Annotated in this window: 55 protein-coding genes (2 of these 55 cut by a window edge); 32 read left to right on the top strand and 23 right to left on the bottom strand. The window is 36.0% G+C overall.

Annotated features, from left to right (window positions below):
* The 5 genes from FT993_RS06785 to FT993_RS06765 all read left to right on the top strand — a co-directional run.
* Positions 1-103, top strand: the final stretch of a protein-coding gene (locus FT993_RS06785; protein WP_147861789.1) for an ABC transporter ATP-binding protein. Its footprint begins 593 nt before the window's first position; only the last 103 of its 696 coding nucleotides appear in the window; its start codon lies off the left edge, out of view; its stop codon occupies positions 101-103.
* A 191-nt stretch (positions 104-294) separates the two neighbouring features.
* Positions 295-2,847 carry a hypothetical protein gene (locus FT993_RS06780; protein WP_147861788.1) on the top strand — a complete coding sequence of 851 codons (2,553 nt, stop codon included), beginning with the start codon at positions 295-297 and terminating at the stop codon, positions 2,845-2,847.
* Between the two features lies 1 nt (position 2,848).
* A complete protein-coding gene (locus FT993_RS06775) occupies positions 2,849-3,274 on the top strand; it encodes a polymer-forming cytoskeletal protein (protein WP_147861787.1) in 426 nt (141 codons plus the stop codon).
* Complete coding sequence (locus FT993_RS06770) at positions 3,237-3,458, top strand: AtpZ/AtpI family protein (protein ID WP_147861786.1); 222 nt, start codon at positions 3,237-3,239, stop codon at positions 3,456-3,458. The genes FT993_RS06775 and FT993_RS06770 overlap by 38 nt, the downstream gene beginning before the upstream one ends.
* On the top strand, positions 3,459-3,863 hold the full coding sequence (locus FT993_RS06765; protein WP_147861785.1) for a hypothetical protein: 405 nt from the start codon (positions 3,459-3,461) through the stop codon (positions 3,861-3,863). It abuts the gene before it with no gap.
* Here FT993_RS06765 and FT993_RS06760 read toward each other — a convergent pair.
* On the bottom strand, positions 3,860-4,630 hold the full coding sequence (locus tag FT993_RS06760; protein ID WP_370450886.1) for a UDP-2,3-diacylglucosamine diphosphatase: 771 nt from the start codon (positions 4,628-4,630) through the stop codon (positions 3,860-3,862). The genes FT993_RS06765 and FT993_RS06760 overlap by 4 nt on opposite strands.
* A 313-nt stretch (positions 4,631-4,943) precedes the next feature.
* Between FT993_RS06760 and FT993_RS06755 the strand changes: the two genes are divergently transcribed.
* Positions 4,944-5,483, top strand: a complete 540-nt coding sequence (locus FT993_RS06755) for a 3-hydroxyanthranilate 3,4-dioxygenase (RefSeq protein WP_147861784.1) — start codon at positions 4,944-4,946, stop codon at positions 5,481-5,483.
* A 331-nt stretch (positions 5,484-5,814) separates the two neighbouring features.
* Here the strand turns inward: FT993_RS06755 and FT993_RS06750 are convergent, their stop codons facing one another.
* The 3 genes from FT993_RS06750 to FT993_RS06740 form a co-directional block, all read right to left on the bottom strand.
* A complete protein-coding gene (locus tag FT993_RS06750; RefSeq protein WP_147861783.1) occupies positions 5,815-6,975 on the bottom strand; it encodes a hypothetical protein in 1,161 nt (386 codons plus the stop codon).
* A gap of 73 nt (positions 6,976-7,048) precedes the next feature.
* A complete protein-coding gene (locus FT993_RS12590; RefSeq protein WP_370450888.1) occupies positions 7,049-7,495 on the bottom strand; it encodes a lysostaphin resistance A-like protein in 447 nt (148 codons plus the stop codon).
* A gap of 348 nt (positions 7,496-7,843) precedes the next feature.
* Positions 7,844-8,038 (bottom strand): hypothetical protein, encoded by a 195-nt coding sequence (locus tag FT993_RS06740; RefSeq protein WP_147861781.1) that lies wholly within the window; start codon positions 8,036-8,038, stop codon positions 7,844-7,846.
* Between the two features lie 172 nt (positions 8,039-8,210).
* On the opposite strand from FT993_RS06740, the gene FT993_RS12585 reads away from it, so the two are divergent.
* Positions 8,211-8,579 (top strand): helix-turn-helix domain-containing protein, encoded by a 369-nt coding sequence (locus FT993_RS12585; protein ID WP_147862011.1) that lies wholly within the window; start codon positions 8,211-8,213, stop codon positions 8,577-8,579.
* 336 nt (positions 8,580-8,915) lie between these two features.
* On the top strand, positions 8,916-10,472 hold the full coding sequence (locus tag FT993_RS06730) for an aldehyde dehydrogenase family protein (protein WP_147861780.1): 1,557 nt from the start codon (positions 8,916-8,918) through the stop codon (positions 10,470-10,472).
* A 235-nt stretch (positions 10,473-10,707) separates the two neighbouring features.
* Here FT993_RS06730 and FT993_RS06725 read toward each other — a convergent pair whose 3' ends face one another.
* Genes FT993_RS06725 through FT993_RS06710 form a run of 4 tightly spaced genes read right to left on the bottom strand, consistent with a single transcriptional unit; the run spans position 10,708 to position 13,913 of the window.
* A complete protein-coding gene (locus FT993_RS06725; protein WP_147861779.1) occupies positions 10,708-11,271 on the bottom strand; it encodes an autotransporter outer membrane beta-barrel domain-containing protein in 564 nt (187 codons plus the stop codon).
* A 26-nt stretch (positions 11,272-11,297) separates the two neighbouring features.
* Positions 11,298-12,029 (bottom strand): metallophosphoesterase family protein, encoded by a 732-nt coding sequence (locus FT993_RS06720; RefSeq protein WP_147861778.1) that lies wholly within the window; start codon positions 12,027-12,029, stop codon positions 11,298-11,300.
* The gene (locus tag FT993_RS06715) at positions 12,026-13,165 is read right to left on the bottom strand and encodes a DUF5929 domain-containing protein (protein ID WP_147861777.1); all 1,140 of its coding nucleotides are present in this window, start codon (positions 13,163-13,165) and stop codon (positions 12,026-12,028) included. The genes FT993_RS06720 and FT993_RS06715 overlap by 4 nt, the downstream gene beginning before the upstream one ends.
* Entirely contained in the window at positions 13,158-13,913 is a 756-nt protein-coding gene (locus FT993_RS06710) for an SDR family NAD(P)-dependent oxidoreductase (RefSeq protein ID WP_147861776.1), read from the bottom strand. Before FT993_RS06710 ends, FT993_RS06715 begins: the two co-directional genes overlap by 8 nt.
* Before the next feature lie 230 nt (positions 13,914-14,143).
* Between FT993_RS06710 and FT993_RS06705 the strand changes: the two genes are divergently transcribed.
* The 9 genes from FT993_RS06705 to can all read left to right on the top strand — a co-directional run bounded on the left by FT993_RS06705 (position 14,144) and on the right by can (position 23,855).
* Positions 14,144-15,148: a MoxR family ATPase gene (locus FT993_RS06705; protein ID WP_147861775.1), complete on the top strand. Its 1,005-nt coding sequence runs from the start codon at positions 14,144-14,146 to the stop codon at positions 15,146-15,148.
* Between the two features lie 47 nt (positions 15,149-15,195).
* Positions 15,196-16,062, top strand: coding sequence for a DUF58 domain-containing protein (locus tag FT993_RS06700; protein WP_147861774.1), 867 nt, complete (start codon positions 15,196-15,198; stop codon positions 16,060-16,062).
* Between the two features lies 1 nt (position 16,063).
* Complete coding sequence (locus FT993_RS06695; RefSeq protein WP_147861773.1) at positions 16,064-17,695, top strand: DUF4381 domain-containing protein; 1,632 nt, start codon at positions 16,064-16,066, stop codon at positions 17,693-17,695.
* Positions 17,692-18,705, top strand: coding sequence for a VWA domain-containing protein (locus tag FT993_RS06690; protein ID WP_147861772.1), 1,014 nt, complete (start codon positions 17,692-17,694; stop codon positions 18,703-18,705). The genes FT993_RS06695 and FT993_RS06690 overlap by 4 nt, the downstream gene beginning before the upstream one ends.
* Entirely contained in the window at positions 18,706-19,761 is a 1,056-nt protein-coding gene (locus FT993_RS06685; protein ID WP_147861771.1) for a VWA domain-containing protein, read from the top strand.
* The gene (locus tag FT993_RS06680) at positions 19,748-20,611 is read left to right on the top strand and encodes a tetratricopeptide repeat protein (RefSeq protein ID WP_255504438.1); all 864 of its coding nucleotides are present in this window, start codon (positions 19,748-19,750) and stop codon (positions 20,609-20,611) included. Before FT993_RS06685 ends, FT993_RS06680 begins: the two co-directional genes overlap by 14 nt.
* The gene (locus tag FT993_RS06675; protein WP_147861770.1) at positions 20,612-22,375 is read left to right on the top strand and encodes a BatD family protein; all 1,764 of its coding nucleotides are present in this window, start codon (positions 20,612-20,614) and stop codon (positions 22,373-22,375) included. It abuts the gene before it with no gap.
* 2 nt (positions 22,376-22,377) lie between these two features.
* Positions 22,378-23,136, top strand: a complete 759-nt coding sequence (locus tag FT993_RS06670) for a tetratricopeptide repeat protein (protein WP_147861769.1) — start codon at positions 22,378-22,380, stop codon at positions 23,134-23,136.
* An 80-nt stretch (positions 23,137-23,216) separates the two neighbouring features.
* Positions 23,217-23,855, top strand: coding sequence for a carbonate dehydratase (can, locus tag FT993_RS06665; protein ID WP_147861768.1), 639 nt, complete (start codon positions 23,217-23,219; stop codon positions 23,853-23,855).
* 4 nt (positions 23,856-23,859) lie between these two features.
* Here can and FT993_RS06660 read toward each other — a convergent pair whose 3' ends face one another.
* Positions 23,860-24,354 carry a CvpA family protein gene (locus FT993_RS06660; protein WP_147861767.1) on the bottom strand — a complete coding sequence of 165 codons (495 nt, stop codon included), beginning with the start codon at positions 24,352-24,354 and terminating at the stop codon, positions 23,860-23,862.
* 69 nt (positions 24,355-24,423) lie between these two features.
* Here FT993_RS06660 and FT993_RS06655 point away from each other — a divergent pair, with 69 nt between their 5' ends.
* From FT993_RS06655 to FT993_RS06645, 3 genes are all read left to right on the top strand, one after another.
* Positions 24,424-24,780, top strand: a complete 357-nt coding sequence (locus FT993_RS06655) for a hypothetical protein (RefSeq protein WP_147861766.1) — start codon at positions 24,424-24,426, stop codon at positions 24,778-24,780.
* Positions 24,781-24,886: 106 nt separating this feature from the next.
* Complete coding sequence (gene pheS / locus FT993_RS06650; protein WP_147861765.1) at positions 24,887-25,909, top strand: phenylalanine--tRNA ligase subunit alpha; 1,023 nt, start codon at positions 24,887-24,889, stop codon at positions 25,907-25,909.
* A 156-nt stretch (positions 25,910-26,065) separates the two neighbouring features.
* On the top strand, positions 26,066-26,461 hold the full coding sequence (locus FT993_RS06645) for a hypothetical protein (RefSeq protein WP_147861764.1): 396 nt from the start codon (positions 26,066-26,068) through the stop codon (positions 26,459-26,461).
* A gap of 3 nt (positions 26,462-26,464) precedes the next feature.
* On the opposite strand, the gene FT993_RS06640 is transcribed toward FT993_RS06645, so the two are convergent.
* The 5 genes from FT993_RS06640 to FT993_RS06620 form a co-directional block, all read right to left on the bottom strand.
* Positions 26,465-27,352 carry a DMT family transporter gene (locus FT993_RS06640; RefSeq protein WP_147861763.1) on the bottom strand — a complete coding sequence of 296 codons (888 nt, stop codon included), beginning with the start codon at positions 27,350-27,352 and terminating at the stop codon, positions 26,465-26,467.
* 30 nt (positions 27,353-27,382) lie between these two features.
* Complete coding sequence (locus tag FT993_RS06635; RefSeq protein WP_147861762.1) at positions 27,383-28,384, bottom strand: NAD(P)H-dependent glycerol-3-phosphate dehydrogenase; 1,002 nt, start codon at positions 28,382-28,384, stop codon at positions 27,383-27,385.
* Between the two features lie 206 nt (positions 28,385-28,590).
* Positions 28,591-29,175, bottom strand: coding sequence for a nicotinate (nicotinamide) nucleotide adenylyltransferase (gene nadD / locus FT993_RS06630; protein ID WP_147861761.1), 585 nt, complete (start codon positions 29,173-29,175; stop codon positions 28,591-28,593).
* A gap of 2 nt (positions 29,176-29,177) precedes the next feature.
* Positions 29,178-29,753, bottom strand: a complete 576-nt coding sequence (gmk, locus tag FT993_RS06625; protein ID WP_147861760.1) for a guanylate kinase — start codon at positions 29,751-29,753, stop codon at positions 29,178-29,180.
* Positions 29,753-30,628 carry a YicC/YloC family endoribonuclease gene (locus FT993_RS06620; RefSeq protein ID WP_147861759.1) on the bottom strand — a complete coding sequence of 292 codons (876 nt, stop codon included), beginning with the start codon at positions 30,626-30,628 and terminating at the stop codon, positions 29,753-29,755. Before FT993_RS06620 ends, gmk begins: the two co-directional genes overlap by 1 nt.
* Before the next feature lie 135 nt (positions 30,629-30,763).
* On the opposite strand from FT993_RS06620, the gene FT993_RS06615 reads away from it, so the two are divergent.
* The gene (locus FT993_RS06615) at positions 30,764-31,252 is read left to right on the top strand and encodes a thioesterase family protein (protein WP_147861758.1); all 489 of its coding nucleotides are present in this window, start codon (positions 30,764-30,766) and stop codon (positions 31,250-31,252) included.
* A 44-nt stretch (positions 31,253-31,296) separates the two neighbouring features.
* Here the strand turns inward: FT993_RS06615 and FT993_RS06610 are convergent, their stop codons facing one another.
* Complete coding sequence (locus FT993_RS06610; RefSeq protein ID WP_147861757.1) at positions 31,297-31,644, bottom strand: arsenate reductase family protein; 348 nt, start codon at positions 31,642-31,644, stop codon at positions 31,297-31,299.
* 149 nt (positions 31,645-31,793) lie between these two features.
* Here FT993_RS06610 and FT993_RS06605 point away from each other — a divergent pair, with 149 nt between their 5' ends.
* Entirely contained in the window at positions 31,794-32,936 is a 1,143-nt protein-coding gene (locus FT993_RS06605; RefSeq protein WP_147861756.1) for a PLP-dependent aspartate aminotransferase family protein, read from the top strand.
* A gap of 35 nt (positions 32,937-32,971) precedes the next feature.
* On the opposite strand, the gene FT993_RS06600 is transcribed toward FT993_RS06605, so the two are convergent.
* Positions 32,972-33,766 carry a glutamate dehydrogenase gene (locus tag FT993_RS06600; RefSeq protein ID WP_147861755.1) on the bottom strand — a complete coding sequence of 265 codons (795 nt, stop codon included), beginning with the start codon at positions 33,764-33,766 and terminating at the stop codon, positions 32,972-32,974.
* A 226-nt stretch (positions 33,767-33,992) separates the two neighbouring features.
* On the opposite strand from FT993_RS06600, the gene FT993_RS06595 reads away from it, so the two are divergent.
* The 8 genes from FT993_RS06595 to FT993_RS06560 all read left to right on the top strand — a co-directional run bounded on the left by FT993_RS06595 (position 33,993) and on the right by FT993_RS06560 (position 44,447).
* Complete coding sequence (locus FT993_RS06595) at positions 33,993-36,287, top strand: two-component regulator propeller domain-containing protein (RefSeq protein ID WP_147861754.1); 2,295 nt, start codon at positions 33,993-33,995, stop codon at positions 36,285-36,287.
* Positions 36,287-37,003, top strand: coding sequence for a DNA repair protein RecO (recO, locus tag FT993_RS06590; protein WP_147861753.1), 717 nt, complete (start codon positions 36,287-36,289; stop codon positions 37,001-37,003). The genes FT993_RS06595 and recO overlap by 1 nt, the downstream gene beginning before the upstream one ends.
* 214 nt (positions 37,004-37,217) lie before the next feature.
* Positions 37,218-38,246, top strand: a complete 1,029-nt coding sequence (locus FT993_RS06585; protein WP_147861752.1) for a ligase-associated DNA damage response exonuclease — start codon at positions 37,218-37,220, stop codon at positions 38,244-38,246.
* Positions 38,243-39,835 (top strand): ATP-dependent DNA ligase, encoded by a 1,593-nt coding sequence (locus FT993_RS06580; RefSeq protein WP_147861751.1) that lies wholly within the window; start codon positions 38,243-38,245, stop codon positions 39,833-39,835. Before FT993_RS06585 ends, FT993_RS06580 begins: the two co-directional genes overlap by 4 nt.
* A 103-nt stretch (positions 39,836-39,938) precedes the next feature.
* Positions 39,939-42,416, top strand: coding sequence for a ligase-associated DNA damage response DEXH box helicase (locus tag FT993_RS06575; RefSeq protein WP_147861750.1), 2,478 nt, complete (start codon positions 39,939-39,941; stop codon positions 42,414-42,416).
* Positions 42,417-42,492: 76 nt separating this feature from the next.
* Complete coding sequence (locus FT993_RS06570; protein ID WP_147861749.1) at positions 42,493-42,957, top strand: protease complex subunit PrcB family protein; 465 nt, start codon at positions 42,493-42,495, stop codon at positions 42,955-42,957.
* A 2-nt stretch (positions 42,958-42,959) separates the two neighbouring features.
* Positions 42,960-43,586, top strand: coding sequence for a ligase-associated DNA damage response endonuclease PdeM (gene pdeM, locus FT993_RS06565; protein WP_147861748.1), 627 nt, complete (start codon positions 42,960-42,962; stop codon positions 43,584-43,586).
* 63 nt (positions 43,587-43,649) lie between these two features.
* Entirely contained in the window at positions 43,650-44,447 is a 798-nt protein-coding gene (locus tag FT993_RS06560) for a tryptophan-rich sensory protein (protein WP_147861747.1), read from the top strand.
* Here the strand turns inward: FT993_RS06560 and FT993_RS06555 are convergent.
* A complete protein-coding gene (locus FT993_RS06555; protein WP_147861746.1) occupies positions 44,444-45,799 on the bottom strand; it encodes an NAD(P)/FAD-dependent oxidoreductase in 1,356 nt (451 codons plus the stop codon). The two genes, FT993_RS06560 and FT993_RS06555, sit on opposite strands and share 4 nt — an antisense overlap.
* 133 nt (positions 45,800-45,932) lie before the next feature.
* Between FT993_RS06555 and mfd the strand changes: the two genes are divergently transcribed.
* Entirely contained in the window at positions 45,933-49,298 is a 3,366-nt protein-coding gene (mfd, locus tag FT993_RS06550) for a transcription-repair coupling factor (RefSeq protein WP_147862009.1), read from the top strand.
* On the opposite strand, the gene FT993_RS06545 is transcribed toward mfd, so the two are convergent.
* Positions 49,295-49,654, bottom strand: coding sequence for a YraN family protein (locus tag FT993_RS06545; RefSeq protein WP_147861745.1), 360 nt, complete (start codon positions 49,652-49,654; stop codon positions 49,295-49,297). The genes mfd and FT993_RS06545 overlap by 4 nt on opposite strands.
* A gap of 149 nt (positions 49,655-49,803) precedes the next feature.
* Here FT993_RS06545 and FT993_RS06540 point away from each other — a divergent pair, with 149 nt between their 5' ends.
* Positions 49,804-51,711 (top strand): S9 family peptidase, encoded by a 1,908-nt coding sequence (locus tag FT993_RS06540; protein ID WP_147861744.1) that lies wholly within the window; start codon positions 49,804-49,806, stop codon positions 51,709-51,711.
* 37 nt (positions 51,712-51,748) lie between these two features.
* Here the strand turns inward: FT993_RS06540 and FT993_RS06535 are convergent, their stop codons facing one another.
* The 5 genes from FT993_RS06535 to FT993_RS06515 all read right to left on the bottom strand — a co-directional run.
* Complete coding sequence (locus FT993_RS06535) at positions 51,749-52,492, bottom strand: succinate dehydrogenase/fumarate reductase iron-sulfur subunit (protein ID WP_147861743.1); 744 nt, start codon at positions 52,490-52,492, stop codon at positions 51,749-51,751.
* A gap of 5 nt (positions 52,493-52,497) precedes the next feature.
* On the bottom strand, positions 52,498-54,420 hold the full coding sequence (locus FT993_RS06530; RefSeq protein WP_147861742.1) for a fumarate reductase/succinate dehydrogenase flavoprotein subunit: 1,923 nt from the start codon (positions 54,418-54,420) through the stop codon (positions 52,498-52,500).
* A gap of 1 nt (position 54,421) precedes the next feature.
* Positions 54,422-55,087, bottom strand: a complete 666-nt coding sequence (locus tag FT993_RS06525; RefSeq protein ID WP_147861741.1) for a succinate dehydrogenase cytochrome b subunit — start codon at positions 55,085-55,087, stop codon at positions 54,422-54,424.
* A 107-nt stretch (positions 55,088-55,194) separates the two neighbouring features.
* Positions 55,195-56,091 carry an LD-carboxypeptidase gene (locus FT993_RS06520; RefSeq protein ID WP_147861740.1) on the bottom strand — a complete coding sequence of 299 codons (897 nt, stop codon included), beginning with the start codon at positions 56,089-56,091 and terminating at the stop codon, positions 55,195-55,197.
* 81 nt (positions 56,092-56,172) lie between these two features.
* Positions 56,173-57,671, bottom strand: the 3' portion of a protein-coding gene (locus FT993_RS06515) for a hypothetical protein (protein ID WP_147861739.1). It continues 1,150 nt past the right edge of the window; the window shows 1,499 of its 2,649 coding nt (coding positions 1,151-2,649); the start codon falls outside the window, past its right edge — the gene reads right to left on this strand; it ends in the stop codon at positions 56,173-56,175.

Below are 57,671 nucleotides of genomic sequence, written 5' to 3'. Positions count from 1 at the left end.
AGTTTGTGAGCGCATTGTGGTTTTAGACAAAGGGGAACCGGTAAAAGACATTCAAACCAGTCAAGCTACTTTAGAAGAATTAGAAGCCTATTTCAATAAATAACCTATTTTTCTTTAAAAGAGCTTTCATAATTTTGTTTTTCTAGTCACCATATACGTTTAAAAAAAATATATTACCACAAACCTGTGCTTTTTAGGGTGCAGGTTTTTTTAATGAAAAAAAGACCGTATTTTTACTGCCAATGATACTAAAAATACCTTTACGGAGTTATTTTTAGAGGAGGTAAACAATTTATGAATAAACACAAAAGCGTTCAACTAATCACCTTGTTGCTAGTGGGTTTAAGTTTGGTTTCTTGTTCTCGTAAAAGGAACAAGTGGCTCAACCGCAACTTTCACGCAATGGGTGCCTACTACAATATTATATACAACGGTAACCTTGCATTAGAAGAGGGTAAGCAAGAAATTGCACAAACTTATGTAGATGATTACTGGAAAATTTTACCTGTAGAACGGCTTGAGATTATCGAGGCATCCGAAAAAGACGAGCAAGCCAAGAATCAGCATTTTGAACGTGCCGAGGAAAAGGCTGCCAAAGCCATACAAAAACACAATATGCATATTGCGGGCACCGAGTATAATCCGCAAATGGATAAAGCCTTCATTTTGTTAGGTAAAGCCCGGTATTACGATCAGCGTTTTTTTCCTGCATTAGAGGCCTTTAATTACATCATAACAGACTACCCCGAAAGCGATCAACTGGCAACCGCGCGCATTTGGCGAGAAAAGACCAATATGCGAATGGGGAATCACGAAACGGCTATTAAAAATATTGAAGCCCTTTTAAGTTCGGGAATAGCCTTTTCAGAAGAAGATTATACGCATGCTTATGCTACCTTAGCGCAAGCTTACTTAAATTTAGAACAAGAAGAGCAGGCGCTAGCGGCCATTGAAAATGCTGCCGCTTATGCTAAGTCGCACGCAGACCAAGGCAGGTACTTGTTCATCAAGGGGCAGTTGCATAAATCGCTAAATCAGATAGATTCGGCCAATGCCGCTTTTGATCGGGTAATCGCTCTAAACCGCAAATCGCCTCGTGAATATATGATCAATGCGTATATGCAGCAAATTCAAAACCTTGATTTCACCCAACAGGATACGCTAGCTACTATGGAGCTGCTAAATGAACTAGCCGAAAACAGAGAGAACAGGCCTTATCTAGATCGAATTTATTATCAATTTGCCGAGGTTTACAAGCAAAAAGATACACTCCCAGCGGCAGTAGATTTCTATAACAAGTCTTTGCGCGAAGATTCAAGAGATAAGTATTTAGTTTCTCGAAATTATCTGAATTTGGCGGTGATCAATTTTGATGCGGCACAATATAAAACCGCTGGTAAATACTATGATTCTACCTTGGTGCAATTAGACAAAAGCACCCGCGAGTACCGTAGCATTTTAAAGAAAAGAGAAAATTTAGATGACGTCATTTTGTACGAAGATATTGCGGTAAAAAACGATAGTATTCTGCGCATAGCCGATATGTCGGCCGAAGAGCAACTCAGTTTCTTTACAGATTTTACGCAGAAGCAAAAAGAAAAAGCCATCGCCCAAGCAAAACAGCAATTAAAAGAAAAAAATGCTCAACCCAAAGACCTATTTAAAACGCAGGCCAGTATGGTGTCTAACCGACGTGGATTAGGAGGTGGAGCTAGTTTTTATTTTTATGATAATAACCAAGTACAAAAAGGAATCCAGAAATTTAAAAAGCAATGGGGAGATATTCCTTTGGTAGATAATTGGCGCTATGAAGATGTAAAACAAGCCAAGAAAGACAGCAAAAAACAGCAAGAAGAAGCCATTTTTGAAGCCATTGAAGAAGACCCTATTTATCAACCAGAAACCTATATCAGTCAGATTCCCAAAGATCAGGTGGTTTTAGATAGCTTGGCTAAAGACCGCAATTTTGCCTACTATCAACTTGGTGTTATCTACAAAGAAAAATTTAAAGAATATCAATTGGCAGCCAATAAGCTAGAGGCTTTATTGAAAAACAATCCGGAAGAGCGATTGATATTACCTTCTAAATACAACTTATATAAGATTTATGAGATTACGGGCAATGCCCAACGACAACGGTTTTGGAAAGAAGATATTCTTGCTAATCACCCCGACTCAAGATATGCTACTATTTTGCGCAACCCACAAGGATTAATAGGCGATCAAAACAGTCCGCAAGCCGTGTATAAACAACTTTATCTGGCCTATCAAAATGAAGAGTTTGATGGCTTGATTGCGCAAATACAGCAAGAAATTGAGCTTTTTACAGGGAATGATATTGTACCCAAATTAGAACTTTTAAAAGCTTATGTACAGGCAAGAGTTAACGGGCTTTCAGCCTATAAAAAAGCTTTGAATTATTTAGCTTTAACCTATCCGCAAAGCGAAGAAGGTAAAACCGCCGAAAATTTATTACAAACGGCCATACCGGCTTTAGAGCAAAAGCAATTCGATTTTAAGCGAACAGATACACATTATAAAATTGTTTTTGTGTTTAATACGCAAGAAGAGCAAGCATTAACCACATTAAAAGAACAGCTGCTTGCTGGTATAGGCCACGTGCAAGCCAGTGATTTAAGTGTATCGGAAGATCCTTATATCCCAGGTCAGAAGTTTTTAGTGGTGCACGGTTTAAAAAGTGAACAAGGAGCACTTGGGTTTTTAGAAAAATTGAAAAAAGAAACAGACCTGACTTATGATCGTCAACCTTATAGTGTGGCTGCTAAGAACTATAAGCTTATACAGATGAAGAAGAATTTTGATATATACCTAGAAAAATTAAAATAAGATGTTTTCAGAAAATAAAAGAGATAAAAAATCGAAAAAAGAAATGAATCACCTGAGTAAAGAGCAGAATAAAATTGCAGAGGGAACTACTATTAAAGGAGATTTAGAAGGTCAAGGCAGTTTTAGAATTGACGGAAAGATTATTGGTACCGTTAAAACTGCTGGTAAGATTGTTTTAGGTAAAAATGGCGTGATTGAAGGCGAGATAACCTGCGAGGATGCGGATTTAGAAGGATTGGTAAAAGGCAATATTGAAGTAAATAACACGCTAACTTTGAAATCGAGTGCTGTGGTTGAGGGCGAAGTGATTACCGGCAAATTAGCTATTGAACCAGGCGCCGATTTTAACGCCACTTGTACTATGAAAGGAGCCGTAAAATCTATGCATAATGACAAAAAACAAACCAAAGAAGGAAAAACCGCTTAACCAATGGGTGGTTTATACCGGTCTAGCCTTTCAAATGGGGGTAGTTATTGGTATTGGCGTTTTTGGTGGTATTTGGTTGGATGAACAGTTTCCTAATAAGTTTTCGGGCTTTACTATTGCCTGTTCATTGCTAGGCGTTTTCATCGCCTTGTATCAAGTTTACTCCAGCTTAAAAGATAAATAGATGAAAGAAAATTTCGGACAATCCCTAAGGGTGTTCCTTAAAAAGTTGTTGTTGTTCACCTTAATTTTGGGAGGATTACATTATTTATTAGCATTTACAGTTTTACAATTTGATTTGTATTATAGCATACCGGTAATGTACCTTTTTTTAAGCCTACTTACTCTAATCGTCTATGTATGTGTGTTATGGATTGCAAACAACTTTCCCGATAAGGCTGGCTTTACTTTTATGGGATTAGGAATGCTAAAAATGTTTATTGCCGTTGCTTTTCTAATACCTATAATGCTCTATAAGAAAGATGATGTAAATGTAATGGCTAGCGTATTCTCCTTTTTTGTGCCATATCTTTTTTATTTAGGCTTCGAAACCTTACACGCCGTAAAGCTTATAAAGATGAACGATTAAGTTATAGGGAATTCGTTAAGCAACAATTTTTCTCCGTCATAACTAGCATAGGTATAGTACTGTATCCAGTCGCCTAAATTTACATATCGGCTTGATTCGCTTAAAGCGATATCTAAAGGTAAGTGTCTATGCCCAAAAATAAAATAATCATAATGCTCTTGAGCTAATTTTCGTTTGGCATATTGCACCAACCATTCCTTTTCTTCACCTAAAAATTTTGCATCTTCATCTCCCGAAATCAGCTTATTTTTAACCGATAAATGCTTGGCTAAACGCACACCAATATCGGGGTGCAACCACCGGTAAAACCATTTTGATAACGGATGCACAAATACTTTTTTCATACGTTTATACCCTAAGTCGCCCGGACCCAAACCGTCACCGTGACCAATAAAAAACTTTTCATTTCCCAGTTGAAAAACCTGTGGCTCGTGATAAACGGGTATATTCAATTCTTTTTGAAAATAATCATTCATCCATAAATCGTGATTGCCTACAAAGAAATAAACCGGTATACCCTGGTCGGTAAACTCGGCTAACTTCCCCAGAATACGAACAAAGCCCTTAGGAACTACCTGTTTATACTCAAACCAAAAGTCAAATAAATCGCCCAGCACAAAGAGAGCAGCAGCATCTTTTTGAATAGTAGTCAACCATTTAAGCAGGTGCATTTCGCGTGGCCTACTTTGCTCTTCAGTAGGCGCTCCCAAGTGATGGTCACTGGTAAAATAAACTTTTTTATTAGGCAGTATTTGAATCGTTTTCATAGCGTTAGCAAATGTACTACAATTTAACAAACTGACTTAGCAGCAGCAAAAAAACAAAATTAGTAATGGACTATAGTAAAAATAAATATACCTTAGAATTGAGTTTATAAATCTGTATTTATAACCCCGGATTGCGCGTTTTGAGTTTGAAAAAAGTTTAATACAAGGTTCACCTTGACGGAAGAAATTATTGGTAAAAAATAGAAACACAAACGGAGTTGTAGCCAATAGCGCGGTTTTGGTTTCAACAATTAAAAATAATTAGGGTGAATGATTTGAAATTACTAAATTTAAACCGATAAAACTATGACCTATGGCTATTGCAAAACCTTTTAATTTACAGAAATGGATTACAGAAAATCGCGCATTTTTAAAACCTCCCGTAGGCAATAAAAATCTATACAAAGAATCTGGCGATTATATTGTAATGATTGTAGCAGGGCCAAACGCTCGTAAAGATTATCATTATAATGAAACCGAAGAATTGTTTTATCAATTAGAAGGAAATATCGAAGTACATATTCAAGAAAATGGGGAAAAAAAGACAATGCAATTAGGACCAGGAGATATGTATTTGCATCCAGCAAAGGTACCGCATTCGCCAGCGAGAGCTGAAAACTCGATTGGTTTGGTAATCGAACGCAAACGTAAAGATTTAACAGGCAAAGACGGCTTACTGTGGTTTTGCGATAACTGTAATCATAAATTGTATGAAGTGTACTTCCCCTTAGAGGATATAGAAAAAGATTTTTTAAAGCATTTTAAACATTTTTATACTAGCAAAGAATTGCGCACTTGCAACAATTGCGGCGAAGTGATGCCGGTAGATGAGCGCTTTGTGGGTGAAGAGTAATTAAGTCTTTTCAATCAGTGAAAAATTTTCTTTAAACAAACTATATCCTAATCTTAGCCAATTTTATTATTAGTGCTAGAAAGCTGCATCAGATTACACAAAATTGCTTCTAGTAGGTAATTGGCTTAATTGTATAGATCTAATTTGAACTTAGTGCAATTGTTAGATTGCAGTATAAAAATTTATGATAAATTATCGCTTAAAATTAATTTACAATAATGCTATACTTGTTAAATGAAATTTAAATGGTTCAAGAAATAATTTATCATTTTCTAAGTTTATTTTCTCTAAAATACTTCGATTAGTTTTATAAATTAGGAGCTACAATGTGTTAATAATTGAATCCTTGGGATTTTTGTTCAAAGTCATAACTCTCTAATTCGTTTCTGATATAGCTGTCAAATTGCTGAATATCAATCATAAGTACTTCTTCAATAGTATTCTGTAATTTTTTAATGGATTTTCCGCTCTTCATTAATTTAAATAAAGATTTTTTTCCTCCTTTTTTATATGCTAGATCGCATAGAAAAGCGCTCAACGTGTATTGTAAAGAAGTATCGTAGTCCAAAACATAATTATCTTTAAAAAACTCCTTAAATAAATCAACTTTATTTGATTTTAGATGTTGCTTGAGCTTTGATAAGTGGTTTTCATAGGTAAAACCTTTTGATCCACCAAATAACGTAGCGAGACCTTCATTCATATAGGGGTGTATTTCGGTAAATTTCTCATAAACATAAAGATGAACAAGTTCGTGGATGTTTATTTCTTGATTATTTCCAGAAAAAATTAAACGATCGTGTGGATAGGTCAAAGCACCATTTTGATTAGAAAAAAACATAGATTCTTCAAAATCATAACCAATTAGCTTCATCAAGTCAAAGTTAGATTCACACAGAAAATAAGTAAAACTGATAGGTTGAAGCTCAAAAAACACACCTATCTTCTTATTGATATTATTATAAATTTCTGCTTGTTTTTTATTCACTTCAATGTTTTTCGGAGTCCAATACGTTATTTTATCAAATTTTTCATTTTTCCAATTCCTCAAATTATAGCTTAGAATATTTTTCAGTTTAAATTCATTCTGATATTTAACGATTAAAATATTGTAAATATAAATTAAAGAAGATTGTCCATTACTATTGTCAAACCAACCAATCTTAGCAATATAACGTTCATTAGTTATCTTGTTTAATGTAAGAAGATTCGGTGACAACAGCGAATGACCGTAATTTTCTATTTTATAAAGTTCAAAAAAAGGGTAGTTATAAAATTGATTATCGTGAGGTAACCAATATTGATTTTCAGAATATGAATTATTTTTTGTTTTAAAAAAACGCTTTAAGACTGAAATTAAATCTTTAAATTCATCTTTTGATTTATCATTGTATTCTATAGTGGGGTTAAGGTTTAAATTTACCTCGTTAAAGCTTTGTGACTTACAATTTAAAACAAAAGTAAAGAATAAAAAAAAGGTGATTTTTGGCATCTTATCTGAATATATTTAGACCGTATAGAAATAGGTCAAATTATAACTTTTCGGTCCATTTTTTACTAATTTTTCAATTTTCATTTTTTAGAATTTTCGGTATTTTAAAAATTAAAACGTAAATCGAGATGGTATAGATAATGATGTAGATGGACATCAAATTAAAGGTAATTTCCACGCTATTATACTTGAAAAAACTAAACAGTAAATTAATTACTATGTGAATAATTATAGGGTAGAAAAGGTTTTTTGATTTCCAAAAAACATATCCTATAATCAATCCACTAAAAAAAGTTACCAAAGATTTTTCAAAATCTAAATGTCCTAGGCCAAACAATATAGAACTTACTAAAATAGCAACCTTATAATTGGTTTTGATTAATAACTTTTTCATTACAAGACCCCTATATAAAAACTCTTCTAATATGGGCATAATAACAATGGTGTTAATGATGATAAAAAGATTTTGTAAACTAATATTTTGAAAAAATAGTGAATTTTCAAACGCTGGGATAGACATGCTATTTAACCTAAAATTTCTTACAAATAAAAAAAGGTTAGTTATAGGGAATGCTATGAAAATTATCAAACCAATTACGAATGAAACAAGTATAAATTTCACACTAATATTTTTTTTTAGTGTCAAGTCAACTCTCCATAAATATTTAAGAATCAATATTGTTATTAAATAACTGATAGTGATGCTAAGTGTGAATAAAAAATCAATTGTTTTGTTATCCTTAAAAAACAATTTGATGATTAATGAAAATAGCGTAACTATTATGAAAGGTAATAAAAAAACTAAAGCAAGATTTAAAATATTCCTAATCTTCTTCATACTTAAAAATCTGCTTTAGTTTATAACTGTTTAATGAAAAATCAAATGTTTCAAAGCTGTGAAAATCGGTTGATGTGTCCCCTGTGCTAATGCTTGATCTCTTATGCAATCTTCACAGGGAGGGTGACAATCATTCTCAGTCCCTCCAGAAATCGTGGCCAATAATTCATTTGAAGCTGTAGCTTCTGCTCTGCTCTTTAAAGCATCTAAAGTTAATTTACTCATAATTTAAAGTATTAAAATGGTTTATAAAATGTTTTTGTTAAAACCAGCATAACTTTAAAGCTATAAATACCGTGCACTGTAAATATAGAAAGAAAAGTAATTTAATTTCAACATGTCAAAGAAATGTTAAAAATAAATTAGATATCATTTGTAAAGTAACTAATACAGTTATATTTATGATAAATATTTTTATATAATAAATAATGTAGGAAATAAAATAAGGTGCTTAAGAAAGACTAAAGAACTTTCTCAAGATTACCTTGCCTTACAATTAGGAATCACACAACCCAGTTACGCTCGATTAGAAAAAGATGATCATAGATTAAACATTGTTCGGCTTATACAAATAGCCCGTATATTAAAAACAACGGTTGCAGATCTGGTCGATGAAAAAAACCAAAATGTTATCAATCAGCAAAATAGCCAACGTCCCAATGCTTATGTAGATAGCGTGATCAATGCAGACAAGGAACATATCGAAACCTTAAGGAGCGAAATTGCTTTTCTAAGAAAACTTACAGAAAACAAGATTATTGATTAATGGTACTTTAAAAACCTCAAACAATTGCGGCGAAGTGATGCCGGTAGATGAGCGCTTTGTGGGTAAAGACTAATTAAGTCTTTTCAATCAGCGAAAGAATTTCTTTAAACAAACTATATCCTAATCTTAGCCAATTTTATTCCTAGTGCTAGAAAGCTGCATCAGATTACATAAAATTGATTACGGTAGCTAAGCTTTTATCGGCTACTTTTATTATCTAAATCAATTTTCACTGGTTTTTAGGCTAAATTTTCTCTTTAAAATCTTATTTTAGGCGAATTAAATTGGGGAGGCAAGTTTTGCCTAAAAATAAATAATCTAAACAGAAATTTTATTATGAGTCAAATTGCAAAAGAATTTGGAATCGACAAGGCCTTGGAAGAATTGGGCTTAAATCAAGATATTAATAACGGTACTTCTACTGGCGAAGATTTTTTTAGTAGCGGTGAGGTTATCGAGTCTTACTCACCGGTAGATGGTGCTTTAATTGGTAAGGTGCGCGCTACTACAAAAGAAGATTATGATAAAGTTATAGCGGCTGCCACAGCTGGATTTAAAGAATGGCGCACAATGCCTGCACCACAACGTGGTGAAATCGTAAGACAGTTTAATGATGAACTGCGAAGATTAAAAGAGCCTTTAGGGAAATTGGTTTCTTATGAGATGGGTAAATCCTACCAAGAAGGATTAGGTGAAGTGCAGGAAATGATAGATATCTGCGACTTTGCAGTTGGTCTTTCGCGACAGTTGCACGGTTTAACCATGCACTCTGAGCGTCCTGGTCATAGAATGTACGAACAATACCATCCACTTGGCGTGGTAGGTATTATCTCAGCGTTCAACTTCCCAGTAGCGGTTTGGTCTTGGAATACCGCATTAGCTTGGGTTTGTGGCGATGCTTGTATCTGGAAAGGTTCAGAAAAAACACCATTAACTTCTGTTGCTTGTCAAAACATTGCTGCACGCGTATTTGCTAGCAATAATGTACCGGCTGGTATTTCTTGTTTAATTACAGGAGACTACAAAGTTGGTGAATTTATGACTAAAGATGAGCGAATTCCTTTAATCTCGGCAACAGGATCTACCAGAATGGGAAAAATTGTAGCCAAAGAAGTTGCAGGGCGTTTAGGAAAAACCCTATTGGAGCTAGGAGGTAATAATGCTATAATTGTAACGCCAGATGCCAATATTAAAAATACCGTAATTGGTGCTGTATTTGGAGCAGTAGGTACTTGCGGACAGCGTTGTACTTCGACTAGAAGATTAATTGTGCACGAAGAGGTGTATGATAAAGTAAAAAATGCTATTGTAGACGCCTACAAACAAATCAAAATTGGTAATCCTTTAGATGAGAATAATCACGTGGGGCCGTTAATCGATAAAGATGCGGTAAAAAATTACCAAAATGCCTTGGATAAAGTAGTTGAAGAAGGCGGAAATATTTTGGTTGAAGGTGGTGTTCTTGAAGGTGAAGGTTATGAGAGCGGATGCTATGTAAAACCAGCTATCGCCGAAGCCGAAAATCATTTTGAAATCGTTCAACACGAAACTTTTGCACCTGTACTGTATTTGATGAAGTATAAAGGAGATGTTGCCAATGCTTTAGAGTTACAAAATGGCGTGCGTCAAGGATTGTCTTCTGCTATAATGACCAACAACTTGCATGAAGCAGAGCGCTTCTTGTCTGTAGAAGGATCTGATTGCGGAATTGCCAACGTAAATATTGGTACTTCTGGAGCCGAGATTGGTGGTGCCTTTGGCGGAGAGAAAGAAACTGGTGGAGGTCGCGAATCGGGTTCTGATGCTTGGAAAATCTATATGAGAAGACAAACCAACACGATAAACTATACCACCGAGTTGCCTTTGGCACAAGGAATAAAATTCGACTTATAAATTGAAATTAGTGCATTCCTCTCGTTCGTGTCTCACTCGTCGGATGCAGGGGCACAAGGAATAAAATTTGACTTATAAGGTAAAGGTATCGATTTAAGGTTAAACCTGATTTTGATCCGATTTCACCTTTAAAGGTTTTAAATTAAAAACCCTCACATTCACGTGAGGGTTTTATTTTAGATTTTCATTAGTCTTCTTAAAGGGATTGAAATCCGTAAAGGCTTAAAAAAAGGTATTAAAAACGGTAGCCAATGCTTAGACCTGCATTAAACTCAACAGAAGAGAAGCGGTCTTTTACTTCGTCGCTAAAATTCCTGGCAATATTGGCATAGGGTCCAATAACAAAGCGGTCATTAAAATTCCATTTATAACCAGCGCCAATACCAATCATAAAGCTATCCATATCGGTAACTTGTTTTACCCTTATATCGTTTCCTTCTACGGCTTTGGTAACTTTCTCTTCAAATTCGCCAAAACGGTATTTTAAAAACGGATTGATATAAACACCAGATCCAGGCATTTCTAATCCAAAGTAATACACATAACCTAGTTTTAAGCTATTGGTATTAAAATCTCTAGAGCCTTTCTCGCTATGGTAATTTATTCTATCATTGATAAGCACTTCTACATCTATGGCTTGATCATAACCAAAAAAATACTCGTAACCAACTTCTACAGAAGCAATGGCGATGGTGTTTGCAATATTTAGCTTTACTTCGCTATGTTTAAAGTCTTCTTCTTGTGCCCAAGCACTTAAACTTAAAAATAAAGCCAAACCGGCGGTAAGAATTTTTTTCATAATTATTTATTTCTAGCAAATATACATTAATTTCTGCCTTTTTCATCTTTATAGATTTGGTAAACGGGCTCACTTTGATACACTTCTTTAGTGTTTATTTCGATCATAGAGAGTTTACCTTTAAATGCGGCACCGGTATCTACATTTATTACATTGGCAGCTTGGTGAGGCTTATCTTTATTAATTCGGGTAACCGGTGTATGCCCAATATAAATCTCTTTAAATAGTTTTAATCTTTTGGGGTAGTAAATATGATCTTGAGGTAAATTAGAGTCGAGCGATAAAGCGGTTTCCCATAGGGTTCTGTCCCAAAAGCACATATAAGCTTCGTACTCATTATAAGGCCCATGCATATTGGTGAAACCGGCGTGCAAAAATAAGGTCTCCTCGTTTAAAATATAGTAATTTTTCATGCGTTCAAAAAAAGCAATATGTGTGTTGATTTCCTTTTCGGAAAGCTCGGCATATGATTTTATGGTAGACTCCCCCCCGTGTTGTAACCACTGATTGTTCATTTCACGGGTGATAAGCCATTGGTGAACCAAATCGTCATGATTACCTCGAATAAAAACACAGGGCTGCTTTTTTTCTAGTTCGATTAAATAACTTACCACATGGGCAGAATCGCTCCAGCCATCTACATAATCGCCCAAAAATATTAGTAAGTCATCTGAGGTGATAGCTGCTTTTTTTAAAATTTGTTGAAGTGCTTTTAAGCCGCCATGAATATCTCCTATGGCAAAAATTCGTTGACTCATGTGTTGCTGTAATTTACTTTTCTTAAAATGCGCATGCTGTCTTTGTATCGCGCATAAATATCGGGATAATTTTCTTTTAAAAGGTGTCTTATCTCTTCCAATTGGTCAATGGCTTGTGGTAATTGATTAAAATAGCACAAAAGAGCGGTGACAGGTAAACGCTTTAAGTTTTCTTGCTCGGTTAAAGTTAATTTATCCTGTTCTTTAATTTTCTTTATCAAATCATATTGACTATTTAATATATGAATTAAATTAGATTGGTTGTATTGCGGAGGTTCAAAAAGCATTTTACGATTTATGGTATAGGTCATATTGGGAGAAAAGAAAATATGCACTTCTTCAAGAGGGTAGTAACGATAATTTTTATTAAGACCTAAATGAACAAACTCGGTAATTTTAAAGCCTTGCTCATTATGCGCTATGGTTACTTCATCTAAATCAGAATAAAACAATTTTACCTGTTCGTTGATAAGTTCGATATTCACTCTAGAGTAAAATGTACCACGGTTATTTACCTTTTTCTTTCCTGCCCAGCACAACACAAAGTACTCTCTAAATACCAAATAATTAGGGTTGTATAAATTGTTGCTTTCATAAAAATCAAAAACACCATCAAGCGTGAGTTTAATGTTGTTTTGTGCTTGTTTCTCAATACTTTCTAATGCGTCTTTATTGTCTACAATGCTCTTAATTTCATGTTGTGGCTTACTAATGCTGCCTTCTCGTATAAAAACACTTGTCTTTTTATATTTCCAAATACTGCGCTTAAAAGAGCAAACTTTATCTTTTTGAGCTTTAATGCTTATCAATCCTATTACTTTACCACGTTTAAGATGAGCAAAAGGAATGTTTTCATAAATCACAAAAGGCGGATGGTTCAGATAAGCGTTGATAAGGTTTTGTATTTTACTATCGTCGTAAAAATCTACCCCTATTAAATGGTTGTTTTGGTCATCTACTCCTACCACAATATAGCTTGTATTATGCGGGTTTGCATTTGCCATGGCACAAATATGCTTTAGCAATTTAGCTTTACCCTCGCGCTGGTTAAGATTTAGTTTTAATTTTTTATCATAAAAGCTATTCTCAGAGCTGTGGGCCAATAAGTTTTTTATGAGTAAGCGTTTATTAATCATGTTTATCAATAATAGTCGAGCTCGCTTGCGCGCTTGGCATTACTACCAATTCGGTAATATTAACATGTTCGGGTTGTTGCAGCATATACAAAATAGTACGGGCTACGTCCTCAGCTTCTAGGGCTTTGTATCCTGTATATACTTGTTTTGCCCTTTCGGTATCATTTTTAAATCGCACTTCACTAAAATTAGTGGCTACCAATCCGGGGTGCACGGCTCCCACTTTAACCCCTGTACCGTTCAAATCTAAACGCATGCCGTGATTTAGCGCATCTACTGCGTGCTTACTGGCACAATACACATTGCCTTTTGGGTAAACTTCCTTGGCTGCGGTAGATCCTACGTTGATAATATGCCCCGATTTTCTCTCAACCATTTGAGGTAATATAGCTTGGGTTACATTAAGTAAACCTTTAACATTTATATCAAGCATAGCATCCCAATCCTCAGGATCGCCATCTTGCAAAAAATCTAAACCGTGTGCATTTCCAGCATTGTTTATTAAAATATCTATAGTAGAAAAACGCTTCGGAAGTTGCTTTACGGATGTATTAACTGCTTCACGACTACGTACATCAAAATTTAATACATGCGTTTTACAACCGGTTAATTCTTTTTGCAACTTATTTAAGGCTTCATGATTTCGTCCACATAAAATTAAACGAGCAAATTCTTTGCTTAAGCAAATGGCTGTGGCTCTACCAATACCACTAGAGGCACCTGTAATGAGTACTGTTTTATCTTGCATATTCTTATTTTTAATAAAGTTAGCCGAAATTTTAAAAACAAAAGTTAATTCGGCTTTAAAAATGTAGATTACTGCAACAGCCGCTATTATTTTTCGTCTAAGTAATAAAGCCTAAAAAGAGATGCGAAATCATAAGGCTTTTAACCAATTCTTAACAAGGATTCATGAATAATTTTATGATTTTGCGATGTTATATAAAAAGCTAATTTTACGATTTAAAATAATAAAATATGGAGCAAGAAAATCAAACAATAGATATAGCGAGCATCAATGAAAAAATAGAACGTGAAAGCGCTTTTGTGAGTGTTTTAATGGCCGAGATGGATAAAGTTATAGTTGGCCAGAAGCATATGGTAGAGCGTTTGCTTATTGGTTTGTTGGGTCAGGGCCATATCTTATTAGAGGGGGTTCCCGGATTGGCAAAAACCTTAGCTATTAATACCTTGTCTAAAGCAATTCAAGCTAGTTTTAGTCGTATACAGTTTACACCAGACTTATTACCTGCAGATGTAATAGGTACCATGATTTATAATATGAAAATCAATGATTTTAGCATAAAAAAGGGACCCATATTTGCCAATTTTGTTTTAGCCGATGAGATTAACCGTGCACCAGCAAAAGTGCAGTCTGCCCTGCTCGAGGCTATGCAAGAAAAACAAGTTACTATTGGCGATGAGACTTTTGTTCTTGATAAGCCTTTCTTGGTTATGGCTACTCAAAACCCAGTCGAGCAAGAAGGTACTTATCCGCTTCCCGAAGCTCAAGTTGACCGTTTTATGCTAAAAACGGTTATCGACTATCCCAGTATTGAAGATGAACAAAAAGTGGTACGCGCCAATCTAAAAGGTAGTTTTGCAAAGGTAAATCCGGTAATTAGTACTCAGCAAATTTTACAGGCCCAGCAGACGGTACGCGAGGTGTATATGGATGAAAAAATTGAAAAATACATTCTAGACATTATTTTCGCCACTCGATACCCAGAAAAATATAAGTTAGATAGCCTTAAACCGCTTATTTCATTTGGTGCCTCTCCAAGGGGAAGTATTAACTTGGCAACCGCAGCCAAATGTTACGCCTTTATTAAGCGCCGTGGTTATGTGATTCCCGAGGATGTTCGGGCGGTTGTACTCGACGTGTTGCGACACCGTATAGGTATTACCTATGAAGCTGAAGCCGAAAATATCACCTCTGAAGATATTATTCATAAAATTGTAAACGTGATTGAAGTACCTTAAATAGGAGCGGTAGGCAGAAGAGGTATTGTGTGAGCTGAATTTATAGTATGGAAACAAAGGAATTATTAAAAAAAGTTAGAAAAATTGAAATTAAAACCCGCCGGCTGAGTAATCATCTCTTTGGTGGGGAATACCACTCTGCTTTTAAAGGCAGAGGAATGACTTTTAGCGAAGTAAGGCAATATCAATTTGGAGATGATGTAAGAGCTATAGATTGGAATGTAACAGCTCGTTATAATGAACCCTTTGTAAAGGTCTTTGAAGAAGAGCGCGAACTTACTATGATGCTAGCGGTTGATGTTTCTTCTTCGGCAAACTTTGGTACACGAGCCGCATTTAAACGCGATATACTAACAGAAATTGCGGCTACCTTAGCCTTTTCGGCTACCCAAAACAATGATAAAATAGGATTACTGCTCTTTACAGATAAAGTTGAATTGTATATTCCGCCCAAAAAAGGCCGCTCACATGTTTTGCGCATCATTCGGGAATTAATTGAGTTTGAACCCCAGAAAAACCAAACAGATATCAATCAGGCTTTACAGTATTTACAAAATATGTTGCGTAAAAGCGCTATTCTTTTCATCTTATCGGATTTTATGAGCGGTAGCTACGAAAAACCGCTAAAAATATTAAGCAAGAAGCACGATGTAACGGGAATCAGGGTGTACGACGAACGTGAATTTGAAATGCCAAATGTAGGTTTGGTGCAAATGCAAGATGCCGAAACCAGCAATATAAAACTGGTGAATACAGGTTCTGCTAGAGTACGAAAATCCTACAAGGCGCATTACCTTAAACAAGTAGATTATTTTAAAAAAGCATTTAAAGCAAGTGGGGCTGGTGTTTTACAAACACGCGTAGACGAGAGTTATGTGAGAAAATTGTTGGGTTATTTTAAACAGAGAGGCTAATATGGGTAATTATAAAGCATTCAGTTTTTTTAATAATAGGGCTTTGTTCATTCTTGCGCTTAGTCTATTTTGTGTTAACCATGACTCCGTCGCGCAAGAAATCCGCGCAAGCTTAGATACCAATCAAATAAAAATTGGCGAACAAATTAATTATAAAATTGAAGTGGTTGCCGATAGCTCTGCCCAAATTAAATTTACAGAAGGCCAAAGTTTTTTACCCCTAGAGGTGGTAGAAACTAGCTTAGACACTTTAACAGCAAAAGAGAAATTAAAATTTATAAAAAATTATATTATTACTTCTTTTGATGCCGGTGAATATATTTTGCCAGGCCAGACGGTGAGCGTTAATAACTATAATTTTTACACCGATTCTTTAGCTGTTAAGGTCTTGGACGTTGAGGTAGATACTACCAAACAAAAACTATTTCCGGTTAAAGAATCCATTTACTATGAACCCCCACTATCTTTTAATTATTGGGTTCTTGTAGGTATTTTAGTACTGGTTTTGATATTGCTAGTTTTAGGTATTTATTTACGGAAGAAAAAAAGTAGTCAAAAAGCCAAATTACCACCTTTTGAACAAGCTTTATTCAGATTAAAAGAACTCGACCAGCAAGATTTGTTAGCTCAAGGAGAAGAAAAAAGATTTTACACGGTCTTAACCGAAGCATTAAAGGGATATGTAGACCAGGAGATCGATGCGCGAGCATTAGAAAGTACTACTTCAGAGTTTATCGCTTTATTAAAAGCCAAACAAAAACAAGGTAAATTGCTGCTTGAAAATGAGTTAATAGATGAATTTGAGCTTTTTCTAAAGCGAGCAGATCTAGTAAAATTTGCCGGATTTAAACAAGGCAAGTTAGCCGCTCAAGAAGATCGAAAAAGAACAGAAAAATATATACAAAATTTAAAGAATGCCATACCAGCGCCTACCTTAGAAGAGCTCCAACAAGACGAAGCCTACCTTGCAGCCCAAAGAAAGAAACAGAAAAAAAGACAAATTATTTATGCCGGTTTAATTGTTTTGGGTGTGGCGATTGCTAGTGGAGTAGCGTTTACGGCTTTTAAAGGAAGCGACTTTGTGCGTGATTTATTAGTGTATGATTCTAATAAAGAACTTCTTAACCAAGAATGGATAAGCAGTAAATACGGTTATCCTGAAGTTAAGATCATCACGCCCAAGGTGCTCACCAGAAGGCTAGAAAACCAAATCAACAAAGCCGATGTACCTCAAGGCGGTAGCGTAGAAGAGTTTTATTATGGAACTATGAGCGCACCTTATCATATTGTAGTGCGTACTATGGTTTATCCTGAAAAGACCCAATTCAACCTAGATCAAAGTATTGCCGCTATTCAACAGGATTTAGAAAAAATAGGCGCTAAAAATATTCTTGTAAAAGATGAAGATTTCACAACTATAGATGGCATAAAGGGCAAGAAAGTTTTTGGGAGCTTTAGCTATTCACTAGAAAAGAAGGAGCAAACGATAAGAAAAAGCTATCAAATTTTAAATTTTGGTTATCAAGGAGCTTTCCAACAAATTATATTAATTTATCCAGATCAAGATAGCTATGCACAGGAGATTACCTCACGCATTGTTAATTCTGTTGAATTAAATACGGCCAAAAAATGATTACAGCATTAAACGATATTACATTTGAACACCCGCAATGGTTTTGGCTATTTTTGATTTTCCCGTTTTTAATTGCTTGGCAATTTTATACCTATAACAAGCAAAATGCAACGGTAAAATTATCGAGCCTATCTGGATTTTCGGGAGATCAAGGTTGGCTTTCAAAACTTAAACCAATTTTAATGGTTTTTAGACTTCTGGCTATAGGTTTATTAATCACGGCCATGGCTCGTCCACGTACCGTTGATGTTTCTACCCAGACCAATACAACCCAAGGAGTTGATATTGTAATGGCCATTGATGTTTCGGCCAGTATGTTGGCAAGAGATTTAAAACCAAATCGCTTAGAAGCTTTAAAAGAAGTAGCTTCAGATTTTGTCCAAGCGCGACCAACAGATCGAATAGGACTTGTGGTTTATGCCGGTGAGAGTTTTACCAAGACCCCTATTACCAGTGATAAACGCATTGTGCTCAATGCCTTAAACGATATTGAATACAACACCTTAATAGAAAGCGGAACCGCGATTGGTATGGGGTTAGCTACCTCGGTTAACCGATTAAAAGATAGCGAAGCGAAAAGTAAAGTAATTATACTTTTAACTGATGGGGTAAATAACGCTGGCTTTATAGATCCTAAAATTGCTACCGAATTAGCTTTGGAGTACGATATTAAAACCTACACCATAGGCCTAGGCAGTAACGGTATGGCTCTCGGGCCGGTATCAATTGACCGTCAAGGTAATTTTAATTACGGTCGTGTGCCCGTTGAAATCGATGAAACCTTGCTAAAAGAGATTGCTAATAAAACAGGTGGGCAGTACTTTAGAGCAACAGATAATGATAAACTCGAAAAAATTTATGAAGAAATAAATAAGTTAGAAACAACAGAGATAGAAGAGTTTAAGTTTTACAATTACGACGAAAAGTATCGTGTTTTGGTGCTTATAGCGGCTTTCTTATTGCTGTTAGAAGTATTGATTAAGAATACCTTATTAAGAAGCTTTGTGTAAATGTTTGTATTAGAAGAGAAAATATATTTTTGGTTATTGGCATTAATCCCCATTCTTATAATGGTTTTTTTGCTCAATATGTGGTGGCGTAAACGCAAGCAAAACCTATTTGCCGAAAAACAATTTCTGCAAAAATTAAGTCCAGATAAAAGTGTAATAAAACCTACTATAAAATTAATATTGTGGTGTTTTATTTTTGGCGCCATTGCCTTCGCTTTAGTCAATCTTAAAATAGGATCAAAAACCGAAACCATAAAAAGAGAAGGAGTAGATATAGTTTTTGCCATGGATGTTTCAAAATCCATGTTGGCCGAAGATATAGCACCCAACCGACTTGATAAAAGCAAGCAAATTGTAAACCAAATCATCAACAATTTGGCCAGTGATCGTATTGGAATTATTGCTTACGCGGGGAGTGCTTTCCCACAATTGCCTATAACCACAGATTATAGTTCGGCTAAGTTGTTTTTACAAGCCTTAAACACCAACATGGTCTCTAGCCAAGGAACCGCCATTGGGGAGGCTATACAATTGGCTCAAAGCTATTATCCAGAAAACAGTAAGACCAGTAAGGTGTTAATTATTTTAAGCGATGGTGAGAACCACGACCATCAAATAACCGAAATTCTCGCAGATGCTAAAGAAAATGATTTAACGATTATTACCATTGGAGTGGGAACGCTTAAAGGGAGCACAATCCCTCTAAAAGAGAACGGTAGAGTAAAGCAATATAAAAAAGATAAGAATGGAGAAACGGTTATTACCCGTCTAGATCCTAGTACTTTAAAACAAATTGCGGCAGCTACAAATGGCACATACATTGATGGTACAAATACTCAGCAAGTAATAACTCAAGTAAGTGAAGCATTGAGTAAAATTGAAAAAACAGAATTTGAAACCAAGCAATTCGCCAGTTACAAAGATCAATTCCAATGGTTTGTAGGTCTAGCGCTACTTTTGGTTATACTTGAACTGTTGATGTTCGATAAAAAAACAGCGTGGGTAAAACGTTTAAATTTGTTTAATGATAAAGATAATAGGCATGATAATAAATAAAGTATATTTTAGCTTTGTGCTTTTATTCCTTTTCGGATTTGTAACCGTACAAGGGCAAGAACTCTTATCTGAAGAGCAAAAACAAGCCCAATCTTATCTTTCTGAAGCACAGCAGGCCATTGAAGAAGAAGATTTCCCTGCAGCCGAAGCCGCTTATCGAAAAGCCATTGCTAAAGATCCAGATCTTGCCGAAGCTCGATATAATATAGGCAATCTGTACTCTAATAATTCAAAACCAATAGAAGCCAGTACGCGCTTTTTTGAAGCAGGTCAAAAAGCCAGTACAAAAGATTTAAAGCATAAAGCATTTCATAACCAAGGCAATATGTTTATGAGTCAAAAAAATTATGCTGCTGCAGTCGAGGCTTATAAACAAGCCTTACGTAATAATCCTAACGATGATCAAACCCGATATAACTTAGCTTTGGCTAAAAAAATGCAAGAAAAAGAGCAACAGAACCAAGACAATCAAGACGATCAAGACAACCAGAATAAAAAAGATAATCAAGAGAGTAAGGATAATCAGAGTAAAGATAATCAAGATCAAGAAAATCAAAACAGCCAAAACAATCAAGATCAAGACGATTCTAAGAATAAAGACAAGCCCCAAGACGAAGGAGATAAAAAACAAGATAGCCAAAAACCCAAAGATCAAGATCAAAAGGATGAGTCAGCAAAACCTGAAGAAGGCGATGGACAAAAAGAGCCGCAGCCTAGCGAAGGAAAACTTTCTCCTCAGCAAATCAAGAATTTGTTAGAAGCAATGGAGAATCAAGAAAAAGAAATTCAAGATAAAATAAACGCCAAGAGAGTAAAAGGTAAAAAAGTTCAAACAGATAAAGATTGGTAGATGAGAGCAAAATTAGTTTTATTTATATTTCAGTTCCTTTTTATATCGGTAGCTTGGTCTCAAGTTAAGTTTGAAGCCGAGGTAAGTAGAAATTCTTTAGGCCTAAACGAGCGTTTACGAGTAGATTTTGTGATGAATCAAGAAGGCGATAACTTCAAACCACCAGCTTTTAAGAATTTCACCGTAGTAGGGGGGCCATATCAATCAATCAGCAATAGCTACATCAATGGTAAACGCAGCTTTAAAAAGTCGTATGGTTATTATTTAGAACCCAACAGCCGTGGGAAATTAGAAATCGGTCAAGCCGAAGTTTTAATAAACGGGCAAACCTATAAAACTTCGCCAGTAACCATAACAGTTTCGGCAGCAGTAGATCAGCCTAACCAGGAAAATACCGCCAACAAACGCGCTAGTCAAGGCATACACTTGGTTACGCGCATATCTAATGAACAACCCTACCTAAATGAAGGTATAAGTGTAGAATATGTATTGTATATCAGTCCGTCGGTAAATATTAGCAATTGGCGCCCAATTGACAACCCTAAATTTGCCGATTTTTGGAGTCAAAATATAGATATTAAACGTTTAGAAGTAAAAGAGGGGACTTATTTAGGAGAGCCATATCGTTATGTAACTTTAAGAAAAACCGTTCTTTATCCTCAAAAGACAGGAGAGTTAAGCATTGAACCGCTCACTTTATCGCTTTCTGTAGACGTTCTATCTGATCGAAGAGATTTTTTTGGTAGAAGGTTATATGAGACCATTGATCAGCGTGTATCGGCCAAGACCAGAACGATTAAAGTTAAGCCACTTCCTACAGAAAATAGACCGGCTAATTTTAACGGAGCCGTGGGCGATTTTAAATTTAATGTTTTAGTAAATAAGAAAAGCCTGCAAGTAGGCGAGTCTCTTGAGGCGAAAGTGCAAGTATTTGGTAAAGGTAATTTAAAACTTTTTCAATTGCCAAAACTGGTGACTCCTTCTTCCTTAGAGGTTTATGAGCCAGAGCATATTGAGGAAGTGAGAACAACTCAAAACGGAATGCAAGGTAAAATCTTTGATAATTATACTTTGGTGCCACAAACAAAGGGTAAATATCCTATCCCAGCGCTTTCTTTTTCGTATTTTGATCCGCAACAGCGTACCTATAAAACTTTGACCGCCCAAGAAACCTTAATCGAAGTTGAAGGGGGAGTTGGAATGACATCACAAACATCGGTTACAACCAATCAAAATATAGGGATTCAAAAAAACAACATTACCCAAAGCCGAGAGCCTTTTCGGTTTCTTAAATTAAATCCAGCTTTTCATGAGGCAAATGCAAATCGCTTCTTTAGATCTTTAGGGTATTGGTTGCTATTTCTAACGCCACTTTATATTTTACCTTTACTAGTTTTTCTTAAAAAGAAAAGAGCCAACTCTAGCCTTAACGCTGGCGAAGGAAACGCAAGTAAATTGGTGAGGAAGTATTTAAATGAAGCACACCAGCATAAAAAGCGCCCCGATTCTTTTTATGTTCATCTAGAACGAGCGCTTTACGGATTTATACGAACAAAATTAAAGATTGCCAATAGCGATTTAAACAAGGAAAAAGTGATTCAAGTGCTAGAGCAGCATAAGGTAGAAGATAAAATTATTGAACAGTTTATAACCTTGCTTAAAAATTGTGAAATGGCACGTTATACTCCGTTAGCTCAGGCTAATGTTGACCACGATTTTGAAGAGGCAAAACGCATTGTTACCCACTTAGATAAAAAATTATAATTATGAAGAGATTCTTAAGTATTTTGGTATGGGTGATTGGCTTTAGTTATATTGGTTTGGCTCAAGAGCCTACAGCGCTTTTTAAACAAGCGGCAACTGCTTATAGCCAGGAAGATTACAAACAAGCTATAAAATTGTATGAATCTATTTTAGATCAGGAAATAGAATCGGTGAGTGTATATTACAATTTGGCTAACGCCCATTATAAACTAGAAAATGTAGCCGAGAGTATTTATTACTATGAGAAAGCTTTGCAATTGGCTCCTAATGATCAAGACGTTCTACATAATTTAGAATATGCAAAGCAGATGCGAATAGATGTTATTCAAGAAGCCGAATTAACTGGAATGGAAAAAATAAAGCAAAGAACCATCAACAAGTTCCCGCTTTCTTTCTGGGCTTGGCTAAGTATAATTTCAGCATTGCTAGTAGTTTTGTGTGGAGTGTTTTATTTTTTTAACAGCAAAAGTAGTGTGAAGCGTCTAAGTTTTAGTTTTGGTGTTCTCTTTGTATTGGCAAGTTTAATTCTATTTTGGTTTGCGCATTTGCGGTATGCGGAAATAAGTGATAATGAATATGCGGTTATTTTTGCCGAAAAAACCGCTTTGCTTGCAGAACCAAATAAGAATTCGACCTCGAGTATTCAGCTACATGCGGGGACAAAGGTTAAGGTGCTCGATTCTTTTAATTCTTATGTGAAAATTGAATTACCCAATGATCAACAGGGTTGGCTTTCTCAAGGAGATTTAAAAAATCTTTGATTTGTTTTTGAGAAAGTTAAATAGATGAAGCTAATTATTTTATACTTTCGTTAAAAATAATTAGCTAATACCAAACCTCCATGGGAAAAGCCTATTACAAAAAGATATTAGAAAACAATAAGAAGTGGGTTGAACAAAAACTAACCGAAGATAAGAACTTTTTCAAAAGACTAGAAAACGGACAGCAACCACCTCTGCTTTGGATTGGTTGTGCCGATAGCCGTGTACCAGCCAACCAAATTATTGGAGCTCAACCCGGTGAGGTTTTTGTACATAGAAATATTGCCAATGTAGTGGTTCACACCGATATGAATATGCTAAGCGTTTTAGATTACTCGGTTAATGCGTTAAAAATAGAACACATTATTGTTTGTGGGCACTACGGTTGCGGAGGGGTAAAAGCAGCGATGCAGAACAACTCTATTGGTTTAATAGATAATTGGATCAGACACATCAAAGATGTTTATAGAATGCATAAGAAGCAGCTCGAAAGTATTACAGATTTTCAAGAACGCTGGGATATTTTTGTAGAATTAAATGTAAAAGAGCAAGTGACCGATTTAGCCGAAACTTCAATTGTGCAAAATGCCTGGAAAAACGGACAGCAACTAACCCTACACGGTTGGGCTTATGGGGTAGGCACAGGTATAGTTAAAGATCTTGATGTAAACCTAAGTAGTAATAACGACTTAGATGAAATCTATAGACTTAATTTTTAATGGTCTAATCAGCATCTATCACCCAAGTGGCTAAATCTGGTAAAATAGCAGGAGCCAACATTTTTATTTTAGGGTAAAGCACACTTTGCTTTGCATCAAACAAAATTTTTTCATTAGGTAGCACGGCTTGATTGAAAAAATATATTATTGCGCTTAGAATAAAGGCTACTTTCAAAAGTCCAAAAATTCCGCCAAGTACACGATTTAGCAAACCAAGTGCTAATGCACTCGCAAACTTAGTAAGCAGTTTACCAACAAAAAGAATACCCACAGCAATAAGTAAAAAAGTAGCAGCATATGCCAACCACTGGCAATATGCAGGCGATAAGTTAAATTGTTCTTCGATAAAGGTATAGGCAAAATGACTAAAATAAACAGCGCCATAAAGCCCTAAAATTAACGCAGCTAATGCGGCTAATTCTCTAATAAAGCCCTTCATCAAACCTCGAATAAGACCAAAACCTAAAAATAGAATTAAAATGATGTCTATTATTTCCATAAATCAAATATAAAAAAATGAATCAGATACCAGTGATTAAAAGTGTTCACATCTTATTATCTTTGCAGTATGGTAAATGATGAAATTTTAAAAGAACGTTGGCAGCAATTACAAAAACAATTGGCTATCCAATTTGGTGACGGGGAAACCCTAGAACTTGATGCTATTATTTATCTTGTAGGGGTTCAAGAATTAGGGCAATTGCATAGAAGATTTAAGAAAGATCACAAGATAGATTTAATGCACATTGCCATTTGCAGACTTTTAGAGCCCTATGGTTACTATGCTTTTGATTATATCGATGAAGATGGATGGCCGCATTATACGGCACTCGAAAGCTTACCTCATTTAAAGCCTGGAGAACAAAGTCTAATGATGAAAGAGGCCCTGGTTAATTATTTTTTAGAAAAAGAGTACATACGTTAAACCTTGGATTTTAAGCCAAACCCACAAATGCAAAATTTAATAATTTTAAAAAATATTCTTTACGGAATCTTTTTTCTTAAATTTGCGGCTGCATTAAGCTATAGCTATGATTGATAAAATTAAGGAATATATTGTTGAGGTAGAGAACTTCAAATCAGACTCGACTGAGGAGATAGAGAAGTTTCGTATTAAGTTTCTAGGAAAAAAAGGAATCTTAAATGGATTTTTTGCCGAATTTAAAAATGTCCCTAACGAGCAGAAGAAAGCCTTTGGCCAAACGATAAATGAATTAAAGAATGCCGCACAAGAAAAGGTGACGGCCTTAAAACAAGATTTAGAGAGTAGGCTAGAGGAGCGAGGAGTTTATGGTGATTTAACACGTCCAGGCGAAAAACTTAGCATAGGGAGTAGACATCCAATATCATTGGTCAAAAATCAAATTATAGAGATTTTTTCTAATATAGGTTTTAACGTCTCTGAGGGTCCAGAAATAGAAGACGATTGGCATAACTTTTCGGCATTGAATCTACCAGAATATCATCCTGCACGAGATATGCAGGATACCTTTTTTATACAAACCAATCCCGAAGAAATTTTGTTGAGAACGCATACTTCAAGCGTTCAGGTAAGGTATATGGAAAATCAAAAGCCTCCTATTAGAACCATTTCACCAGGTAGAGTATTTAGAAATGAAGCCATTTCTGCACGCTCACATTGTATTTTTCATCAAGTAGAAGGCTTGTATATAGACAAAGATGTAAGTTTTGCAGATTTAAAGCAAACCTTGCTTTACTTTACAAAGCAACTTTTTGGAAAATCAAAAATTCGTCTTAGACCTTCTTATTTCCCCTTTACAGAACCTAGTGCAGAGGTAGATATCTATTGGGGCTTAGAAACAGAGACCGATTATAGAATCACAAAAGGTACCGGCTGGCTCGAAATTATGGGCTGTGGTATGGTTGACCCGAATGTATTAAACAATTGCAATATAGATCCGCAAGAATACTCTGGCTTTGCTTTTGGTATGGGTATTGAGCGTATTGCGATGTTATTACATCAAATAGATGATATTCGCTTGTTTTATGAAAACGATGTTCGCTTTTTAAAACAGTTTAAGTCGGTTTTATAGGTTGTTTTTACTAAACTAAGCTTACTCTTTTTTTAATTTGAGTGGGTTTATTCATAGTTTTCTTTCTACAAGTATAATCATTTTTAAAACGATTTTCATGGCCAATTGAGCTCTTTTGAGGGCCTTATTAGTATAGATAAGAATAAAGAATTTAAAATGAAAAAAGATATAAAGATAAATCAAGTTAAAGGGGTACAAATAGCGGCCATTTATGAAAAGCATCCAGAATACCATACAGACGATTGGAATATCTATTTAATCAATACCTTAGATCACGCCATTGAAACCATTCTCATCGTTTCTGAAGGAAAGGACGAAAAAGTAAAAACTTCGGTTTTTAGAAGGAGTTTAAAGATGTTACCGGCAAAATCTTATGCCAAAATAGAACTGATTCAACCCGAAGTACTTCAAATAGATAACTTATTTTCAGTTTCTTTTTTTGAAGCAAATGATTTTATGCACAAAAACTTTATATTGAAAAAAAATTCGGCACAACCTTCAAAAATTACAAAGCTCCCCGTTATCAATAAGAAAGGAGTTTTAGCTGAGTAAGGGCTATTTATTAAGTTTTCTTAAGTTCATTAACACAATGGCGGTTAGAATAAATACAATGCCTAGCCATTGCCATGCATTTACGCTCTCATCTAATAAAAACTTCGCCATTAACACCGCTACGGGTAATTCAATACTTGTAATTATTACCCCAAGACCCACATTTAGTTTTGGCATACCGGTAGTAAGAAACAAAGGCGGGAGAATGGTGCCAAATAAGGCTAAGATAGGCCCCCACAAATAAAATACTTCGACATTAAAATTCTTATTTACAATAAAAGAGGGCAAGGTGATTAAACTTACTATCAACAACCCGCCGATAACCATGTATTTACTGCGTTCTAACGCTGGTAAACCCAATGAGACCGTGTTAGAAGTATAAATGGTTACTGTGTAGGAGCAGGCAGCTAATAATCCGTATCCAATGCCACGTAAATCAAAAGTTATATCCTGAAAAATTAGGTTGGTGGCTAATAAAGTTCCAGTTAAAATGACCAAAACCGCAATAATTTTCATGGGGCTGGGTTTGCTTTTGGTTAAAATACTGTCTAGAATAACACCAATCCACACACTTTGCATCAATAACACAATACCCATAGATACGCTGATGTATTGCACTGCTAAATAGTAAAAGATACTGGTTAAACCTAAAGAAGTACCCGCCAGTAATAATTTGAATTTTGAAGTTTCTCCTTCTTTTTTCTGTTTTTTACCCTTATAGATACTAGAAAGTAAGGTTAATCCCAAAACTCCTAGAAGTAGTTGAGCAAAGGTAACTTCGTAGGTAGTAAATCCTTTTTCATAAGCCATTTTGACAAATGTGGTAAGCACGCCATAACTTGAAGCGCCTAGTGCTACGAGCAGGCCTCCCTTTAATACATTGTTCTTCACTGGAAACTATTTTTAAATAATTGAAAAAGATCAGTCTAATTTATCGACTAATTTCAAAAATACCTTTTTAGGATTTTTATTTTCATAAAGAATGGCATAAACCGAATTGATAATTGGCGTTCGTGCTTTCTTCTCACTTTGTTTGTTAATTTGGTAAGCGCTTTTTGCAGCGTAGTACCCTTCGGCAATCATACTCATTTCCATTTGAGCGCTTTTAACGGTGTAACCTTTTCCTATCATATTACCAAACATTCTATTTCTGCTAAATACGGAGTAACCAGTAACCAATAAATCGCCTAAATAAGCCGAATCGTTAATATTACGTTTCATTTTATATCGTTTTTTAATGAAACGCTTCATTTCACGTATGGCATTGCTCATTAAAACACTCTGAAAATTGTCTCCGTAACCAAGGCCATGTGCTATTCCCGCCGCGATGGCATAAATATTCTTTAGTACTGCGGCATATTCTGTACCAATTACATCTTCTGTAGTTTTACAGGTGATGTAATGGTTACTCAAGTGATTGGCCATAATCTTAGCTCTATCTTCATCCGCGCAAGCAATAGTAAGATAAGATAGACGTTCTAACGCTACTTCTTCTGCGTGACAAGGCCCCGTAATCACACCAATTTGCTCAAAAGGTATATTGTGATATTGATTAAAATGTTCGCCGACAATAAGACTCGATTCGGGAACAATGCCTTTTATAGCACTAAAAATTGTTTTGTCGATTAAGGAAACCTTGAGTGTATCTAAACTAGATTTTAAAAACGCCGATGGAATAGCAAAAATGACATAATCTGCATCTCTTACCGCTTCATTGATATCGCTGGTCAAATTTAATTGTTGCGTATTAAACTCTACAGAACTTAAATAGTTGGGATTGTGTTGTTCTTTTTTAATGTGGGCTATTGCATCATCATTTCGCATATACCAATTTAAACGGGTTACGTTTTCACATAGCATTTTAACTAGGGCTGTTGCCCAGCTCCCACCGCCAATAACGGCAAATTGTATTTCTTTACTCATTTGCTTCATTCTTTAGCTAAAGTACAAAATAATATTTTTTAAACCTCTCAAGCAACAACTTGCACTTTTAACATTTTTATAAGGCTTGCAGTGCAATCTAAGGCAGATGACTGCGTTCTTGAAGTAGATTATTTTAGTTGGTTATTTAGTTGATAAAAGTCATTCTTCCTTTTTTAAGGTTTGAGTGACTTTTTTTATACGTTGTGCTATTGATACAAACCTAGCTTATCTATATATTTAAATACCTCTGGGGCCAATAGCGGCCTTATTTCTTTTTCTTCTTTTAAACACTGACGAATAAATGTTGAGGATATTTCCATTATAGGAGCTTTGATAAAAGTAACCTTGGGGTGATCTTTTAGCTTTGCCTCCTTTTTTAAATCATAGATTCGTGGGTAAACCAATATTTTAAATCGCTCTAAAATCACTTCACTATTTTTCCATTTAGGAAAACTCTGTAAATTATCTTCGCCCATTATAAGATGAAAATCATAGTGCTTGTGTTTCTCTTCTAGATGCACTAAGGTGTTAATAGTATAATTGGGTTGGGGTAGCCCAAATTCAATAGCACTGGGTTTAATTTTATCGTAATTGGCGGTAGCCAATTCAACCATTTCTAATCGGTCATAATCAGGCAATAAAGTCTTTTTCTTTTTATGCGGATTATGTGGGGTAACTACCATCCAAACTTCATCTACAGGCCCAAACTCAGCGATGTGATTGGCAATGGCCAAATGGCCCAAATGTATTGGGTTAAAAGTGCCAAAAAATAAACCTATGCTCTTTTTCAAAATTATGAGTTTTGAATAAATGATTTAACCAATTGATAAGATTCCTCTAGCGCTTCTTCAAGGTTGTTATTTATGATGATAAAATCAAACTGCGGAGCAGTAGCCATCTCTATTGAAGCTTTTGCAACCCGCATACTTATGCGTTCTTCGGTTTCTGTTTTACGCTTTTTTAATCTTATTTTTAGTTCTTCGATGCTTGGAGGTTGCACAAAAACGGCTAAGGTTCTTTCTGGGTAAATACGTTTGATGTCTAGACCGCCTACAACATCAATATCAAAAACTACATGTTTTCCTTTTGCCCAAATGCGTTCTACCTCGCTTTTAAGTGTGCCGTAAAAATTGTCTCGGTAAACCTCTTCCCATTCTAAAAAGTCATCGTTTTTGATGTGATGCTTAAACTCCTTTAATGACATAAAATAATAATCTTTGCCATCAACTTCATTTGGTCTGGGAGCGCGAGAGGTAGCCGATATTGAAAAATCTAGATTTAAATCTTTTTGTTTTAATAAATGCTGAACAATTGTGGTTTTTCCAGAACCTGAAGGTGCAGAAAATACTATAAGTTTTCCTTCTACCATTACAATACGTTTAAAAGTTGCTCTTTAATTTTTTCTAATTCATCTTTCATTTGAACTACCAATTTTTGCATAGGAGCATAATTAGATTTACTGCCAATGGTGTTTATCTCCCGGCCGATTTCTTGTGTGATAAAACCTAATTTCTTACCGTTTGAGTCGGGGCTATCTAAAGTTTTGGTGAAATATTCAAGATGATTTTCGAGCCTGATTTTTTCTTCGGTTATATCATATTTTTCTATATAATAAATCAGTTCTTGTTCAAAACGGTTTTCGTCAACTTGCTCTTTTAATTCAGATATGCTTTTTTGTAAGCGATCTTTTACCGCTCGAACTCTTTCGGGATCTATACGCAACACCTCATCTAGTAGTTGGTGAAGGGTTTTAATGCGTTGCTTAAAATCTTTTTCTAGTGCCAGACCCTCATCTTTTCTAAACTGTAATAATTCGGCTAAAGCCTGATTTACAGCCAGCTCTATAGCTTGGTATTCTTGCTCGTCAATTTCTTCTTTTTCGGTTTTTAAAGCATCGGGAAGACGCATAGCCATTTGCAAATAGGCAAGTTCCTCCTGGGGTTTCGATTCACCTGGGCTAATGATCAACTTTAGTGAATTTATATAGTTTTTTACCACGGCCGGGTTAATGCTAGAAGCGGTTTCATTTCCTGTGTTTTCTACGTATAAAGAAAAATCAATCTTTCCGCGTGTTAGAGTCTTTCCTATTAATCCGCGTAAGCTTAACTCTTTTTCACGGTACTGTGAAGGCATACGAGCGTTGATATCAAGATTTTTACTATTAAGCGATTTAATCTCGATGTTTATTTTCTTGTTTGGCAGGTTAACAACATGTTTCCCAAACCCGGTCATAGATTGTATCATCTAGGCTTTTTTTATAAAGTTGCGCAAAGTTAAGAAAAACATAGCGTATACTAGCTATCTTTCAAGAAGGCTTAAAAAAAACACAAATTAGTATGCTTGCATAATAACAAGCTTTATTTTTGAAACAAAAAAAGAATGTATACCAAGCAATTTGAAATTAGATGGAGTGATATTGATGCGAATAGGCATTTGGCTAATTCAGCCTACTTAAACTTTATGAGTCATACTCGAATGAGTTTTATGTTAGAGCACGGCTTAGGTCAAAACGATCTGGCGCGTTATAATGTAGGTCCGGTGGTTTTTTATGAGCACATTTACTACTTTAAAGAAGTATTTTCTAATGAACCCGTAACAGTAACAATGGCTTTAAAAGGCTTGTCTGATGATGGCAAGTACTTTGAGTTTACTCACAATATTTACAACGCCAAGGGAGAACATGCAGCCCATTGTGAAATTTTGGGCTCTTGGATAGACTTAAAAACGCGTAAAATTACCGCTTTACCAGATGATTTAATCAAAGGCATTCATCAATTAGAAAAAACCGAAGACTTTAAAGTCTTAACACAAGAAGATACCCGAAAATTTGGTAAGCGACCCGAGAATAATCCTAGCATGGCGATATAAGTATATAATCATATAAAAAAGCGCTCGCTTTAGGCAGCGCTTTTTTATAATGTTGCCTTAACTTGAGCTATTGTATTTTTGTGGTTACCCACAAAAATATCATCATTAATTATAAATACCGGACGCTTTAAAAAAGTGTAATGTTCGAGTAAAAGTTCGGCGTAATCAGCTTCGGTTAGTTGCTTGTTTTTAAGCTCTCTCAATTTATATAATTGAGCTCGTTTATTAAATAACTTCTCATAACTTTTGGTGCCTTGATAAAGCACATCTAAATCTTCTTCATCGAGCGGCTGTTTTTTTATGTCTTGCAGTACAAATTCTGAGGGCAAATCTAATTCTTTTAAAATACGCTTACACGTACTACAACTCGATAAATAAAAAACTTTTTTCATATCAATTTTTTCACGCTAAAATAGTAATTATGGTTAGTAAAGAGAAAGTCTTTGCCTTATTTTGATACATATTAAATTTTAATTATCACTTATTCTTTTTGCTTCTTTATGTTGCTCAGCTTAACTTTGATAGAGCTAAATAAATACCAATGAAATTCAATACCAAAGTTGTGCACGGTGGGCAAAAAAATGTTGATCCGGCATATAATGCAGTGATGCCTCCCATTTACCAAACTTCAACCTTTGTGCAATCAAGCCCTGGTGATCATAAGGGTTTTGCTTATGCAAGAAGTGCTAACCCTACAAGGACAGCATTAGAAAAAGCTATTGCAAGCCTAGAAAATGGTAAATATGGAATGGGGTTTGGCTCTGGTGTTGCCGCTATTGATGCAGTAATGAAGTTGCTCAAATCTGGTGATGAGGTGCTCACTTCTACAGATATTTACGGTGGCACACATCGGTTATTTACACAGATTTTTGCAGATCTAGGTATAAAATTCACATTTATATCGATGCAAGAAGCCCGGAATATGGAAAGGTTTATCAATCAAAACACAAAATTGATTTGGATAGAAACACCTACAAATCCGTTATTACATCTTATTGATATACAGGCTGTGGCTCAAATAGCTAAAAGGCATAATATACTGTTGGCGGTAGATAATACATTTGCTACCCCTTATTTACAGCAACCTTTGGCTTTGGGTGCAGATATTGTTATGCACAGTGCAACTAAATATTTAGGAGGTCACAGCGATGTGATTTTGGGAGCACTGGTGGTAAATGAATTAGATTTAGCCGAAAAACTGTATTTTATTCAAAAGGCCAGTGGAGCTATACCGGGTCCGCAGGATTGTTTTTTGGTTTTAAGAGGCATAAAAACGCTGCACTTGCGTATGCAAAGGCATTGCGAGAATGCAAAAGCCATAGCATTATTTCTAGAACAGCATCCTGCAGTAGACCAAGTTTATTGGCCTGGGTTCAAGTCGCATCCTAACCACCATATCGCAGAAAAACAAATGACAGATTATGGCGGCATGATTGCATTTACCATAATAGGTAACCAACGAGAAAAAGCACTACAGGTACTTGAAAACTTAAAAATTTTCTCCTTGGCGGAATCATTAGGCGGGGTAGAATCTTTAGTGGGGCATCCTGCAAGTATGACCCATGCTTCAATCCCAAAAGAAGAGCGAGAAAAAATGGGAGTAGTGGATACTTTAATTCGGTTAAGTCTAGGCATAGAAGATCAAGAAGACCTTATATTCGATTTAAAACAAGCCCTAGATTAGGTTGGTATATATGGTATTGATTGAAGTTATTGGTACTACATATTAAGGTAGAAAACATAACCTACATTTATCCAAAAAGCCCAATCATTGTATTTGTTTTGCGGGTTATCGTGGTCTAGACCATCAATAAAATCATTACCGTAATAGGTCCAGCGTAAGTCAATTAATACACTACTTCTTCTGGTAATATTGTATCGGGCACCAGCACCACCTTTTAAAGCATAGGTGGTTCCAGAGCTCGGGTCTATATACGACTCTTCTCCAAAAGGAGCCAAAAATTCATTAAATGTATTGTTGATGGCCCCAATACGACCAGGTAAATCGGTTGCCACCTCGGGGTTATAAAGCACTAAGTTTATCCCTAGATTTAGATAAGGTGCAATTTTTCGGTCTCTAGCACGCTCAGAAATTCTAATAAGAAAAGGGTACCACTCTAAACTAGGACCTATCTCTAATGTAGTTGCTTTACCATGCATAGATCGCAATTGCAATCCGCCAAGGGTATTTTTATCGGCTTCTTTACCAAAGTGATTTAGATTGGTTTCGGTATAAGTTAACTCGGTTCTTAATTTAAAGTGATTATTGAAATACCTAATACTATGGTAACATTGACAATCTGCGCTGTAAGCAAAATTAATATAATGCACGAGACCTACGCCCAATCCTACATTTCCAAAATTGGTCTCCCTATTTTTTCGTAAACCGTAATCTGATTTAAAGAAGACAGGACCTGTGGTAATACCTATTTCTTGAGAAAAAGATTGGGCCTCTAGGGTTTGAGGCGCCCAAAAGAAACCTATAAAAAGAAGTAAGATATAATGTAATTTCATTAGGTATTATCTTGTTAGATAAACAAATATATAAAAACCTTGCAAATACAAACCCCGAAAATATACAATTCATCTAAGAAGATAGCAATAAACAAATATATTTGTAGCAGTATTGCTAAACAGATATTTGGCATAGTAAGCGAAACGTAGGGTATAAGACAAGTTTTTTTAATTTGTTTATACTAGAAATCAGAAAATTAGAGTTAACAACCTTAAAAATACTATCGTGTATAAATTTTTAACAATTATACTTATTTTGTTTAGCTTTACCCCAAGTAAAGCGCAAAGCGAGCTAGATTGGGAAGATCATTTTTCTTATTATCAAATTCAAGATATAGCCAGGTCGGGGAGTACTTTTTTTGTTGGAGCTCAGAATACTGTTTTTATCTACAACCAAACCACAAGTAGGGTTGAAAAAATATCATCAATTCAAGGGTTGTCGAGTCAAAACATTAGCAAAATTCATTTTAGTGCCTCCTATAATTTACTATTTATAGGTTATGAAACAGGATTGATTGACGTTTACAACCTACAAAATAAAAGTGTTTTCAAAATAGTTGATATTCCTAATAAAACCGGTATACCGCCATCTGAGCGTAGAATTAACTATATGCTTGAAGATGAAGGTAAATTGTACCTCGCTACCAACTATGGTATAACGGTCTTTAGATTAAACGAGCTTAAATTCGGTGACACCTATTTTATCGGTAACGCTGGTGCAAATTTACAGGTCAATCAACTGGCAATACAAAACGATAACCTATACGCAGCTACCCAGGCCGGATTGCGCTATGCAGATAAGAACAATCCTAATCTTATAGATTTTAACGAGTGGAATGCCATAAATAGTACAGAATACAAAGGCGTAGCCTTGGTTGATAACCAATTGCTTGCACTTACTGCAAATAATGTTTTACAAAAAGTGCAAAACAATAATATTACCCAGCAGGTGAATGTAAATTTTGATGTGGTTGACTTTCGTGTAAGTAATAAACAAATTTTATTAACCGGTAGTCAAACCATTAAAATCTATGATCAAAATTTAAGTGAAGTTCAGAATTTAAATAATTTTTCCACTTTCTCTCCACAATTCACTTGTGCCATTTATCATAACGCACGATTCTATACTGGCGATTTTAATTTAGGTCTGCTTTCGTTTATAAATGCGTTTGATGAACCAAAATATTTAAGTCCGTTGGGACCTATAAGAAATGATGTGTTTGGGTTAGATGCCGTAGCCAACGAATTATGGGCGGTATATGGCGAATATACAGGAGCCTTAGATCCCTACCCACTAAACCAGCGCGGGGTAAGTCATTTAAAAAATGAACGCTGGATCAACATGACCTATGATGATTTACAAGATACTCGTGTATTGGTAAGACCCATAATAAACCCCAAACAAACCAATCAAGTATTTATAAGCAGCTACGTAGACGGATTTTTAGAATTGGTAAACAATGAAATTGTTTTTAAATATGATGAAAATACCGCAAATCTACCCGAAACACTAGATCCTAACGGCAATACCGTGATGGGCGATGTACGGGTAAATGGTTTAGATTTTGACTCAACGGGCAACCTTTGGGGTACGATTAGTTTAGTAAAAAACGGACTTTTTAAACTTACACCAAGCTCAGGTGCTCTTGAATTTTTTGATATTTCAGAAATTATTCCCAATTATTTCTCTGGCGAATTAGGTTTGAGCGATTTAGTTATAGATCAATCTAACCTCATCTATTTTGGTAGCTATGCCAATGGGCTTATTGGTTTTAATCCGGCTTCAGGGCAATTTACCAAAGTAACCGGGCAAGAAAGTGCAGGGAATTTACCCGAAGGAAACTCGGTTAAAACTTTAGCTTTAGACAACAATAACCAACTATGGATAGGAACTACCTTGGGCCTTCGGGTTCTTTTTAATCCTTCAAGCATGTTTACCAATCCAGACACGAGCACCAGTCAAATTATTATATTGGATGGAGATGGTGTGGCTCAAGAGCTCTTAGCAGAAAACAGTATACAAGACATCGCGGTAGACGGTAACAATAATAAATGGATCGCCACCGAGGCCGGCGTATTTTATGTTTCGGCAAACGGGCAAGAAACCATTTATCATTTTACTACAGACAATTCTCCACTACCTTCAAATTCGGTAACTAGTATAGCAATAGATCCAGAAACAGCTAAGGTTTATATAGGTACCCGCAGCGGGCTCGTCGCTTTTAGAGGAACAGCCACTAAAAGCCAAGAAAATTTTGAGCAAGTTAAGGCTTACCCAAATCCAGTAAGACCTAATTACAAAGGCCCTGTTACCATAGACGGACTAATGGCGGGGGCAAACGTAAAAATAACCGATATTAGTGGTAATTTGGTTTTTGAAACTACCGCTCAAGGCGGAAGTGTGCAATGGGATACGCGTGCTTTTGGCAAACACGCGGTAGCCAGTGGAGTTTATATTGTGATGCTCACCTCGGCAGACCAACTAGAAACCAAATTGGCTAAAATAATGATTATTCGCTAATGCTTATCAAAACAAAACTTATTGTTTTACATAGTCTGCGTTTTGGCGAAGCCGATTTAATTGTGCGTTGTTTTACTAAAGAAAAAGGCAGCCTTTCTTTTTTACTAAAGGGCGTGCTCAAAAGTAAAAAAGGAAAATTAAAAAGCAGTCTTTTTCAACCACTACATATGTTAGATGCCGTAGTACAACACAAAGAAGGCAGAAAACTATCTTACTTTAGAGAAGCTAAAATAGATTTCCCCTACAAAAGTATTTCTACCAATATATTTAAATCTTCTATCGCCTTATTCCTAGCCGAGTTAATTGGTATTTGTATACAAGAAGAAGAACAAAACCCATCGCTTTATCACTTTTTAGAAGAACAATTTATAGCTTTAGACCAAAGCGACCAATTTGCCAATTTTCATCTCAAATTTATGGTCGATTTCACCAAATACTTAGGCTTTCTACCTCAAAAGGGAAACCCTCAAGAAGCTTATTTTAATCTAGAAGACGGGCAATTTCAAGCCACAGAGACCAACAACTATTGCTTGCAGAATGCAAATACCAAATTGCTTCAACAACTGCTACAAGAAAATAAGGAAACAACCCAGCAGTTCAATCTCAACCAAAACCGAAGGCAAGAATTTATACAAATGATGCTTTTATACTACCAATTGCATTTGTCAGGTTTTAGAAAACCTAAATCTCTAGAGGTGCTCAATCAATTGTTTTAGACGGGCGTGCCCCGTTTATATAAACGGGTCGGGCTTTCATTACTCGCTTTGCCTAAACTAAGTTTAGGCAAGAGCTCAAACATGCCATTCAATCCCTCACGCCAAGTTCAATTAGCCATAGATTATTTAGGAAAATCTTTTAAATCTCTTAAAATTCCGCTAAGATTTCTATAAAGTAAAATTCCGGCACATAATTTTAAGTATCTTCAAGCTTATGAAAAAGCCTTTACTTCATTTTAACGCCAAAGGAATCTATTGTCAACAAGCCGATGTGTATTTAGATCCGTGGAAACCAGTAAAAAAGGCCATAATTACCCACGGTCACGCAGACCATTCGCGTTGGGGACATCAACAATACATTACTCATCATACCAACGTGCCAATCATCAAACACCGCTTGGGAGATATACAAGTGGCAGGCGTAAATTGGGGAGAAACGTTTTTGGTAAACGGTGTGAAATTTTCTTTACACCCCGCAGGCCATATAATTGGCTCTTCGCAAGTTCGGGTGGAGTATAAAGGTGAGGTGTGGGTATTTACGGGCGACTATAAACTAGAAGATGATGGTCTCGCAACTCCTTACGAACCCGTTAAGTGCCATAGTTTTATTACCGAGTGCACTTTTGGCTTACCCGCGTTTAAATGGCAACCCCAAAAAGAAGTTTTTCGAGAAATTAATCAGTGGTGGCAAGAAAACAAAGAAGAGGGTAATACCTCTGTATTGTTTGCTTACTCATTGGGTAAGGCGCAGCGATTACTTAAAAATATAGATGCAACTATTGGAGAAATTTATACCCACGCAGCCATTGAAAATATGAATGAAGTGGTACGCGACATTGCAAGCTTACCACAAACCAAGCGCATAACAAAAGACACCAAAAAAGAAGAAATAAAAGGTAATTTAGTGCTGGCACCACCTAGTGCTCACGGTTCACCTTGGATTAGAAAAATGGTGCCGTATGTGACGGCGTCGGCAAGCGGTTGGATGACCTTTAGAGGCGCAAGAAGAAGACGAGCGATTGATAAAGGCTTTGTACTTTCAGACCACTGCGATTGGTCAAGTTTGCTAAGTGCCATAAAAGCTACTGGGGCAGAAAAAATAATTTGTACCCACGGTTATACCGATATTTTCTCCCAATTTTTAAATGAGCAAGGTTATGATGCCCGCACCGAACAAACCCAATTTGAGGAAGAAACAGCAGAAGAATTGAAATTGAGCTCAAGCAAACTTGAAAGACAATGAAAGCATTTGCCCAACTCATCAAAACATTAGATAGCACCAATAAAACAACGGTTAAAGTAAAAGCTCTTGCCAGCTATTTTAAAGAAGCTAAAGATAAAGATAAGGTATGGACAATTGCTATCTTATCTCATCGTAGACCTCCGCGACCTGTGAATACAAAATTAATGCGGCAATGGGCGGCAGAACTTGCTCAGATACCGCTCTGGCTATTTGAAGAATCTTATCACATTGTTGGCGATCTTGCCGAAACTATTGCACTGGTAATACCTGCAGCACAAGAAAAATCAGAAAAAGGCTTACATCAATTTTTAACTGAAATGATTGCTCTTAAAAAGCAAAGCGAACAAGAAAAAGAAGCCTATTTAAAAGAAAATTGGTTAAGCTTAGATTACTACGAACGCTTTGTTTTTACAAAACTATTTACGGGTAGTTTTCGTATAGGAGTAAGTCAAAAACTAATGACCCGTGCATTGGCAAAGGCCACTGATATTGATGAAGACATCTTGGCTTACAAATTAATGGGAAATTGGGACCCTAGTACAACAAGTTTTAAACGATTAATTTTAGAAGAGAACAAATCAGATTTTCTCTCTAAACCTTATCCGTTTTATTTGGCCTATGCCATAGAAAATGAACCCCAAGAATTAGGCGATATAGCCAATTGGGCCGCCGAACATAAATGGGATGGTATTCGCGCTCAAATTATTGTTCGAGAAAGTGAGTTGTTTGTGTGGAGTAGAGGAGAAGAGCTAGTAACCGATAAATTTCCCGAGTTTGAAGAATTTACATCTGTAATTCCAGACGGTACGGTTATCGATGGCGAAATATTAGCCTATAACAACCATAAAATCGCTAGTTTTAAAAATTTACAAACCCGTATAGGACGTAAAACACTAAGTAAAAAATTGCTAGAGAAAACACCGGTTATTCTTAAGGCTTATGATTTGTTAGAATGGGAAGGTAAAGATATAAGAGAGCAGTCTTACCAAAAGAGAAGAGACCTGCTTGAGCAGTTAATAAATCAAACTGATTACACCAATATTCCTTTGCAGCTTTCAAGCAATATGCGGTTTGAGAGTTGGCAAGCAGCAGCAAAAGAACGAGAACGGAGTAGAACGGTAAAATCTGAAGGGTTAATGCTTAAACGATGGGATTCTCCCTACTTAGTTGGTCGAAAAAAAGGAGATTGGTGGAAATGGAAGGTCGACCCATTTACCATAGATGCAGTTTTAACCTACGCTATGCGAGGCCACGGAAGAAGAAGTAACTTATTTACCGATTATACATTTGGGTTATGGGATAAAGAAAAAAAAGAACTTGTCACCTTCGCAAAAGCCTATTCAGGCCTTACCGATGCTGAATTTAGAAAGGTTGACGCTTGGATCAAAAAAAATACCCTAGAGCGTTTTGGACCCGTACGAAGTGTTAAGCCATTTCACGTTTTCGAAATTGCTTTTGAAGGTATTGCTCAATCAAATCGGCATAAAAGTGGTGTGGCAACAAGGTTTCCGCGCATTTTACGCTGGAGACAGGATAAAAAGATTGAAGAGGCCAACACCCTAGAGGATCTCAAAAATTTAATAATCTAATCTAGAAAGGTGAAATTGATAAAGATCTCGTAGGTGCTTGAGATAAATTCTATAAATCTTTTATAATATTAAAATATAATCAACTAAGATTAAGGTAAGCTTAATGAATAAAAAGGAATCTTTAGCCATAGTAAAAGATTGGTTTACAAAGCAAAACTGGAAACCGTTTAAATTTCAAAAAGATACTTGGAAGGCTTACGAGCAAGGCAAAAACGGACTTTTAAATGCGCCTACTGGGAGCGGTAAGACTTATGCTTTATGGGTGCCCATTGTACTAGAATTACTACACAATAAGGCTAAAGAAGGTAAACTAAAAAAGGGGATTAAGGCTCTTTGGATAACGCCGTTAAGAGCGCTTTCAAGCGAAATAGAACAAGCCACTTTGCGATTTAGTCAGGAGGTATTTCCAGAAATTACGGTGGGTATTCGCACCGGAGACACTCCTCAAAAAGTAAGAGCAGCACAAAAGAGAAAGATGCCAGATTTGCTCATTACTACGCCTGAAAGTTTACAACTGCTTTTAGCCTCAAAGAAATACCATAAAATCTTTTCAAGTCTTAATGCTGTGGTGGTAGACGAATGGCACGAGTTACTAGGAAGTAAACGTGGCGTGCAAATGGAACTGGCTTTAAGCCGATTGAAAACACTGAGCCCTCCCTTAAAAATTTGGGGTATATCTGCCACTATTGGTAATTTAGAACAAGCGCGTGAGGTTTTATTAGGACCTCAATCAAATCATTTAAAGAATTCTGTACTTATTAAAGCTAGGCTTAAAAAGAAGATTAAGGTACAATCTATTATTCCTAAAAGTATGGAAAAGTTTCCATGGCGAGGTCATTTAGGTTTGCATTTGCTCGATGAGGTGGTGGGCATAATTCGTCATTCAAAAACTACATTAATTTTCACCAATACCCGCTCCCAATGCGAATTGTGGTTTCAGAAACTATTGGAGCGATACCCTGAGCTTGCAGGAGAATTAGCGATGCACCACGGTAGCATAAGTAAAGAAACCCGTTTGTGGGTAGAAAAGGCCATTCGTCAAGAAACCTTAAAAGCTGTTGTCTGTACCTCAAGTTTAGATTTAGGAGTCGATTTTGCACCTGTAGAGACAATCGTACAAATTGGAGGACCAAAAGGGGTTGCAAGATTTTTACAACGAGCCGGTAGAAGTGGTCATCAGCCGCGTGAAACTAGTGTTATTCATTTTCTGCCTACGCACGGGATAGAGCTAATAGAAGCTTCAGCCTTGAAAAAGGCAGTGAAGAATCAAGCGGTAGAAAATCGCATTCCTTATTTTTTAAGCTATGACGTTTTAATTCAATACCTTATCACCTTAGCGGTTTCTGATGGTTTTTATCCTGAAAGCATTTTTAACGAGATAAAACAAACCTTCTGTTATCAAAGCATTAGTGAAAAAGAATGGCAATGGTGTTTGAACTTTATCAGCTTTGGTGGAGAAAGTTTAAAAACATACGATGAATACCGTAAGGTTGAAATTCAAGAAGACGGCTTGTTTAAAGTAAATGATCGTGGCGTAGCTATGCGACATCGGTTGCAAATTGGTACAATTGTAAGCGATGCGGTGTTGGCTGTAAAATATGTAAAGGGAGGATTTATTGGCAATATTGAAGAGTTTTTTGTTTCTAAACTAACTCCTGGCGATGTTTTTACGTTTGCGGGTAGAAATCTTGAATTTGTACGGATAAAAGGTATGCAGGTACACGTAAGAAAATCTAAAAAGAAGACAGCAAAGGTACCCAGTTGGGCAGGAGGCAGAATGAGTTTCTCGTCGCAAATGAGTGAGTTGTTAAGGGAAGAAATGTATGCGGCAAGTTCAACATTTCCGGATAGTGATGGGCCGAGACAAAAATTAACCCCTGAGTTAAAAGCTTTAAAACCCATTCTTAAAAGGCAAGTACAAGAATCGATTATACCAAGACCCCATCAGTTTTTAATAGAAACTTTTAAAACACGAGAGGGTTACCATGCGGTTTTTTATCCCTTTGAAGGACGCTTTGTTCACGAGGCACTATCAAGTTTAATCGCTTATAGATTAAGCTTACTTTCGCCAATATCATTAAGTATAGCTTTTAATGATTATGGTTTTGAACTATTATCTGATCAAGAAATAGACGTACAGCAAATCTTAGATAATGAGCTGTTTACGAGTGAATTTTTAATGGATGATTTGTATAAAAGCTTAAATGCTACCGAGATGGCTCGAAGAAAGTTTCGAGATATTGCCGTAATAGCTGGTTTGGTTTTTACCGGTTACCCCAGCCAGTTAATCAAAACCAAACATTTGCAGTCTAGTGCACAATTGTTATTTGATGTTTTTAGAGATTACGAGCCAGAAAACCTATTGTTTCTGCAAGCCTTTACAGAGACCTTTGAACACCAATTACAAGAAGAAAGATTACGATTGGCGTTAAGAAGAATAGAGCAACAACAAATAGTTTGGAAAAAATGTGAAAAACCAACTCCGTTCTCATTTCCTATCATTACAGACAGACTTCGAGAGAAACTTTCTTCAGAAAAATTAGAGGATCGTATCAAAAGAATGATAAAAGCTTTTACTTAAGTGGCTTAGATATTCAAAATTCTGTTAATAAATTTAGATTCAGTTTCAAAGTCCTTATATTGCATCAAAAAATAACATGAAAGCAGCTTTAGGTATCTTTATTTTGGCATTTTCTTTAATCAGTTGTAACACCATGCAGCGCACACACATTACTCAAGATTCATTAGCCTTAGTGGGAGCAGGAAACTTATATGGTAATGGCGAAGAAAATTTAGAACCTAACACTACAGTTATTCGGCAAAGTTCCGAGTGGGAACAAATTAAACGTAAGATGGATGCCATAAATGCCACAACCAGTTCTTTTAAAGGTCTTCCTGTAAACTTTGAGAATGAGATGGTTCTGGCAATTATTAGCGATATAAAAACTACTGGAGGCTATGCTATAGATGTTTTAGGAGTTGAAGAAAAAGATGAAGAAATAATTATAAATTATACCATGCATCGTCCAGAAGGCGTGGCGAGTACTGTCATGACACAGCCCTACTACGTTGCTAAACTTCCAAAAAGAGATAAGCCTGTTCGTTTTGTAAAACAAAAATAAACTTGATTACAATAAAAGACCAACACTTTACACCCGATGCTTCGGGTGTTTTATTTTGGGAAAATAATAAGATCTTACTAGTTGCCGATGTGCATTTTGGTAAAATTGCACACTTTAGAAAATACGGCAGTGCTGTACCTTCTTCAGCTATAACTGTCAATTTTAAAAAGCTAGATGAAGCAATTAAAAAGTACAATCCGCGAAAGCTAATCTTTCTAGGAGATTTATTTCATAGTGATTATAATCAAGAGTTTAAATTATTTGAGCACTGGGTCAAACACCAGAATTGTAGCATTCTCCTTATTAAGGGGAATCACGATATTGTGCACCCGTCCTTTTTTAAAAAAGCCAATTTAGAGGTACTGCCCCACTTAATAATTGGTGATTTTTATCTTACACACAAGCCTGAGCATAAACCTAATTTATTTACGTTATGCGGTCATCTTCATCCGGGTTACGCTTTAAGCGGATTAGGGAGGCAAAAATTAAGACTACCTTGTTTTTATCAAACAGAGAACCAAATGATTTTACCTGCTTTTGGAACATTTACTGGTTTGTATTTGGTGAAATCCATGCCAAATGAATCGGTTTATGTTTGTACTCAAAATGAAGTGATTAAAGTGCAGTAAATTTTAACGCTTTACTATCGCGCTTATAAGCGCATTGTTTTTATCTTTAATAAAATCATAACTATGAAACCTAAATTACTGGCCGTTTTTAACTTTATTTCGGTGTTAATTGCTATTGCAACAAGCTATTTTACCCAAGCATTTAAATTAAATGGAAACACGATTGGTAGCCTTAGTAAACAACCTGAATATGCTAACTTATTTACACCAGCAGGTTACGCTTTCGCCATTTGGGGCCTCATCTATTTAAGTCTGTTGGCTTTTACTGTGTATCACCTAATACGCGTTTTTAAACAAGACAAAACAGAAAATTTTTTATTACAAACTGGAGGTAAGTTGATTCTTGCTAATTTAGCGACTTCGGCATGGGTGGTGGCGTGGTTGTATGAATATACCGCTATTTCTGTAGTTTTAATGTTTATTGCTCTAGTGGCACTTTTACGCATAGTGGTTACTACACGTATGGAGGTTTGGGATGCGCCCCTGCCTATTATTGCTTTTAATTGGTGGCCAATATGCTTGTATGCCGGTTGGCTAAGCGTTGCTTCTATTGCCAATACCGCTGCTTTTCTAGTGAAGATAGATTGGCAACCTTTTATATTTAATGAAGTGCAGTATACTTTGATTATGATAATGGTAGCCACTAGTATCAATTTAGCAATGATCTTTTATAGAAACATGCGAGAATTTGCAGCGGTGGGTATTTGGGCGCTGGTGGCAATTTATTTCAAACAAATCAACAACCAAGATAGTATAGCTTATACCGCTCTCATAGGGGCAATTGTAATTGCTTTATATGCGGCATACCATGGTTTTAAAAATAGAAAAACTAATCCCTTATATCGTATTTTGAATAACTAAATCATACTTTTAATGTCATTCCCCCAACTAGGATAACTAAATACCATTTTTTTAAGGGCTTGGGTGTCTAACTTGAGATTCATGGCTAAAGTAAAAAGATTGATCATTTCGGCGGCCTGCGGTGCAATAATGTGCGCTCCCAATATTTGATTTGTTTTTTTATCTACCAGTGTTTTAAAACCATAAAAAGCATGGTTTTCACGTTTGGCATTGTACCAATCCAATTGAGTTTTACATTTAACGCTAAAAGATAGGTTTTTCTCCTTGGCCTCTTCTTCTGTTAGACCTACCATAGCAATTTGCGGATGGGTAAAAACCACAGAGGGTTGATTAGGGTAATCTACTTTGTTAGGTTTTTTATTTTCTAAAATTTGATCAATCACCAGTTCAGCTTCAAAAGAAGAAAGCGGAGTAAGCGGCAGACCGCTAGAATCGGCTACATCGCCACAAGCATAAACATTTCTATTCGTTGTATTTTGCAGATGGGTATTCACTGCGACACCTTCTTTAGAATATGCCACTTTTCCTTGATCTAAACTTAGTTCGTCAATAGCAGGGACTCTTCCTGCCGTATTGATTACCATTTCAGCTTTCTCCTCTATTTCCTTATCGTTTTGGTTGGCGCTTACGCGAAAATATTTTCGTAATTTTTCAATTTTATACACCTCAGCATTAAAAATGAAGCGTACTCCATTGGCCTCCATAGCTTTGACAAGAGAGGCGACAAGATCTTCGTCAAAACGACTTAAAGGTCTTTCAACTCCCTCTATTAAAGTTACTTTTACACCAAGGCTAGCAGCTAAATGGGCAAACTCCATCCCAATATAACCAGCCCCTATAAATAGCATACTTTCGGGTAGTTTTTCTAAATTTAAGAATTCATCGCTATTTAGAGTTAAATCCCATCCCGTAATATCAAGTTGAATAGGTTTGTTTCCTGTGGCAATTACAACTTTTTTGGTTTTTATAGTTTTACCTTCTACCGAAAGGCTATTTTCGTCTAAAAAATAGGGAGATTGATGATACAAACTAATCCCAAGTGCCCGAAGATCTTTTTCTGTCGCCATAGGAACAGCATCGACAAAAGTTTCTTTAAAAGACTGCAAATCTTCCCAGTTAATGGCGGGTAAACTTTTCACTCCTTTACCTTGCATTTGTTTGCTACGATCAAGTATTTCACTTAATCCCATCAAAACCTTTTTAGGGTCACAACCGCGAAGGGCACAAGTACCTCCAAAGGCTTTGTTATCTGCAATGCCAACCTTTTTTCCCGCTTGAGCACAAGCTTTAGCAACCATTTTTCCTGCTGTGCCTGTACCTATGACAAATACGTCATACTCTTTTATACCCATCTTTTTTTGACAAAAGATACAAGGTTTTAGTGTAGAGCGCTGTTAGAAAAATGATAAATTGTTATAGTTTAAAAGCACGTTAAATAAAAATCAGCTATTGCCTACTTTGGCCCAAGCATTTATCTTTGTGGGCATGAGTGTACCTGTAATTACCCAAAAATTCAATGGGCTTTCGCAGATGAGCGATCTGCAAAATGCTTTAGAACAGCCAGAGGAATTATTTGCTAAAATACATGCCAAAGGATTGGTAGGATCAGCCTTATCTTTTGTTATTGCGAATACATTTAAGCAATTTGATAGGCCATTTTTACTAATATTTAATGATAAAGAAGAAGCGGCTTATTACTTGAACGATTTAGAGCAGCTCATAGGTGATAAAAACGTTTTATTTTATCCTGGTAGTTATCGCAGACCTTACCAATTAGAAGAAACTGATAACGCTAATGTGCTGTTACGAGCAGAAGTGCTTAACAGAATCAACTCTCGCAAAAAACCGGCAGTTATAGTTACCTATCCAGATGCGCTTTTTGAAAAAGTAGTTACGCGTAAAGAATTAGACCGCAGTACTTTAAAAATTAGTTTGGGAGATCAACTTTCAATAGATTTTGTAAACGAGGTGCTTTTTGAGTATAAATTTAAACGAGTAGATTTTGTCACCGAGCCTGGAGATTTCTCTGTACGAGGAGGTATAATTGATGTGTTTTCCTTTAGCAATGATGAACCTTATCGTATTGAGTTTTTTGGCGATGAAGTAGATAGCATTCGGAGTTTTGATGTAGAAACACAATTATCTACAGATAGGGTGAAAAAGATAGCCATCATGCCCAATGTAGAGAATAAAAAACTACAAGAAGTACGGGCTAGCTTTCTAGATTATATTGCGCAAAAGACCCTTGTTTTTGTTAAGAATATAGATTTACTGTCTGCCCAATTAGACAAGCTTTTTGGTAAAGCAGAAGAGGCTTTTAAAAATCTATCTGAAGAAATAAAACATCAAGCTCCGCAAGAATTGTTTTGTGATGCGAAGACCTTTAAAAAACAACTTTTAGGATTTTTTGTTGTAGAAGTTGGTACCCAAGCTTTTTTAAATCCGCAACAGCTTATTCAATTTAATACAAGTCCGCAACCTGCATTTAATAAAAACTTCGATCTATTGGTAGAGAATCTCAATAAGAATCATGAAGCGGGTTTTACAAATTATATTTTTTGCGGCAGTGAGCAGCAGGCCAAACGTTTTCACGATATATTTGAGTCAGATGATATCAACCAAGATCAACAGGTGCATTATCAAACCGTTGTTTTGCCTTTATTTCAGGGGTTTATCAATCAAGATACAAAACAAGTCTGCTATACCGACCATCAGATATTTGAGCGCTACCATAAATTCCATTTAAAAAATGGATATGCTAAAAAGCAAGCCATAACTCTTAAAGAACTCTCCAATCTTGAAGTGGGAGACTATGTTACTCATATCGATCACGGAATTGGAAAGTTTGGAGGCTTACAAAAAATAGATGTTGAAGGTAAAAAACAAGAGGCCATTAAATTGATTTACGGCGAACGCGATATTTTGTACGTAAGTATTCATTCGCTGCATAAAATTTCTAAGTATAACGGTAAAGATGGCAAAGCTCCTAAAATCTACAAACTAGGAAGTAAGGCATGGAAAAACCTAAAGAAAAAAACCAAGGCTCGCGTAAAGCATATTGCTTATAATTTAATCGAATTATACGCTAAACGCCGTCTTGAAAAAGGGCATGCCTATGCGCCAGACTCTTACTTACAGCATGAGTTAGAGGCTTCTTTTATTTATGAAGACACCCCAGATCAAAGTACCGCAACACAAGCTGTTAAAGAAGATATGGAGAGTGAGCAACCAATGGACCGTTTGGTATGTGGTGATGTAGGATTTGGTAAAACAGAGGTAGCTATTCGGGCGGCATTTAAAGCAGTAGATAACGGTAAGCAAGTAGCCGTTCTCGTACCCACCACAATTTTGGCCTTTCAGCACCACCAAACTTTTAGCGAAAGACTCAAAGACTTCCCCGTTAGTGTAGATTACTTGAATAGGTTTAGAACTGCTAAAGAAAAAAAGCAAGTTTTAGAAGATTTAGAAAACGGAAAAATAGACATTGTTATTGGTACGCATCAATTGGTGAATAAAAACGTTAAGTTTAAAGATCTTGGCTTATTAATCGTTGATGAAGAACAAAAGTTTGGGGTAGCAGTAAAAGATAAACTCAAAACCATCAAAGAAAACGTAGACACCCTTACACTAACCGCTACGCCTATACCGCGTACGCTACAATTTAGTTTGATGGCCGCTCGAGATTTGAGCACTATTACTACACCACCTCCTAATAGATACCCAATAGAAAGCCATGTGATACGTTTCTCTGAGGAGGTTATACGGGATGCGGTGGCGTATGAAATACAACGTGGTGGGCAAGTGTTTTTTATTCACAATAGAATAGAGAATATCAAAGAAGTAGCCGGTATGTTGCAACGTCTAGTACCCGATGCTAAAATAGGGGTGGGCCACGGCCAAATGGAAGGTAAAAAGCTAGAAAAGCTTATGCTAAGTTTTATGAATGGAGAATTTGATGTGCTCGTTTCGACTACCATTATAGAAAGCGGCTTAGACGTAAGTAATGCCAATACCATTTTTATAAACAATGCCAATAATTTTGGTTTATCAGATTTACACCAAATGCGTGGTCGGGTGGGACGTAGCAACAAAAAAGCCTTTTGTTATTTTATCACACCACCCTATTCGGCAATGACAGATGATGCGCGAAAACGTATTAGTGCACTCGAACAGTTTTCTGAACTGGGTAGCGGCTTTAATATTGCCATGAAAGATTTAGAAATACGCGGGGCAGGTGATTTGTTGGGTGGCGAACAAAGTGGTTTCATTAATGAAATAGGTTTTGATACCTATCAAAAGATTTTAAATGAGGCCATTGAAGAATTAAAAGAAAACGAGTTTAAAGACTTGTATGCGCACGAAAACGAAACCGAGGATAAAATATTTGTAAAAGACACCCAAATAGATACCGATTTCGAAATCTTATTCCCCGATGATTATATCAATAATATTACAGAACGTTTAAATTTATATACCAAATTAAATGAGCTAACTAGCGAAGAACAACTTCTAAATTTTGAAAAGGAACTTACAGATCGTTTTGGACCTTTACCCGAGGAAGCTCAAGATTTATTAGATAGTGTACGTATAAAATGGATTGCTTCTAAAATAGGGCTCGAAAAAATAATTCTTAAGAAAGAAAAAATGGTGGGTTATTTTATTGCCGATCAACAGTCTTCATTCTACCAGACGAAAACCTTCTCAAAGGTATTGCAGTACGTGCAAACCCATGCTCATTTGTGTAAGATGAAAGAAAAACAGACCCGCAACGGCTTGCGTTTACTTTTGAGTTTTGATAAAATTAAATCGGTTAAAGCAGCTTACGAAGTATTAAAACCTCTTGGTAGCTAAAAAATATAAAAAGCATCTTTTAAATGCTCCAAGCGCGTACCCTGTTTATTCATAATAATTGCAATGATGTCAAAGCGTACTTCTAAATCTATTTGATTAGTGGTAATAAAATGATCTACAGCGGTGACCAAAAGCTGTATTTGCTTGGGTTTTACAAAATCCTGCGGGTTTCCAAAATCGGGTGTGCTACGCGTTTTTACCTCTATAACACAAAGGTTCTGCTCTTTTTGGGCAATAATATCTACCTCTGCTTTTAAGTAGCGGTAATTTTTTGCTAAAATGGTATAACCTTCATTAAGCAAGTGCTCTAAGGCAAGTGCTTCTCCTTTTTTACCTAAATCATTATGTGTAGCCATAGCAATTTTTCTTTACGGATTTGTAAACCACTAATAAGTAGCCCATTATTGAACTAACAAGATACACATTTTAACATAATCTAGCTTGGTTTTTCCGCTGCTAAAATGATTATCTTTGACATCCTTTTTAAACATTAATAGTGTTGATTATGAAGAAAATTTTAATTTTTTTAAGCCTAATGATTAGTGGAAACCTTGTGATGAGTCAAGAAAAAATGACCCCAGAAACTTTATGGAGTTTAAAGCGTTTGAGTGTAATAGGAGTAGATCAAGCCCAGAATTACATTTATTATAAATTGAGCATACCTAATATTGAAAATGACAATTTTGATTCGGAGTATTATAAAATTCCGCTTGACGGGAAAAACCCTATACGCATCAGTAAAAATAGAGCAGAGTTTATCAATAAGAAAATCTCACCAGATGGTAAGTATGAACTTTTTCACCAACCCGTGGCAATAGAGAAAATCAAGGCAAAAGACAAATATGAGCAGTTGCCCAAAGCTAATGCTTACGTTTACACGGATCTAGATATTAGGCACTGGGATACCTGGTCTTACGGTAGTTTTAATCACGTGTTTTATAAAGTTAAAGGCTATAGCGATGCCAACGGTATAGATATAATGGCAGAAGAACCCTACCATTCACCTCAAAAGCCTTTTGGTGGCGCCGAAGACTATATCTGGGGTCCAGAGGGTAAACATATTTACTATGTAAGTAAAAAATTAAAGGGTAAAAGTTATGTCAAAAGTACCAATACAGATATTTATAGGTATGCTATTGAGACCAAAGAGACTAAAAATATCACTCAAGATAATAAAGGATACGATACCCAGCCTCAATTTTCAAAAAATGGAGATTTGGCTTATTTGCAAATGAAAAAAGACGGCTATGAAGCCGATAAAAATGACCTGATTGTACTGTCAAATGGCGTGAAGCAAAACTTAACTGCGCAGTGGGATGGTACTGTGGCAAGCTATAAGTGGGCAAACGATGGGAAAAGAATTTATTTTACAGCCCCAATAGGCGGAACCATACAATTATTTGAGGTTGATTTTCCTGGTAAAAAAAGAAAGATGCCAGTGGTGACGCAATTAACTTCAGGAATCTTTGATGTAAAAAGCATTATTTTAGAAAAAGATAATAAGCTTTACGTGACGAGGACAGATATGAATCACGCTGCCGAGATTTTTGCTTTTGATTTGAAAAAGGAATCTTTTGAGCAATTGACACATATCAATGATGAGGTGTATGCTCAAATGGCTATGCCCGAAATTCAAAAGCGTTATGTGACCTCTTCTGATGGTAAGAAAATGTTGGTTTGGGTAATATTGCCTCCCAATTTTGATGAAAACAAGAAATATCCGGCATTGCTTTATGCTCAAGGCGGACCGCAATCTCCGCTCTCACAATTCTATTCATTTCGATGGAATTTTCAATTAATGGCCTCTCAAGGTTACGTTGTAATTGCGCCTAATCGTAGAGGAATGCCTGGGCATGGTGTTAAATGGAATGAAGACATTAGTAAAGATTGGGGCGGGCAGGTAATCAATGATTACATTAGCGCTACAGATGCTTTGGCAAAAGAACCATACATAGATGAAGAGCGAATAGCTGCAGTAGGAGCTAGTTTTGGAGGATATTCTGTTTTTTATTTGGCTGGAATACACGAAAATAAGTATAAATCTTTTATTGCGCACGACGGTGTTTTTGATACCCGAAGTATGTACGGTACTACAGAAGAGCTATTTTTTGTAAATCACGATTTTGGTGGCGCTTACTGGGAAACTGAAAATAAAGATGCGCAGCGCGCTTACCATGACTTTAACCCTATTACTCACGTTAAAAATTGGAATACCCCCATTTTTATTATTCAAGGAGGAAAAGATTACCGTGTGCCCATTGAACAAGGATTAAGCGCCTACCAAGCGGCGCAATTGTTGGGCGTAAAGAGTAAATTATTGTATCTACCAGAAGAAAATCATTGGGTGCTAAATCCGCAAAACGCATTGGTTTGGCAATACGAATTTTTCAATTGGTTAAAGGAGACCTTATAAAATTCAAAAGCTGCTCGGAAGAGCAGCTTTTTTTAATTTACTTTTTTAATTTGGCTCTTAAATATTCATAATTCATCTTTGCTATGTGCAGTACGCTGATATCTTGTGGGCATTCTACTTGACAAGCTTCTGTATTGGTGCAATGACCAAATTCAAGTTCATCCATTCGGTTCACCATATTTAGCACTCTTTTTTCTCGCTCTGCTTTTCCTTGGGGTAAAGCAGCCAAGTGGCTAATTTTGGCGCCAACAAATAGTGCTGCACTTTCATTTTTACAAGTGGCCACGCAAGCACCACAGCCAATACAAGCGGCTGCATCAAAAGCCTGCTCTGCTATTTCTTGAGGTACGGGAGTGGTATTTGCTTCTGGCGCTTGTCCTGTTTCAACGCCAATATATCCGCCAGACGCAATAAGGGTGTCAAAAGCACTACGGTCAACTTTAAGGTCTTTTAAAACAGGAAAGGCTTTGGCCCTAAAAGGTTCAATAACAATAGTATCACCGTCTTTAAATTCTCGCAAATGTAACTGGCAAGTGGTAATATTCTTAGGTTTACCATGCGCTATACCATTAATCATTACGCCACATTGGCCACAAATACCTTCGCGGCAATCGTGGTCAAATTCTACAGGTTGTTCTTTATTTTTTATTAATTGTAAGTTTAGCGTGTCTAACATTTCTAAAAAAGACATCGCGGGATTTAATTCGGTTAGCTTATAGTTTCTGAACCTGCCGAGATCATCAGGATTATTTTGTCGCCATATTTTCAATTGAAGTTTCATAGGCATTATTTGTAAGACCGTGTACTTAAAGACACATTTTTGAACACTAATTTTTCTTTATGCAATTCGGGTTGGCTAGCATTTCCTGTCCATTCCCAAGCAGCAGTATAGGCATAATCATCATCATTTCTTACCGCCTCACCTTCGTCACTCTGGTATTCTTCTCTAAAATGAGCCCCGCAAGACTCTTCTCTATTAAGCGCATCTAAGCACATTAATTCGGCGAGCTCAAAATAGTCTGCTACACGGCCCGCTTTTTCCAACTCACTGTTAATTTGATAGGTATCACCAAGAACAAGAAGATTGGTTTTAAATTCTTCTCGAAGCTTCTGTATTTCTTTTATAACATAAGTTAAGCCCTTGCGAGATCGAGACAACCCGCAATAATCATACAACATTTTACCAAGTTCTTTGTGGTACTCATCTGGTGTCTTAGTGCCGTTGGTGTTGAGGTAAGTTTGAAGCTGCGTTTTTACCCGCTCTTCAGCATCGACAAATGCTTGGCTATGCGTAACTGGTTTAGGCTTATCAATTTGTGTGGCGAGATAATTTTGTAGGGTATAGGGTAAAATATAATAACCATCTACACAAGCCTGTAATAATGAATTGGCCCCTAAACGATTGGCTCCGTGGTCTGAAAAATTGGCTTCTCCTATAGCAAATAACCCAGCAATGCTGGTTTGTAAATCATAATCTACCCAAAGACCGCCCATAGAAAAATGAGCAGAAGGAGATATTTTCATAGGTTCTTTAAAAGCATTTATCCCTGTAATTTTCTCATACATATCAAATAAATTACCGTAGCGTTTTTGGATGGTGGTTTTACCTAAATCTTTAATCGCTTTGGCGAAATCTAAGTAAACGGCATTTTTTAATTCACCAACCCCAAACCCATTATCTATTTGTTCTTTTGCGGCTCTTGAGGCAATATCACGCGGAGCTAAGTTACCGTAGGAAGGATACTTGCGTTCTAGGTAATAATCTCTATCCGATTCAGGAATTTCATTAGGATTTCGGGCGTCTTTTTTATTTTTAGGAACCCAAATTCGGCCATCATTGCGCAAGGACTCCGACATCAAAGTAAGTTTAGACTGGTAGGTTCCGCTTTGAGGTAAACTGGTGGGGTGAAATTGAGTCCAACTAGGATTTGCCATCAGCGCACCTTTCTTATGGGCACGCCAAATAGCCGATGCATTGCAACCCATTGCCAAAGTGGATAAATAATATATTTTCCCAAAACCGCCACTGGCAATAACCACAGCGTGAGCCGCATGTCTTTCGATCTTACCTGATACTAAATTTCTGGTGATTATACCTTTTGCTGTATTGTTTTCACAAACCAGCTCTAACATTTCGTGCCGATTAAAGATTTTCACTTTTCCTTTTGCTTGTTGTCTTAGTAAGGCTTGGTAGGCGCCTAAAAGCAGTTGCTGACCTGTTTGTCCTCGAGCATAGAAGGTACGCGATACTTGCACACCACCAAAAGACCGGTTACTTAGATAACCGCTATACTCCCGTGCAAATGGCACTCCCTGTGCTACCGCTTGATCGATAAGCGCTGCAGAGCATTGTGCCAATCTATAGGTGTTGGCCTCTCGTGCTCTAAAGTCGCCTCCTTTTAGAGTGTCAAAAAACATACGTTGTACGCTATCGCCATCATTTTTATAATTTTTCATGGCATTTACTCCGCCTTGAGCGGCAACAGAGTGTGCCCTGCGAGGAGAATCTTGAAAACAAAAGCTTTTAACTTGATAGCCCATTTCGGCTAAAGAAGCAGCGGCCGAAGCGCCTGAAAGCCCTGTGCCTATTACAATAACCTCTAATTTCTTACGGTTGTTTGGACTCACCAACTTGGCTTGATCTTTATAGTTTTGCCATTTTTTTTCCAATGGTCCTTCCGGTATTTTTGCTGCTATAAATTTTGCCATATTAACGAGAGATAAAAATATAAATCGGTATGCCTAGATACCCTATACACATCAGTAAAGAAAAAATTACACCAATTAGCTTTATTATTTGCGCATAATAAGGATGGTAAAGCCCTAGGCTGCGAAAAGCGCTAAAGAAACCATGCAAAAGGTGAAAAAACAAGGCTAAAATAGCTACACTATACCAACCCACATAGCCTATGTTCTGAAAGGATGCTATAACCAATTGGTACAAATCTTTGTTGCCTTGTTGGTCAAGCGGCAGTTCACCAAATTTAAACGGATACCAAAAGTCATAAAAATGAATGACTAAAAAAGCAAATAATATTACTCCTAAAAGCATCATTTGCCTTGAATACCACTTACTGGCTCTTTTACGAGCATCATAACGGTACCTAGTCTTTTTACTTTTTCGGGATTTAAAACTAAGATAAATAGCGTCGATGCTATGCAGTATGATACTGATGTAAAGTACGTAAGCGATTATTTTAACCAGGATATTTCCCGATAAAAAGGCACTGTATGCATTATATTGTAATTGAGCTTCATCTTCAGGAAGCAAAAGCTGAAAATTTCCTAGTAAATGAATTACCAGAAATAGACAAAGAAAAAGACCAGTAATGGCCATTAAGTATTTTCTAGAGATGGTAGAGGAAAACCCAAGCATACTGAGACAATTAGAAGTTTCTAAAATACAGTTTTCAATTGATTATTCCTCAACTTTTGTTTTTACAATTGCTAAAGTTTGATAATTATCAGTTTTTCCCTGTTGTTTTAAATGTATTTTAGTTCACTTTGGTTATGTGAAACATCGAGTTGCACTTTTTTACCTAAGGCTATAGCTTGATTTTCTTCAAGGTGCCCTGCGGGAAAATTGTAAGCCACAGGAAAATCATAAGGGGCTACGGCTTCTTGAATAATTTCTAAAGCACTTTGACCAAAAGGAATTGTATTGTCATTCATATCGCTCATACCTCCTACAATGAGGCCGCTAATTTTATTGAACCACCCGTTGCGTTTTAAATTTTGTAGCATCCTGTCAATATGGTACAAATACTCATCTAAGTCCTCGATAAACAAAATCTTATGTTGTAAATCTAAGTCGCTGCGACTGCCTATTAGCGAAAACAAAACCGAAAGATTACCGCCTACCAAAATACCCTTTGCCGTACCTGGTTTATTCTGGCTATGACCTTTAAATGTGTAGCACCAATTTTTTGCGAAAAGCAATTGCTTTAAAGAGGCTTGTGTATTAGGTGTTTTTGTTTCTATGCCAAGACAAATTTGAGCGTGAAGGCTCGCAACCTTAAGTTTATTTAAATGGCTATGTAATGCAGTTATATCGCTATAACCTATCAGCCATTTAGGATCTTGTTGAAAAGCTGTAAAATCTACTAAATCTAAAATACGTACAGTACCATAACCGCCCTTGGCGCACCAGATAGCTCGTACTTTTGGATCGTTAAGTTGTTTTTGAAGATCTTGAGCACGTTGCTCATCTGTACCAGCAAATTGGTGACTTGATAACCCGATACTGCTGCCTAAAACCGGAACGAGCTCCCAAGATTCTAATAAACGTAAAGCGGGATTTAAGTCTTCTGGATTAACTTTTCTAGCAGTAGCAATTATGGCAACGCGGTCTCCTTTTTTTAAAGCCTTAGGAATCTTCATAATATGAAATTAATTGGAGTTGTAAGATAAAAAAATCCCTCAACTTTACAAGCTAAGGGATTGTGTGTGCTTTTTATTCAATTAAAAATTCCACGATAGATTCAATAAAAAATAGCGGGGCAATAAGTTACTTCTAAAAATTGTTGTTGAGATATCTGATGTTTGCACCTGTTCAAAATTATTCTCATTGGTAATATTTCGCATCGTAAAACTCGCTCCCCATTTTTTGCTTTTAGGTCTATGCCTTAATGTAGCATCTAAAAAGAAAAATTGCTCATCAGATTGTTTGGTGTTTGGTAAATAATAATCCGATGACAATATTACAAACCATTTTCTATTGGGTTTTAATATTATTTTGAAAGTATTTTGCCAAGATTTATTAATGAAAGCTAATTGGTTTTCACTTTTTGAATTAGAATATCGATAACTAAAAGTATTTTCAAAATTCACAGGTATTTCAAAAGCGGTTTTCCAAAAAAATGAGTTGCTTAAAAATTGGTTTTCATTTTGTCGTAAATCTGAATTATTTACAATATTTCTAAAGTTAGATAAGATATAATTACTTGTCAATTTAAGTGTAGACTCAATAAATGGAATATATTTTGAAACTTGCATATTTATATTCCAACTGCTGTTGTCTTGAGGTAAAAAGAAATATTCTATTTGGGTAGTAGTTGCTGTGATGTTTTGATTGGTGAAAAAGTTACCCGTTGATTTTTGATAATTTACATTTGCATTTAGTTGAAACTGATTATACAAATCATTATTAAAATATAACAAACTATATCTTTGACTAATTTGTAATTCTAAACTTGGTAAATTACTGATGGTAGTTCGGTTGTTAATCAATACTTGGTTTAAGAAAAAAAACTGTTCGGCATTTGTATTTTGGTTATAACCTAAGTTACCAGACAAAAAGGAAACTGAATTCAATTTGTATTTTAAGTTTAAAGCAGGTTCAATAATGAAATCATTTTGGCTTTGTTCGTTATTTTGAAGATTTTGTTCTAAATTTTGATTTAAAACTCTCAAAGAATAAGACGGCGAAATTTGCCATTTTCCCCGATTAAAATTATATACGCCTGTATTGAAAATGTTATTTTGAGTGTAATCAAAGTTATTTTCTGAAATGATTTCTTCTGAATTATAGAGTCTTGAAAGAAATGGTGAGTAATTTAAATTTGCCCCTAAAGTAAAGGTATATTTATCTCTTTTTCCTGACCCAAGATAAGTTGCTTTTCCTTCTAAAAATGTCCTTTTAAACTCACTATCTTGTGTGTCCATTAAAGCATCTTCATCAAAAAGCGATGGTGTTATGCTAAAAGTTTGTGGCAAATCATTAAATGAATGAAATAATGAAACTTGTAAGGCTTTTTTATCAGAAAGCTTTTTTGTCCAAAGTAAATCTTGTTTAAAATAAAAATCTTCTGTGTTTAAAAAGGAGGAAAACTCATCAGTTTGGTTTTGAATTACCGTTGTCGGTGTTTCTATATTTTCTTGTCTTAGTCTTAAATTATATTCCAATAATGATGTTTTAGAGGTATTGTATTTGACTTCCACATCACCACGATATTGTTGGG

The organism is Mesonia sp. HuA40, assembly GCF_008017835.1.
GTDB lineage: Bacteria > Bacteroidota > Bacteroidia > Flavobacteriales > Flavobacteriaceae > Mesonia.
The sequence above is the reverse complement of the archived record's forward strand: the minus strand, read 5'-3'. Positions and strand labels throughout refer to the sequence as shown.

Coding starts and splice junctions, on each gene's coding strand:
- FT993_RS06780 (WP_147861788.1), top strand. CDS start 295: ATGAATAAACACAAAAGCGTTCAACTAATCACCTTGTTGCTAGTGGGT.
- FT993_RS06775 (WP_147861787.1), top strand. CDS start 2,849: ATGTTTTCAGAAAATAAAAGAGATAAAAAATCGAAAAAAGAAATGAAT.
- FT993_RS06770 (WP_147861786.1), top strand. CDS start 3,237: ATGACAAAAAACAAACCAAAGAAGGAAAAACCGCTTAACCAATGGGTG.
- FT993_RS06765 (WP_147861785.1), top strand. CDS start 3,459: ATGAAAGAAAATTTCGGACAATCCCTAAGGGTGTTCCTTAAAAAGTTG.
- FT993_RS06760 (WP_370450886.1), bottom strand. CDS start 4,630: ATGAAAACGATTCAAATACTGCCTAATAAAAAAGTTTATTTTACCAGT.
- FT993_RS06755 (WP_147861784.1), top strand. CDS start 4,944: ATGGCTATTGCAAAACCTTTTAATTTACAGAAATGGATTACAGAAAAT.
- FT993_RS06750 (WP_147861783.1), bottom strand. CDS start 6,975: ATGCCAAAAATCACCTTTTTTTTATTCTTTACTTTTGTTTTAAATTGT.
- FT993_RS12590 (WP_370450888.1), bottom strand. CDS start 7,495: ATGTCTATCCCAGCGTTTGAAAATTCACTATTTTTTCAAAATATTAGT.
- FT993_RS06740 (WP_147861781.1), bottom strand. CDS start 8,038: ATGAGTAAATTAACTTTAGATGCTTTAAAGAGCAGAGCAGAAGCTACA.
- FT993_RS06730 (WP_147861780.1), top strand. CDS start 8,916: ATGAGTCAAATTGCAAAAGAATTTGGAATCGACAAGGCCTTGGAAGAA.
- FT993_RS06725 (WP_147861779.1), bottom strand. CDS start 11,271: ATGAAAAAAATTCTTACCGCCGGTTTGGCTTTATTTTTAAGTTTAAGT.
- FT993_RS06720 (WP_147861778.1), bottom strand. CDS start 12,029: ATGAGTCAACGAATTTTTGCCATAGGAGATATTCATGGCGGCTTAAAA.
- FT993_RS06715 (WP_147861777.1), bottom strand. CDS start 13,165: ATGATTAATAAACGCTTACTCATAAAAAACTTATTGGCCCACAGCTCT.
- FT993_RS06710 (WP_147861776.1), bottom strand. CDS start 13,913: ATGCAAGATAAAACAGTACTCATTACAGGTGCCTCTAGTGGTATTGGT.
- FT993_RS06705 (WP_147861775.1), top strand. CDS start 14,144: ATGGAGCAAGAAAATCAAACAATAGATATAGCGAGCATCAATGAAAAA.
- FT993_RS06700 (WP_147861774.1), top strand. CDS start 15,196: ATGGAAACAAAGGAATTATTAAAAAAAGTTAGAAAAATTGAAATTAAA.
- FT993_RS06695 (WP_147861773.1), top strand. CDS start 16,064: ATGGGTAATTATAAAGCATTCAGTTTTTTTAATAATAGGGCTTTGTTC.
- FT993_RS06690 (WP_147861772.1), top strand. CDS start 17,692: ATGATTACAGCATTAAACGATATTACATTTGAACACCCGCAATGGTTT.
- FT993_RS06685 (WP_147861771.1), top strand. CDS start 18,706: ATGTTTGTATTAGAAGAGAAAATATATTTTTGGTTATTGGCATTAATC.
- FT993_RS06680 (WP_255504438.1), top strand. CDS start 19,748: ATGATAATAAATAAAGTATATTTTAGCTTTGTGCTTTTATTCCTTTTC.
- FT993_RS06675 (WP_147861770.1), top strand. CDS start 20,612: ATGAGAGCAAAATTAGTTTTATTTATATTTCAGTTCCTTTTTATATCG.
- FT993_RS06670 (WP_147861769.1), top strand. CDS start 22,378: ATGAAGAGATTCTTAAGTATTTTGGTATGGGTGATTGGCTTTAGTTAT.
- can (WP_147861768.1), top strand. CDS start 23,217: ATGGGAAAAGCCTATTACAAAAAGATATTAGAAAACAATAAGAAGTGG.
- FT993_RS06660 (WP_147861767.1), bottom strand. CDS start 24,354: ATGGAAATAATAGACATCATTTTAATTCTATTTTTAGGTTTTGGTCTT.
- FT993_RS06655 (WP_147861766.1), top strand. CDS start 24,424: ATGGTAAATGATGAAATTTTAAAAGAACGTTGGCAGCAATTACAAAAA.
- pheS (WP_147861765.1), top strand. CDS start 24,887: ATGATTGATAAAATTAAGGAATATATTGTTGAGGTAGAGAACTTCAAA.
- FT993_RS06645 (WP_147861764.1), top strand. CDS start 26,066: ATGAAAAAAGATATAAAGATAAATCAAGTTAAAGGGGTACAAATAGCG.
- FT993_RS06635 (WP_147861762.1), bottom strand. CDS start 28,384: ATGAGTAAAGAAATACAATTTGCCGTTATTGGCGGTGGGAGCTGGGCA.
- gmk (WP_147861760.1), bottom strand. CDS start 29,753: ATGGTAGAAGGAAAACTTATAGTATTTTCTGCACCTTCAGGTTCTGGA.
- FT993_RS06620 (WP_147861759.1), bottom strand. CDS start 30,628: ATGATACAATCTATGACCGGGTTTGGGAAACATGTTGTTAACCTGCCA.
- FT993_RS06615 (WP_147861758.1), top strand. CDS start 30,764: ATGTATACCAAGCAATTTGAAATTAGATGGAGTGATATTGATGCGAAT.
- FT993_RS06610 (WP_147861757.1), bottom strand. CDS start 31,644: ATGAAAAAAGTTTTTTATTTATCGAGTTGTAGTACGTGTAAGCGTATT.
- FT993_RS06605 (WP_147861756.1), top strand. CDS start 31,794: ATGAAATTCAATACCAAAGTTGTGCACGGTGGGCAAAAAAATGTTGAT.
- FT993_RS06600 (WP_147861755.1), bottom strand. CDS start 33,766: ATGAAATTACATTATATCTTACTTCTTTTTATAGGTTTCTTTTGGGCG.
- recO (WP_147861753.1), top strand. CDS start 36,287: ATGCTTATCAAAACAAAACTTATTGTTTTACATAGTCTGCGTTTTGGC.
- FT993_RS06585 (WP_147861752.1), top strand. CDS start 37,218: ATGAAAAAGCCTTTACTTCATTTTAACGCCAAAGGAATCTATTGTCAA.
- FT993_RS06580 (WP_147861751.1), top strand. CDS start 38,243: ATGAAAGCATTTGCCCAACTCATCAAAACATTAGATAGCACCAATAAA.
- FT993_RS06575 (WP_147861750.1), top strand. CDS start 39,939: ATGAATAAAAAGGAATCTTTAGCCATAGTAAAAGATTGGTTTACAAAG.
- FT993_RS06570 (WP_147861749.1), top strand. CDS start 42,493: ATGAAAGCAGCTTTAGGTATCTTTATTTTGGCATTTTCTTTAATCAGT.
- FT993_RS06560 (WP_147861747.1), top strand. CDS start 43,650: ATGAAACCTAAATTACTGGCCGTTTTTAACTTTATTTCGGTGTTAATT.
- FT993_RS06555 (WP_147861746.1), bottom strand. CDS start 45,799: ATGGGTATAAAAGAGTATGACGTATTTGTCATAGGTACAGGCACAGCA.
- mfd (WP_147862009.1), top strand. CDS start 45,933: ATGAGTGTACCTGTAATTACCCAAAAATTCAATGGGCTTTCGCAGATG.
- FT993_RS06545 (WP_147861745.1), bottom strand. CDS start 49,654: ATGGCTACACATAATGATTTAGGTAAAAAAGGAGAAGCACTTGCCTTA.
- FT993_RS06540 (WP_147861744.1), top strand. CDS start 49,804: ATGAAGAAAATTTTAATTTTTTTAAGCCTAATGATTAGTGGAAACCTT.
- FT993_RS06535 (WP_147861743.1), bottom strand. CDS start 52,492: ATGAAACTTCAATTGAAAATATGGCGACAAAATAATCCTGATGATCTC.
- FT993_RS06530 (WP_147861742.1), bottom strand. CDS start 54,420: ATGGCAAAATTTATAGCAGCAAAAATACCGGAAGGACCATTGGAAAAA.
- FT993_RS06525 (WP_147861741.1), bottom strand. CDS start 55,087: ATGCTTGGGTTTTCCTCTACCATCTCTAGAAAATACTTAATGGCCATT.
- FT993_RS06520 (WP_147861740.1), bottom strand. CDS start 56,091: ATGAAGATTCCTAAGGCTTTAAAAAAAGGAGACCGCGTTGCCATAATT.